This is a genomic window from Pseudoduganella sp. GCM10020061 (genome assembly GCF_042683405.1).
In the GTDB taxonomy this organism is placed as follows: domain Bacteria; phylum Pseudomonadota; class Gammaproteobacteria; order Burkholderiales; family Burkholderiaceae_D; genus Telluria.
Genome location: NZ_JBHUJS010000003.1, coordinates 293,905 through 350,359 on the forward strand (window position 1 = coordinate 293,905; position 56,455 = coordinate 350,359).

At 65.9% G+C, this 56,455-nt stretch carries 50 protein-coding genes and 1 tRNA gene; 30 read left to right on the plus strand and 21 right to left on the minus strand.

All coding sequences use genetic code 11. From position 1 onward, the window contains the following. Positions 1-40: 40 nt before the first annotated feature. Positions 41-553, minus strand: coding sequence for a GNAT family N-acetyltransferase (locus ACFSQR_RS08760; RefSeq protein ID WP_377729341.1), 513 nt, complete (start codon positions 551-553; stop codon positions 41-43). 32 nt (positions 554-585) lie between these two features. Then, the gene (locus ACFSQR_RS08765; RefSeq protein ID WP_377729342.1) at positions 586-1,860 is read right to left on the minus strand and encodes an amidohydrolase family protein; all 1,275 of its coding nucleotides are present in this window, start codon (positions 1,858-1,860) and stop codon (positions 586-588) included. Between the two features lie 153 nt (positions 1,861-2,013). Here ACFSQR_RS08765 and ACFSQR_RS08770 point away from each other — a divergent pair, with 153 nt between their 5' ends. The 4 genes from ACFSQR_RS08770 to ACFSQR_RS08785 all read left to right on the plus strand — a co-directional run bounded on the left by ACFSQR_RS08770 (position 2,014) and on the right by ACFSQR_RS08785 (position 7,291). Beyond that, positions 2,014-2,577, plus strand: a complete 564-nt coding sequence (locus ACFSQR_RS08770) for a hypothetical protein (protein ID WP_377729343.1) — start codon at positions 2,014-2,016, stop codon at positions 2,575-2,577. Positions 2,578-2,675: 98 nt separating this feature from the next. Then, a complete protein-coding gene (locus tag ACFSQR_RS08775; RefSeq protein WP_377729344.1) occupies positions 2,676-4,427 on the plus strand; it encodes an ABC transporter transmembrane domain-containing protein in 1,752 nt (583 codons plus the stop codon). A gap of 49 nt (positions 4,428-4,476) precedes the next feature. Then, positions 4,477-6,246 carry an ABC transporter ATP-binding protein gene (locus tag ACFSQR_RS08780; RefSeq protein ID WP_377729953.1) on the plus strand — a complete coding sequence of 590 codons (1,770 nt, stop codon included), beginning with the start codon at positions 4,477-4,479 and terminating at the stop codon, positions 6,244-6,246. A 22-nt stretch (positions 6,247-6,268) separates the two neighbouring features. Beyond that, complete coding sequence (locus ACFSQR_RS08785) at positions 6,269-7,291, plus strand: hypothetical protein (protein WP_377729345.1); 1,023 nt, start codon at positions 6,269-6,271, stop codon at positions 7,289-7,291. Positions 7,292-7,369: 78 nt separating this feature from the next. Here the strand turns inward: ACFSQR_RS08785 and ACFSQR_RS08790 are convergent, their stop codons facing one another. After that, positions 7,370-8,449 (minus strand): HD-GYP domain-containing protein, encoded by a 1,080-nt coding sequence (locus ACFSQR_RS08790; protein ID WP_377729346.1) that lies wholly within the window; start codon positions 8,447-8,449, stop codon positions 7,370-7,372. A gap of 172 nt (positions 8,450-8,621) precedes the next feature. On the opposite strand from ACFSQR_RS08790, the gene ACFSQR_RS08795 reads away from it, so the two are divergent. From ACFSQR_RS08795 to ACFSQR_RS08820, 6 genes are all read left to right on the plus strand, one after another. Further along, positions 8,622-10,994: a M1 family metallopeptidase gene (locus tag ACFSQR_RS08795; RefSeq protein ID WP_377729347.1), complete on the plus strand. Its 2,373-nt coding sequence runs from the start codon at positions 8,622-8,624 to the stop codon at positions 10,992-10,994. Between the two features lie 82 nt (positions 10,995-11,076). Continuing rightward, positions 11,077-13,455 carry a M1 family metallopeptidase gene (locus ACFSQR_RS08800; protein ID WP_377729348.1) on the plus strand — a complete coding sequence of 793 codons (2,379 nt, stop codon included), beginning with the start codon at positions 11,077-11,079 and terminating at the stop codon, positions 13,453-13,455. Beyond that, positions 13,456-13,962 carry a DUF6702 family protein gene (locus ACFSQR_RS08805; RefSeq protein ID WP_377729349.1) on the plus strand — a complete coding sequence of 169 codons (507 nt, stop codon included), beginning with the start codon at positions 13,456-13,458 and terminating at the stop codon, positions 13,960-13,962. Positions 13,963-14,270: 308 nt separating this feature from the next. Next, on the plus strand, positions 14,271-15,665 hold the full coding sequence (locus tag ACFSQR_RS08810) for an efflux transporter outer membrane subunit (protein ID WP_377729350.1): 1,395 nt from the start codon (positions 14,271-14,273) through the stop codon (positions 15,663-15,665). A 14-nt stretch (positions 15,666-15,679) separates the two neighbouring features. After that, positions 15,680-16,810, plus strand: a complete 1,131-nt coding sequence (locus tag ACFSQR_RS08815) for an efflux RND transporter periplasmic adaptor subunit (RefSeq protein ID WP_377729351.1) — start codon at positions 15,680-15,682, stop codon at positions 16,808-16,810. A gap of 9 nt (positions 16,811-16,819) precedes the next feature. Next, complete coding sequence (locus ACFSQR_RS08820; protein WP_377729352.1) at positions 16,820-19,924, plus strand: efflux RND transporter permease subunit; 3,105 nt, start codon at positions 16,820-16,822, stop codon at positions 19,922-19,924. A 98-nt stretch (positions 19,925-20,022) separates the two neighbouring features. On the opposite strand, the gene ACFSQR_RS08825 is transcribed toward ACFSQR_RS08820, so the two are convergent. The 4 genes from ACFSQR_RS08825 to ACFSQR_RS08840 all read right to left on the minus strand — a co-directional run bounded on the left by ACFSQR_RS08825 (position 20,023) and on the right by ACFSQR_RS08840 (position 25,889). Then, positions 20,023-22,440: a catalase gene (locus ACFSQR_RS08825; protein ID WP_377729353.1), complete on the minus strand. Its 2,418-nt coding sequence runs from the start codon at positions 22,438-22,440 to the stop codon at positions 20,023-20,025. Between the two features lie 237 nt (positions 22,441-22,677). Beyond that, positions 22,678-23,691 (minus strand): hypothetical protein, encoded by a 1,014-nt coding sequence (locus ACFSQR_RS08830; protein WP_377729354.1) that lies wholly within the window; start codon positions 23,689-23,691, stop codon positions 22,678-22,680. Between the two features lie 368 nt (positions 23,692-24,059). Then, a complete protein-coding gene (locus ACFSQR_RS08835; protein ID WP_377729355.1) occupies positions 24,060-24,785 on the minus strand; it encodes a hypothetical protein in 726 nt (241 codons plus the stop codon). Positions 24,786-24,950: 165 nt separating this feature from the next. Further along, the gene (locus ACFSQR_RS08840; protein ID WP_377729356.1) at positions 24,951-25,889 is read right to left on the minus strand and encodes a porin; all 939 of its coding nucleotides are present in this window, start codon (positions 25,887-25,889) and stop codon (positions 24,951-24,953) included. A 225-nt stretch (positions 25,890-26,114) separates the two neighbouring features. Between ACFSQR_RS08840 and ACFSQR_RS08845 the strand changes: the two genes are divergently transcribed. From ACFSQR_RS08845 to ACFSQR_RS08855, 3 genes are all read left to right on the plus strand, one after another. Beyond that, a complete protein-coding gene (locus tag ACFSQR_RS08845; protein ID WP_377729357.1) occupies positions 26,115-27,542 on the plus strand; it encodes a M16 family metallopeptidase in 1,428 nt (475 codons plus the stop codon). 11 nt (positions 27,543-27,553) lie between these two features. Continuing rightward, positions 27,554-28,984, plus strand: coding sequence for a M16 family metallopeptidase (locus ACFSQR_RS08850; RefSeq protein ID WP_377729358.1), 1,431 nt, complete (start codon positions 27,554-27,556; stop codon positions 28,982-28,984). 115 nt (positions 28,985-29,099) lie between these two features. After that, on the plus strand, positions 29,100-29,330 hold the full coding sequence (locus tag ACFSQR_RS08855; RefSeq protein ID WP_377729359.1) for a hypothetical protein: 231 nt from the start codon (positions 29,100-29,102) through the stop codon (positions 29,328-29,330). Between the two features lie 22 nt (positions 29,331-29,352). Here the strand turns inward: ACFSQR_RS08855 and ACFSQR_RS08860 are convergent, their stop codons facing one another. The 3 genes from ACFSQR_RS08860 to ACFSQR_RS08870 are packed head-to-tail and all read right to left on the minus strand — an operon-like array spanning position 29,353 to position 33,979. After that, complete coding sequence (locus ACFSQR_RS08860; RefSeq protein WP_377729360.1) at positions 29,353-31,419, minus strand: putative bifunctional diguanylate cyclase/phosphodiesterase; 2,067 nt, start codon at positions 31,417-31,419, stop codon at positions 29,353-29,355. Between the two features lies 1 nt (position 31,420). Continuing rightward, complete coding sequence (locus ACFSQR_RS08865; RefSeq protein ID WP_377729361.1) at positions 31,421-33,025, minus strand: methyl-accepting chemotaxis protein; 1,605 nt, start codon at positions 33,023-33,025, stop codon at positions 31,421-31,423. A 57-nt stretch (positions 33,026-33,082) separates the two neighbouring features. Beyond that, complete coding sequence (locus ACFSQR_RS08870; RefSeq protein ID WP_377729362.1) at positions 33,083-33,979, minus strand: bile acid:sodium symporter family protein; 897 nt, start codon at positions 33,977-33,979, stop codon at positions 33,083-33,085. A 133-nt stretch (positions 33,980-34,112) separates the two neighbouring features. Between ACFSQR_RS08870 and ACFSQR_RS08875 the strand changes: the two genes are divergently transcribed. Continuing rightward, positions 34,113-34,940: a MaoC/PaaZ C-terminal domain-containing protein gene (locus ACFSQR_RS08875; RefSeq protein ID WP_377729363.1), complete on the plus strand. Its 828-nt coding sequence runs from the start codon at positions 34,113-34,115 to the stop codon at positions 34,938-34,940. Positions 34,941-34,956: 16 nt separating this feature from the next. Continuing rightward, positions 34,957-35,373, plus strand: coding sequence for an MAPEG family protein (locus ACFSQR_RS08880; RefSeq protein ID WP_377729364.1), 417 nt, complete (start codon positions 34,957-34,959; stop codon positions 35,371-35,373). Between the two features lie 97 nt (positions 35,374-35,470). On the opposite strand, the gene ACFSQR_RS08885 is transcribed toward ACFSQR_RS08880, so the two are convergent. The 3 genes from ACFSQR_RS08885 to pepN form a co-directional block, all read right to left on the minus strand. Next, positions 35,471-35,546 (minus strand) — tRNA-Thr (locus tag ACFSQR_RS08885). A 67-nt stretch (positions 35,547-35,613) separates the two neighbouring features. After that, entirely contained in the window at positions 35,614-36,612 is a 999-nt protein-coding gene (locus ACFSQR_RS08890) for a class 1 fructose-bisphosphatase (protein ID WP_377729366.1), read from the minus strand. A 90-nt stretch (positions 36,613-36,702) separates the two neighbouring features. After that, a complete protein-coding gene (gene pepN / locus ACFSQR_RS08895; RefSeq protein ID WP_377729367.1) occupies positions 36,703-39,345 on the minus strand; it encodes an aminopeptidase N in 2,643 nt (880 codons plus the stop codon). A 186-nt stretch (positions 39,346-39,531) separates the two neighbouring features. On the opposite strand from pepN, the gene ACFSQR_RS08900 reads away from it, so the two are divergent. Beyond that, positions 39,532-40,173, plus strand: a complete 642-nt coding sequence (locus ACFSQR_RS08900) for a DUF4136 domain-containing protein (protein WP_377729368.1) — start codon at positions 39,532-39,534, stop codon at positions 40,171-40,173. 58 nt (positions 40,174-40,231) lie between these two features. Here ACFSQR_RS08900 and ACFSQR_RS08905 read toward each other — a convergent pair whose 3' ends face one another. Genes ACFSQR_RS08905 through ACFSQR_RS08915 form a run of 3 tightly spaced genes read right to left on the minus strand, consistent with a single transcriptional unit; the run spans position 40,232 to position 42,532 of the window. Further along, positions 40,232-41,206: a quinone oxidoreductase family protein gene (locus tag ACFSQR_RS08905; RefSeq protein ID WP_377729369.1), complete on the minus strand. Its 975-nt coding sequence runs from the start codon at positions 41,204-41,206 to the stop codon at positions 40,232-40,234. A gap of 9 nt (positions 41,207-41,215) precedes the next feature. Next, positions 41,216-41,605 carry a methylglyoxal synthase gene (locus ACFSQR_RS08910; RefSeq protein ID WP_377729371.1) on the minus strand — a complete coding sequence of 130 codons (390 nt, stop codon included), beginning with the start codon at positions 41,603-41,605 and terminating at the stop codon, positions 41,216-41,218. A 9-nt stretch (positions 41,606-41,614) separates the two neighbouring features. Further along, positions 41,615-42,532 (minus strand): DMT family transporter, encoded by a 918-nt coding sequence (locus ACFSQR_RS08915; RefSeq protein WP_377729372.1) that lies wholly within the window; start codon positions 42,530-42,532, stop codon positions 41,615-41,617. A 100-nt stretch (positions 42,533-42,632) separates the two neighbouring features. On the opposite strand from ACFSQR_RS08915, the gene ACFSQR_RS08920 reads away from it, so the two are divergent. Continuing rightward, positions 42,633-43,166 (plus strand): hypothetical protein, encoded by a 534-nt coding sequence (locus tag ACFSQR_RS08920; protein ID WP_377729373.1) that lies wholly within the window; start codon positions 42,633-42,635, stop codon positions 43,164-43,166. Positions 43,167-43,208: 42 nt separating this feature from the next. On the opposite strand, the gene ACFSQR_RS08925 is transcribed toward ACFSQR_RS08920, so the two are convergent. Together ACFSQR_RS08925 and ACFSQR_RS08930 are read right to left on the minus strand one after the other, a co-directional pair. Further along, entirely contained in the window at positions 43,209-44,030 is an 822-nt protein-coding gene (locus ACFSQR_RS08925; protein ID WP_377729374.1) for a serine hydrolase domain-containing protein, read from the minus strand. Continuing rightward, complete coding sequence (locus tag ACFSQR_RS08930) at positions 43,937-44,572, minus strand: serine hydrolase domain-containing protein (RefSeq protein ID WP_377729375.1); 636 nt, start codon at positions 44,570-44,572, stop codon at positions 43,937-43,939. Before ACFSQR_RS08930 ends, ACFSQR_RS08925 begins: the two co-directional genes overlap by 94 nt. 153 nt (positions 44,573-44,725) lie before the next feature. Between ACFSQR_RS08930 and ACFSQR_RS08935 the strand changes: the two genes are divergently transcribed. Both ACFSQR_RS08935 and ACFSQR_RS08940 read left to right on the plus strand, forming a co-directional pair. Then, positions 44,726-44,974 carry a DUF1059 domain-containing protein gene (locus ACFSQR_RS08935; RefSeq protein ID WP_377729376.1) on the plus strand — a complete coding sequence of 83 codons (249 nt, stop codon included), beginning with the start codon at positions 44,726-44,728 and terminating at the stop codon, positions 44,972-44,974. A gap of 88 nt (positions 44,975-45,062) precedes the next feature. Further along, the gene (locus tag ACFSQR_RS08940; RefSeq protein ID WP_377729377.1) at positions 45,063-45,524 is read left to right on the plus strand and encodes a YaiI/YqxD family protein; all 462 of its coding nucleotides are present in this window, start codon (positions 45,063-45,065) and stop codon (positions 45,522-45,524) included. A gap of 2 nt (positions 45,525-45,526) precedes the next feature. Here the strand turns inward: ACFSQR_RS08940 and ACFSQR_RS08945 are convergent, their stop codons facing one another. The 3 genes from ACFSQR_RS08945 to ACFSQR_RS08955 all read right to left on the minus strand — a co-directional run bounded on the left by ACFSQR_RS08945 (position 45,527) and on the right by ACFSQR_RS08955 (position 47,380). Then, on the minus strand, positions 45,527-45,919 hold the full coding sequence (locus tag ACFSQR_RS08945; RefSeq protein WP_377729378.1) for a GFA family protein: 393 nt from the start codon (positions 45,917-45,919) through the stop codon (positions 45,527-45,529). A 106-nt stretch (positions 45,920-46,025) separates the two neighbouring features. Next, positions 46,026-46,382, minus strand: coding sequence for a translation initiation factor Sui1 (locus ACFSQR_RS08950; RefSeq protein WP_377729379.1), 357 nt, complete (start codon positions 46,380-46,382; stop codon positions 46,026-46,028). A 62-nt stretch (positions 46,383-46,444) separates the two neighbouring features. Continuing rightward, a complete protein-coding gene (locus ACFSQR_RS08955; protein ID WP_377729380.1) occupies positions 46,445-47,380 on the minus strand; it encodes a LysR substrate-binding domain-containing protein in 936 nt (311 codons plus the stop codon). 63 nt (positions 47,381-47,443) lie between these two features. On the opposite strand from ACFSQR_RS08955, the gene ACFSQR_RS08960 reads away from it, so the two are divergent. From ACFSQR_RS08960 to rng, 11 genes are all read left to right on the plus strand, one after another. Further along, a complete protein-coding gene (locus ACFSQR_RS08960; protein ID WP_377729381.1) occupies positions 47,444-48,649 on the plus strand; it encodes an MFS transporter in 1,206 nt (401 codons plus the stop codon). Positions 48,650-48,739: 90 nt separating this feature from the next. After that, positions 48,740-49,063 (plus strand): thioredoxin family protein, encoded by a 324-nt coding sequence (locus ACFSQR_RS08965; protein WP_377729382.1) that lies wholly within the window; start codon positions 48,740-48,742, stop codon positions 49,061-49,063. 79 nt (positions 49,064-49,142) lie between these two features. Continuing rightward, positions 49,143-49,382 carry a hypothetical protein gene (locus ACFSQR_RS08970; RefSeq protein ID WP_377729383.1) on the plus strand — a complete coding sequence of 80 codons (240 nt, stop codon included), beginning with the start codon at positions 49,143-49,145 and terminating at the stop codon, positions 49,380-49,382. 206 nt (positions 49,383-49,588) lie between these two features. Then, complete coding sequence (locus ACFSQR_RS08975) at positions 49,589-50,314, plus strand: YebC/PmpR family DNA-binding transcriptional regulator (RefSeq protein WP_377729384.1); 726 nt, start codon at positions 49,589-49,591, stop codon at positions 50,312-50,314. A gap of 2 nt (positions 50,315-50,316) precedes the next feature. Then, a complete protein-coding gene (gene purD, locus ACFSQR_RS08980; protein WP_377729385.1) occupies positions 50,317-51,588 on the plus strand; it encodes a phosphoribosylamine--glycine ligase in 1,272 nt (423 codons plus the stop codon). Further along, positions 51,588-52,511, plus strand: a complete 924-nt coding sequence (gene hemF / locus ACFSQR_RS08985; RefSeq protein ID WP_377729386.1) for an oxygen-dependent coproporphyrinogen oxidase — start codon at positions 51,588-51,590, stop codon at positions 52,509-52,511. The genes purD and hemF overlap by 1 nt, the downstream gene beginning before the upstream one ends. After that, positions 52,508-53,179 (plus strand): nicotinate-nucleotide adenylyltransferase, encoded by a 672-nt coding sequence (locus ACFSQR_RS08990; protein WP_377729387.1) that lies wholly within the window; start codon positions 52,508-52,510, stop codon positions 53,177-53,179. Before hemF ends, ACFSQR_RS08990 begins: the two co-directional genes overlap by 4 nt. After that, complete coding sequence (rsfS, locus tag ACFSQR_RS08995) at positions 53,179-53,865, plus strand: ribosome silencing factor (protein WP_377729388.1); 687 nt, start codon at positions 53,179-53,181, stop codon at positions 53,863-53,865. Before ACFSQR_RS08990 ends, rsfS begins: the two co-directional genes overlap by 1 nt. Further along, positions 53,866-54,336, plus strand: a complete 471-nt coding sequence (rlmH, locus tag ACFSQR_RS09000) for a 23S rRNA (pseudouridine(1915)-N(3))-methyltransferase RlmH (RefSeq protein WP_377729389.1) — start codon at positions 53,866-53,868, stop codon at positions 54,334-54,336. It begins immediately after the preceding gene. A gap of 3 nt (positions 54,337-54,339) precedes the next feature. After that, positions 54,340-54,966, plus strand: a complete 627-nt coding sequence (locus tag ACFSQR_RS09005; protein ID WP_377729390.1) for a Maf family protein — start codon at positions 54,340-54,342, stop codon at positions 54,964-54,966. A 3-nt stretch (positions 54,967-54,969) separates the two neighbouring features. After that, positions 54,970-56,433 (plus strand): ribonuclease G, encoded by a 1,464-nt coding sequence (rng, locus tag ACFSQR_RS09010; RefSeq protein WP_377729391.1) that lies wholly within the window; start codon positions 54,970-54,972, stop codon positions 56,431-56,433. Positions 56,434-56,455 lie beyond the last annotated feature (22 nt).

Sequence of the window (56,455 nt, forward strand, 5' to 3'; positions counted from 1 at the left end):
AGGGCGTGCCTGACCCCCGGTTTGAGAAATCGCAAACGCTTCAGGGCAGGGTGCGGCTGTAGACGTTGGTGCCGGGGTCGTTTTCGTCGAGGTGGGTGTAGCGCTCGAATACGAAGCCGAGGCGGTTGAGGACGGCGATCGAGCCGGCGTTGGCAGGGTAGGCGATGGCCAGCAGGCGCGTGAGGCCGATGTCGCGGTGGGCGTGGTCGAGGACGGCCCGTGCGGCTTCGACGGCGTAGCCCTGGCCCCAGTAGGCAGGCAGGTAGGCGTAGCCAAGGTCGGTGCAGTCGAGGGTCGGCCGGCGTACCAGGCCGCACATGCCGATCGGGGTGCCGTCGTGCAGCTCGACGAGGTACATGGCGTAGCCGTGTTCGGCCATCGAGGCCAGCATCCGCCGCGACATGGAGTCGCGCGCCTGTTCGATCGTGCGCTCCCCGCGGTCGCCGATGTTCTGGATGAATGAGGGGTCGTTGATCAGCGTGAGGTAGAACGGGGCGTCGTCCAGCGTGATGGTGCGCAGGGTCAGGCGTTCGGTGGCGCGGATGGTCTTCATCCCTGCAAGAATAGCATCGGCGGCGCCCGCCGTCACCGCCCCAGCCGGAAATTGACTGCCGATGGACGACCGGCCAGCGCCAGCCGCGCATGCGCGGGCGGGGATTCGGCCACTACCTCGCCACGCCGGATGACGTAGCGCCGCGCGGCGCGCAGGCGAATGGCTTCGGCCGGGCTGCCCGCGTCGAGCACCACGAGGTCGGCGTTGCAGCCAAGCGCAATGCCGTAGCCCTCCAGGCCGAGGATCTTCGCGGGCGTCTCGGTCACGGCGAGGAAGCACTGGTGCATGTCGCGCTGCGATGTCATCTGCGCGACGTGCAGTCCCATGTGCGCCACTTCCAGCATGTCGCCCGAGCCCATGCCGTACCACGGGTCCATGACGCAGTCGTGGCCGAAGGCGACGTCCACGCCGGCCGCGATCAGTTCGGGCACGCGCGTCATGCCGCGCCGCTTGGGATAGCTGTCGTGCCGCCCCTGCAGGGTGATGTTGATCAGGGGGTTGGCAATTGCGGCGACGCCCGCTTCGCGGATCAGTGGCAGCAGTTTGCTGACGTAGTAGTTGTCCATCGAGTGCATCGAGGTGAGGTGCGATCCGGCCACCCTGCCCTGCAGTCCCAGCCTGTGCGCGTGGTAGGCGAGCGTTTCGATGTGGCGCGACAGCGGGTCGTCGTTCTCGTCGCAATGCATGTCGACGCGCAGCCCCTGTTCGGCGGCGAATTCGCACAGCAGGCGCACCGATTCGGCGCCTTCGTCCATGGTGCGCTCGAAGTGCGGGATGCCGCCGACGACGTCCACGCCCATCGCGATGGCGCGCTTGAGGTTGTCGAAGGCGCGCGGGCTGCGCAGCAGGCCGTCCTGGGGGAAGGCGACCAGCTGCAGGTCGATCCAGGGAGCGACGCGGCGGCGCACGTCGAGCAGCGCTTCCACCGCAAGGAGGCGGTCGTCGCAGACGTCGACGTGGGTGCGGATGGCGAGCAGGCCGCGCGCCACCGCCCAGTCGCAGTACTGCATGGCGCGCTCCACCAGCGCCTGCTGCGTGAGCTCGGGTTTGAGTTCGCTCCACAGCGAGATCCCTTCGAGCAGGGTGCCGGACGCGTTCACGCGCGGCAGCCCGTAGCTGAGGGTGGCGTCCATGTGGAAGTGCGCATCGACGAACGGTGGGGTGACCAGGTCGCCGCCTGCGTCGATCTCGCGCGCGGCGGCCACGCCAATGCGCGCTTCCACCGCCGCGATGCGTCCCCCTTCGATGGCGATATCGATGCCGGTGCGGCCGTCCGCCAGGGTGGCGTTGCGTATCACGAGGTCCATGTGCGCTCCATTGATGTGTTGCCGTCGATTGTAAAGGATTGCCTGCGCTTGTTTTGCTGCAATGCACGATATTCAATCGTGCTGTACTTTCGGGGTTTCCATATCAAGGCTACACTACTGTTTCTTGCATCGCATCATAAACAAAGGAGCATCATGCAGACTATTCCTGAACAAATTTCTTCGGCAGGCCGGGCTCAGCTCCAGGCACAGCTGGAACTTTTCAGTACGATTGCGATGGCGACGGTCGAAAACACGGGCAGGCTGGCGCTGTTCCAGCTCGATGCGAGCCGCGCGGCGCTGGACCGCTCCTGCGCGGCGTGGACGCAATGGATGACATCGGGCCCGCGCAGCATGCTGGATCTGATGTCGAAGGCGCAGCCGGCACCGGCAGGCGTCCCGGCGGCCGCACGCTCAGAACAGGATGCGTCGCCACAGGCGGCGCCGCAGCCGCAAGCGCGCGCGGAAGGTGCCGGACACGCGCAAGATGCCCCGCAGGTGGCCGACCCGCACCCTTCCCAGCCGCCGCTTGCGCGCACCCCGATCGCCGAGGCTGCGGCCGAGGTGGTGCCGGAGGGCCAGGCTGCCGTTCCCCTGTCGGCAGCACCTGCCGGAACCGCTGAGCCTGTGGTGCTACCGAAGGTAAAGCCCCTGGAATCCGTGCCTCCGCCAGCCCGCTCCGAAGGCGCCCATGAGCGCAAGGGCGTACCGCGAAAGTAGGAACAGCCACGCCAATCTGGCGTGCGCCACATCAAAAGTAGTAAATTAGCGGGCTTCGGCCCGCTTTCCTTTTCACGGGGCCTCACAAGGAATGGTGGATGACGTTATCTAGGCTGATCGGCGGCTTCGTGCTGCGCCACTGGCGCGCGTATGTGTCTTCCGCGCTGATGCTCGTGGGGATCGCGGTGCTGGGGGTGCTGATCCCCCGTAAGGTGGGCGCGATGATCGACGGCCTGGCGGCGCACTCGCTGAAGGGCAATGACCTGCTGCTCGATATTGCGACGCTGCTTGCATACGGGCTGGCGATCTATCTGTTGCGGGTCGGCTGGCGGCTGCGCCTGTATGCCGCTTCCTACCAGTTGGGGCTGGAGTTGCGCAGGCAGTTCTATGCGCGCCTGTCCGCGCAAGGTCCGCAGTTCTACCAGAAGCAGCGCACCGGCGACCTGATGGCGCTGGCCACCAACGACATCGACGCGATCGAGATGGCGTCGGGCGAGGCGATGCTGGCCGGCTTCGACGGCATCGTCACGCTGGCGGCAGTGCTGGGCATCATGCTCCTGGGCGTGGACTGGCGCCTGGCGCTGGTCGCGCTGATCCCCTTCCCGTTCATGGCCTTTGCGTTCTGGCGTATCTCCACGCACATCCACACCGCGTCGACCGATTCGCTCAAGCGCTTTTCCGCGCTCAACGACCACGTGCAGGAGACGGTGGCAGGCGTGCGCACCTTGCGCGCGCTCGGGCTGGAGGCGCGTAGCGCGAACCAGTTCAGCGAACTGGCCGCGCACGCCGCGAACGCCAGTTACGAGGCGCAGAAATGGGAGGCCGGCTACGAGCCTGCGGTCGGCCTGACGCTGGCGGTGGCCTCGGCGCTCACGCTGGGCGTGGGCGGCTACCTGGTCCTGCACGACCAGTTGACCGTGGGTGCGCTGACCAGTTTCAGCATGTACCTGGGGCAGCTGATCTGGCCGATGTTCGCGGCCGGCTGGGTGCTCGCGCTGGTGGAACGCGGCCGCGCTGCGCTCGCGCGGCTGCAGCCGGTGCTCGACGAGCCGCTGTCGGTGTCCGACCACGGCGCCATCGAACAGGTGCCGCCCGGCCCCCTCGCGCTGGAGCAGGTCAGCTACCGCTATCCGCACCAGCAGGCCGATGCCTTGTCGGAGGTGTCGCTGCAACTGGAGCCGGGGCATACGCTGGGGGTCGTCGGCCCGACCGGCAGCGGCAAGTCGACGCTGCTGCGCGTGCTGCAGCGGCAGGCCACGCCGCATGCGGGCCAGGTACGCTGGGCCGGCGCGGCCCTGGACGAGTACCGCCTCTCGGCCTTGCGCTCCGCCGTCAGCTGGGTGCCGCAGGAGTCCTTCCTGTTTTCCGCGACGATCGCGGAAAACATCGCGCTCGCGCGGCCGGATGCGACGCGCGCGCAGGTGGAACATGCGGCCGACATGGCGGACATCCACAACGACATCCTGCGCTTCCCGCAGGGCTACGAGACTCCGGTGGGCGAGCGCGGCATCACGCTGTCGGGCGGACAGCGCCAGCGTGTCGCGATCGCGCGTGCGCTGCTGGCCGAGAGTTCGCTGCTGCTGCTCGACGACGCCCTCTCCGCCGTCGACACCGGAACCGAAGCGCGCATCCTTGCGCACCTGGCGGACCTGCGCCGCGAACGCCCCGAACGCAGCGCCGTGATCGCCAGCCATCGCCTGTCCGCGGTGGCCGATGCGGACCAGATCGTCGTGCTGCACCACGGCCGGATCACCGAGCGCGGCACGCACGAACAACTCCTCGAACAAGCCGGCTGGTATGCGAGCCAGTGGCGTTACCAGCAACTGGAGGCTAGTCTTGACGAATCCTGAGCAGTCGCCACCCAAGCCGCGGCGGGCGCAGGCAAAGCGCGCGGTCAGGCTGCTGACCGAAAGCGCGGCGCCCGACCGCAAACACCTGCTGTGGGCGAGCGCGGGCCTGGTCATTGCGGCCGGACTGGAGGTGCTCGGTCCGATCCTGGGCAAGGCGCTCATCGACGACCACCTGATTCCAGGCGACTACGACGTCCGGCGCATGGGACTCCTGCTGGCCGGGGTGCTGCTGACGGGCTGCGTCTCGACCGTGCTGCGCTACCTGCAGCTGGTGCGCCTGTCCGGCCTGGCCATGCGCTCGGTCCGGCGCCTGCGCGAGCGCGTCTATGCGCATGTGCTGCGCCTGCCGATGGCCTTCTTCGACCGCGCCATCACCGGCCAGCTGGTGAGCCGCATCACCAACGATACCGAGGCGGTCAAGAATCTCTACATCCAGGTGCTGTTCGTCATGCTCGACAGCGGCATCGTCCTGCTCGGGACGACGGTGGCGATGGCATGGCTGGACTGGCGCCTGATGCTGATCGTACTCGCGCTCGTGCCCGCGGTGCTGGGCATTGTGTGGCTGTACCAGCGGCTGTCGGCGCCGGCGGTCACGCGCGCGCGCGAACTGCGCAGCGAGATCAACGCGCAAATGGCCGAATCGATCGGCGGCATGAGCGTGCTCCAGGCCAGCAATGCACAGGCGCGCTTCGCCAGGCGCTTCGACGTCACCAACACGGGCCACTACCACGCCCGCCTGGCCGAACTGCGCGCCAACGCCTTCCTGCTGCGTCCTGCGCTCGACATGCTCAACGTGGTGCTGCTTGCGGCGGTCATCTATTTCTTCGGCCGCCGCGAGATGAGCATGGTGGAGGTGGGCGTGCTGTATGCCTTCATCAGCTATATCGCCCGCGTAATCGATCCGATGATCCAGATTACGATGCAGTTCTCCAGCCTGCAGCAGGCTGTGGTCGCAAGCGCGCGCGTCGGCGAACTGCTGGACGAAGCGGAAGCGCCGGAACACACCCGGGCGCAAGGCGCCGTCGTTCCGATCAGCGATAGCGCTCCCGCAGTCCGCATCCGCGACCTGAGTTTCGGCTACAAGGAAGACCACCCCGTCCTGCACGGCCTGAATCTCGAGATCGCCCAGGGGGCGTTCTATGGCATCGTCGGCCATACCGGCAGCGGCAAATCCACCCTGCTCTCGCTGCTGCTGCGCTACTACCCTGCCGCGCCCGGCGCGATCGAAATCAACGGGCATGCGCTCGACGCGGTCGGCAACGAGCAGTTCCGCGCTGAAGTCGGCCTGGTGCCGCAGGACCCGTTCCTGCTGGCCGCGTCGGCGCGCGAGAACATCGACATGGGCCGCAACCTTCCGATCGAACGGATCGTCGCCGCGGCCCGTGCAGCGCACGCGCATGAATTCATCGAGGCGCTGGAACACGGCTACGAGACTCCGCTGGGCGAAGGCGGCTCGCGCCTGTCCACCGGCCAGAAGCAGCTCCTGGCGATCGCACGCGCGCTGGCGGGAAGCCCGCGCATCCTGCTGCTGGACGAGGCCACGTCCAACATCGACAGCGAGACCGAGCAGATCGTGCAGCGCGCGCTGGTGGAGTTGCGCGGCCGCGTCACCATCGTCGCCATCGCGCACCGCCTGTCCACGATTCGCGACGCCGACAATATCGTCGTCCTGAACCACGGCCGCATCGAGGAGCGAGGCACGCACGAAGAACTGATGCGCATTGCCAACGGCATCTACCAGCGCCTGTACCTGCTGCAGCAACTCGCGTCGCAACCGGATGACAGCGAGGAATCGCCTGCCGCAAGGAACGTCGAATGAGCGCATAGTGGATAATGTGGGGATGCAAGCTCTTCCCCCATCCGCGATCGACGCTGCACAAGGCAGCGTTCGTGACATTCTTGACATCGTCGTCGAACATGCAGCGCCGCACCGGGCGCTGGTGGTGTACGACGCGCGCACTGCCCTGGCGGCTGCGCTGACAGAGGCGTATCGCCGTAATCTTCCTGACGCCACCTTTGTCGACTTTGACGCGGTCGATCCGGAGCAGGTGCACGCGGCCTTCGGCAGCATGCAGTCCGGCGACCTGGTGGTGCTGATCCAGTCCACCAATTTCAGGCTGGAGGCGTTCCGCATCCGCGTCGAGCTGTTCAAGCTTGGACTGAAGGTCATCGAGCACGTGCACCTGGCGCGCATGCCCGGCGTGCAGGGCGAACTGTATCTGGAGTCGCTGGCTTACGATCCGGGGTATTACCGTGGCGTCGGGAAGGCGCTGAAGGCGCGCATCGACAGCGCGGCGCGTGCCGTGGTCCGGGGCGATGGACTGGAGCTGGTGTTCGAGTCGGGGTTTGAACCGGCCAAGCTGAATGTCGGCGATTACAGCGAAATGAATAACGTTGGCGGGCAGTTCCCGATCGGGGAAGTGTTCACCGAGGCACGCGACCTGGAAGCGGTCAACGGACGCGTGCGGGTGCATGTGTTTGGCGACACGACGTATCACGTCAACCGGCCTGAAACGCCCATCACGCTGGTGGTGGAAAAGGGCCGCGTGGTCGATGCCATCGACTCGACGCCGGAGTTCGATACGGTGCTGTCGATTATCCGGCGCGACGAGGGCGAGGTGTGGCTGCGCGAACTGGGGTTCGGCATGAACCGCGCATTTACGCGCGAGCGGCGCGTGGACGATATCGGCACCTATGAACGGATGTGCGGGATTCACCTGTCGCTGGGTGCGAAGCATGGGGTGTATCCGAAGCCGGGATTCAAGCGCAAGGACGCGCGGTATCACATCGATGTATTTGCGGTGACCGATGCGGTCTTGCTGGATGGGGAAACCGTGTATGCAGAGGGGGCGTGGCGCGCTTAGCAGGCGCTGGCTGTTTGCTTACTCAGTATGGGTCCCAGCCTTCGCTGGGACGACGGCGCAAGCGTCAGCTCTCGCGCCTCAGTCGGGATCACGGAAGCGGGTGGCGATGGCGCGGAATTTTTCTTCGACGGCCAGCATCGCATCCACCACCTCTGGGTCGAAATGCTCGTCGCTGCCCTGGCGGATCAGTTCCACCGCAGTCTCGTGAGTGAACGCGGGACGGTAGCGGCGCCTGGAGATGAGCGCATCGTACACGTCGGCCACTGCCATCAGGCGCGCGGCGACCGGGATCGCGTCTCCCGCCAGCCCTTGCGGATAGCCGCTGCCATCCCACTTTTCCTGGTGCGCGTGCGTGATTTCGCGGGCGTAGCGCAGGAAGGTATTCGAGGCGCCCAGCGCGCGTTCGACCGATGCGATCGCGTCGCGGCCGAATACGGTGTGCTGCTTCATCACGTTAAATTCTTCCGCCGTGAGCTTGCCCGGCTTGAGCAGGATCGCGTCCGGCACGCCCACCTTGCCGATGTCGTGCAGCGGCGCGGCCTTGAACATCAGGGTGATATTTTCGTCCGTCAGCTCGGGCGAGAAGCGCGGGTTGAAGCGCAGCTCCTTCGCCAGCGCCGCCACGTAGTGCTGCGTGCGCAGGAGGTGGTTGTGGACATTGTCTTCCTTGTGCTCAGCCAGTGCGGCCAGCGCCAGGATGGTCGCCTCGTGCACCTGGGCCAGGTCCCGGCCGCCGCTGCCGGCCTGCAGCAGCGCGCCGAGCTGCTTGATGCGTGAGCCGGATTGCGACAGGCGCGCATGCGCGCCGACGCGGGCGCGCAATGCATGTGCGTCCGCAGGATCCGTCACCACGTCGGCGGCGCCGTCGGCAAATGCCTGGTCCGCATCTGCCGCATCGGCCACCATGATCACGGCGATATCGGCAGTCAGGAAGTTGGCCTTGAGCTCGCGGCAGGCGGTGTGGGAATCGATGTCGCAGAGCGAGGCGTCCAGCACGATGACGTCCGGACGCGGCAGCTGGTTGGCGACCGACAGCGCTTCGCGCGCGCTGGCAGCCATGCGCAGCTGGTGCTTTCCATGCAGCGCTTCCCTGATCGTCTCCGCGCGCCTGTCATTCGCTGCTGCGACCAGGACGGTCGCTTCCAAGTTCGTCGTCATCTCGCCTCCTCGCGCGGCAATCATACCTGTTCCGGCAGCCGGGAGGTAGCCGTCAGCTTCGGCGGGCCGCTTGCCCCGCCATGTATCAGTTTTTTTACAAATCGGCGCACCGTCCCTGAATGGCTGAGTTTAGAATGCCTGGTTAGTCTGTCCACAAACTGCCAGGGTAAATATGCTTCGACTGCCATTCTGCATCGCCGTCCTCTGCCTCGCATCTTCCGCCATCGCCGCGGATCCTTTCGATGACAAATTCCGCCAGCTCGACGAGCTGCTGCCTGCCGCCGGCGCGGTGCGCACCGCATCGGGCGCGCCGGGCCACGCCTACTGGCAGCAGCGGGCCGACTACAAGATCCGCGCGACGCTCGATGAGGCGAACCGTTCGATCAAGGGTTCCGAGACCGTCACCTACTACAATAACTCGCCGGACACGCTCGACTACCTGTGGGTGCAGCTGGACCAGAACATCTACCGCCGGGATTCCGATGCGGTCAGCACGGGCGTGGCGCCATCGCGCGACGCATGGGCCAAGGCCAAGGGCGCGGACGACGGCATGAAATTCACCGGCCTGCGCAACATCCTGGAATCGCGCACCTTCGAAGGCGGCTTCAATATCCTGTCGGTGAAGGGCGAGAACGGCGAGCCGCTGCGCTACGTCATCAACAAGACCATGATGCGCATCGACCTGCCTCGCCCGATGAAGCCGAACAGCCGCGTGTCGTTCTCGGTCGAATGGAACTACAAGATCAATGAGCAGAAGGTGCTGGGTGGCCGTGCCGGCTACGAGCATTTCAAGGAAGACAAGAACGACCTGTTCGAGATCGCGCAGTTCTTCCCGCGCATGGCTGCCTACTACGACAGCTACGGCTGGCAGCACAAGCAGTTCCTCGGTTCGGGCGAGTTCACGCTGGAGTTCGGCGACTACGACGTGCAGATCACCGTCCCGGCGGACCACATCGTCGCCTCCACCGGCGACCTGCAGAATCCGGGCGCGGTGCTGACTGCCGCCCAGCGCGAGCGCCTGCAGCAGGCCCGCACCGCGAAGAAGCCGGTGCTGATCGTGACGCAGAAGGAAGCGGAAGCGGCGGAAAAAGTGCGCAGCAGCGCCACCAAGACCTGGCACTTCAAGGCGAAGAACGTGCGCGATTTCGCGTTCGCGTCGAGCCGCAAGTTCATCTGGGACGCGCAGGGTGTGCAGAGCGGCCCGCACAAGGTGATGGCGATGTCCTTCTATCCGAAGGAAGGCAATCCGCTGTGGGAGCGCTATTCCACCGAATCGATCATCCACACCATCGAGCAGTACAACAAATACTCGTTCGACTATCCGTACCCGGTCGCGATCTCGGTCAACGGCCCGGTCGGCGGGATGGAATACCCGATGATCTCGTTTAACGGCCCGCGCCCTGTCAAGGACAAAAAGACCGGCGAGCTGACCTACTCCAAGCGCACCAAGTACGGCCTGATCGGCGTGATCATCCACGAGGTGGGCCACAACTACTTCCCGATGATCGTCAATTCGGACGAGCGCCAGTGGACCTGGATGGACGAAGGCCTGAACACCTTCCTGCAGTCGATCGCGCAGCGCGCATGGGAAGAGAACTATCCGCTGTACCGCGGGGACGCACGTGCAATCACGTCGTACATGGCGAGCCGCAACCAGGTGCCGATCATGACGAACTCCGAGTCGCTGCTCCAGTTCGGGAACAACGCGTACGCCAAGCCGGCGGCGGCGCTGAACATCCTGCGCGAGACGATCCTCGGCCGCGAACTGTTCGACTTTGCATTCCGCACCTACTCCGAGCGCTGGAAGTTCAAGCGCCCTACCCCGGCCGACTTCTTCCGCACGATGGAAGACGCGTCCGGCACGGACCTCGACTGGTTCTGGCGCGGCTGGTTCTACACCACCGACGCGGTGGACATCAGCATCGACGGCATCAGCGAGTATGGCGTCTCGACCAAGAATCCGGAAACCGAAAAGGCGTGGCAGAAGGCGCAGCAGGATGCCGAGCCGGAATCGATCTCCGACCAGCGCAACAAGGGCATGCCGCGCCGCGTGGACGCGCATCCTGAGCTGAAGGACTTCTACAACGAACACGACGACTTCACGGTCACGAACAAAGACCGCAACAAGTACGCCGAGACGATGGAGAAGCTGGAGGATTGGGAGAAGGCGCTGCTGGCACAGGGCAAGCACCTGTACCTGGTCGACTTCAGCAACAAGGGCGGGCTGGTGATGCCGCTGATCCTGGAGATCGAACTCAAGAGCGGCAAGAAGTACATCGAGCGCGTGCCTGCCGAAGTGTGGCGCTACTCGCCGAAGAAGATCACCAAGGTGCTCGTGACCGACGAGCCGATGGCCGGCCTGACGCACGACCCGTACTGGGAGACTGCCGACATCGACCAAGATAACAACTCCTGGCCGCGCAAGCCGACCAAGTCTCGCCTGGAACTGTTCAAGTCGGAAGATGGCCCCGACATGATGAAGGACTTTAACACCCCGCTGAAGAAGGCCGGCGAGGCGAAGGCCGAGACTCCGGCTTCCAACTAAGGCCAATGGGGACTGTCCGGGTGACAGTCCCTTTCACTTTTCCCGGCTGTCGCCGGGACCCGCACAACTACCGAAACGCTCCATGAAACGCCTCCCCGCCACCCTCGCGACGCTCTTCCTCTCGGTCTCCGCTTTCGCAGCAGATCCCTTCGACGACAAGTTCCGCCAGCTCGACGAGCTGCTGCCGACGCCCAACGAGGTGCGCAACGCCTCCGGCGCGCCGGGTCACGGCTACTGGCAGCAGCGCGCCGACTACCGCATGCGTGTCACGCTCGACGAAGCGAAGCGCGCGATCAGCGGCGCAGGCACGGTCACCTATTACAACAACTCGCCGGACACGCTCGACTACCTGTGGGTCCAGCTGGACCAGAACATGTTCCGCGCCGATTCGGACAACCGCAGGGTCGCGACCGCGCCATCGCGCGAAGCCTGGGCCAAGGCGAAAAGCAGCGGTGACGGGCTCGGTTTCGAAGCGCTGCGCTTCATGCTGGACACCCGCACCTTCGAAGGCGGCATCACGGTGGGCAAGCTGGCCGGCGCGGATGGCAGGCCCCTGCTCCACACCATCAACAAGACGATGATGCGGATCGACCTGCCGCAGCCGCTCAAGCCGGGCGCGCGCTTTACGTTCAGCCTGGAGTGGAGCTTCAACATCCCCGAGATGAAGGTGCTGGGCCGCCGCTCGGGCTACGAGAAATTCGACGACAAGAACGACATCTACGAGATCGCGCAGTTCTTCCCGCGCATGGCCGCGTACTACGACCAGAAGGGCTGGCAGAACAAGCAGTACCTGGGCGACGGCGAGTTCACGCTGGAGTTTGGCGACTACGACGTGCAGGTCACGGTGCCGGCGGACCACATCGTCGCGTCCACCGGCGAGCTGCAAAATCCGGGCGCGGTGCTGACGGCGGCCCAGCGCGAGCGCCTGGAACAGGCGCGCACCGCCAAAAAGCCGGTGCTGATCGTGACGCAAAAGGAAGCGGAAGCGGCGGAAAGAGTGCGCAGCAGCGCCACCAGGACCTGGCACTTCAAGGCGAAGAACGTGCGCGATTTCGCGTTCGCGTCGAGCCGTAAGTTCATCTGGGATGCGCAGGGTGTGCAGAGCGGCCCGCACAAGGTGCTGGCGATGTCCTTCTATCCGAAGGAAGGCAATCCGCTGTGGGAGCGCTACTCGACGCAGTCGATCATCCACACGATCGAGCAGTACAACAAGTACTCGTTCGACTACCCGTACCCGGTCGCGATCTCGGTCAACGGCCCGGTCGGCGGCATGGAATACCCGATGATCTCGTTCAACGGCCCGCGTCCGACCAAGGACAAGAAGACCGGCGAGCTGACCTACTCCAAGCGCACCAAGTACGGCCTGATCGGCGTGATCATCCACGAGGTGGGCCACAACTACTTCCCGATGATCGTCAATTCGGACGAACGGCAGTGGACCTGGATGGACGAGGGTCTGAACTCGTTCCTGCAATCGCTCGCCGAACGGGCTTGGGAAGAGGACTTCCCTTCGCGCCGCGGCGACGCGCGCTTCATCACCTCGTACATGGCGAGCCGCAACCAGGTACCGGTCATGACGAACGCCGAGTCGACCCTCCAGCGCGGCAACAACGCCTACGCCAAGCCGGCGGCGGCGCTGAACATCCTGCGCGAGACCATCCTTGGCCGCGAACTGTTCGACCACGCGTTCCGCACTTATTCCGAGCGCTGGAAGTTCAAGCGCCCGACGCCGGCGGACTTCTTCCGCACGATGGAAGACGCGTCCGGCACGGACCTCGACTGGTTCTGGCGCGGCTGGTTCTACACCACCGACGCGGTGGACATCAGCATCGACGGCATCAGCGAGTACGGCGTCTCGACCAAGAGCCCGGAAACCGAGAAGGCGTGGCAGAAGGCGCAGCAGGACGCCGAACCGCCATCGATCTCGGAAGTGCGCGACAAGGACATGCCGCGCCGCGTCAACGTGCGTCCTGAGCTGAAGGACTTCTACAATGAGCACGACGACTTCACGGTCACGAACAAGGACCGCAACAAGTACGCCGAAACGATGGACAAGCTGGAGGACTGGGAGAAGGCGCTGCTGGCGCAGGGCAAGCACCTGTACCTGGTCGACTTCACCAACCACGGTGGACTGGTGATGCCGCTGATCCTCGAGATCGAACTCAAGAGCGGCAAGAAGTACATTGAGCGGGTGCCTGCCGAAGTATGGCGCTACTCGCCGAAGAAAATCACCAAGGTCATCGTGACCGACGAGCCGATGACCGGCCTGACGCAGGACCCGTACTGGGAGACTGCCGACATCGACGTCGACAACAACGCATGGCCGCGCAAGCCGACCAAATCGCGCCTGGAACTGTTCAAAGCGGACGACGGCGAGGACATGATGAAGGATTACCGCACGCCGCTGAAGAAGCAGGAAGCGAAGGCGGACAAAGCGGCGCCGGAAGCGAAGGTGGAGTAAATGTTCAAGCGGATCATTCAAGCGGCCGTGCTTGCGGCGGCCCTCATCGGCGCTGGCCCTGCGCTCGCGCACCGCTTCCATGCGGGCATGACGGACGTCACGCAGAACGCCAGGAGCGGCAGCATCGAAATCGTCCACGCCTACATGGCGCACGACCTCGAAGCGCTGCTGGCGCACCTGAACAAGGGCCAGTCCGACCTCACCCAGCCGGAGGACGAGGCGGCGCTGCGCGACTACATGGCGCAGCGCTTCTACCTGCTCAGCGCCGACAACAAGCGGATCCCGGTGCGTTGGGTCGGCATGAACGCCAGCGCCGACATGGTGCTCGTGTACCAGGAGATCGAGAAGACCCAGCTGTCCGCGGTTGCGCGCGTCCACCACACCGTGCTCACGGACCTGCTGCCGGACCAGCGCAACACCGTCAACATCGTTCGCGACGGGCAACGGCGAAGCCTCACGTTTTCCGAAAGCGCCGGCGAACAGGACGTCGCCACCGCCGCCAAATAGCCCTTTGCGCTAGATCAAACCCGGGGTCAGGCCTGTCTCCCCCCTGGTGCCTGACCCCCGGTTTGCGAAATCTCAAGCGCGGGGTCAGGCACCAGGGGGATGGCAGGCCTGACCCCGGGTTTGCGTTTTCTCAAGCGGGTGTGATGGGTGGGGAACGTTACGGTAGAAATACGGTCTAGCGTGCTCGGGGGTAATAACTTATCGTTAGTAAGATTAACCAAGACAAACAAAACGTGTTTTTACCGACACTCGTATAAGATCGCGGGCAAGGGTTGCTATAGAACACTACGATAAGGAAGTTCCCAAGCATGAGTCACTTCCGCCTGAGCGCGGCGGCTACGCTTGCGCTGATGCTGTGCGCCTGTGCGGCGCCGCTGCCCCCGCACGATGCGGCGGGTGGCGCGCCGGCGCAGTGGCAAGCGCCGCTGCCGCATAACGGGAGCGTGGCCGACCTGTCCAGCTGGTGGCGCGTGCAGGGCGATCCGCTGCTGGCCCAGCTCGTCGAATCGGCCCAGGCGAATAGCCCTACCATTGCCAGCGCGGCCACCAGGATCGCGCAGGCGCGCGCGCAGCGTACCGCGGCCGGCGCCGCGCTATTGCCTTCCCTCGACGCTGCCGCCAGCGCCGTGCGCTCGTCGCAGCAGAGCGTGATGCCGATGGGGACGACCACGCAGGCGGCGCTGCAGGCGTCGTGGGAAATCGACTTGTTCGGGGCGCGCAGGGCGGAACGTGCGGCGGCGGCGGCGCGCGTCGATGGCGCGCACGCCGGGTGGCATGCGGCGCGCGTGTCGGTGGCGGCTGAAACGGCGAAACGCTACTACGCCTTGCGCGCCTGCGAGCAGCTGCTGTCGGTGGCGACACGCGATGCAGCTTCCCGTGCCGATACGGCGCGCCTCACCGACCTGAGCGCGGCGGCCGGGTTCCAGGCGCCGGCGACGGCCGCGCTGGCGCGTGCGAGCGCGGCGCAGGCGTCGGCCCGCGCGACCGAACAGCGCGCGCAATGCGACTTCGACGTCAAGGCGCTGGTCGCGCTCACCGCTATCGGTGAACCTGATTTGCGCGCCCGGCTGCGCTCCGCACCGGGCACGCCGCCCGCTCCCCTCGCATTCAATACCATTCCCGCGCAGTTGCTGGCGCAGCGGCCGGACGTGTTCGCGGCCGAGCGCGAAGTCGCTGCGGCCAGCGCGGACGTCGGCAGCGCGCAGGCGCAGCGCTATCCTCGCCTGGCGCTTCAAGGCTCTGTCGGCGTGGGGAATTTCCGCGCCGGCGGAAGCGACACCACGGCCGATACGTGGAGCATCGGGCCGGTGGCGCTGACGGTGCCGGTCTTCGATGGCGGGCGCCGGCGCGCGAATGTGGAGGCGGCGCGTGTGCGCTATGACGAAGCGGTGTCGACCTACCGCGCGACCGCACGCCAGGCGGTGCGCGAGGTGGAGGAGACGCTGGTCACGCTGGCCAGCACTGCGGCGCGCGCGGCCGATGCGCAGGCTGCCCTCGCAGGCTACCGCGCGGCGTTCGTGGCGGCGGAGGACCGCTACCGCAACGGGCTTGGCAGCCTGATCGAACTGGAGGACGCGCGCCGCACCCTGCTCGCGGCGGAGAACGCGGTGATCGTGCTCGAACAGCAGCGCAGCAGCGCGTGGGTGGGCCTGTACCGCGCCGCCGGCGGTGGCTGGAACAGCGCAACACCAGGACAGCAGTAATCACGGAACCAGACATGAAACGAATCTCGTTGACTCCCCGAACCCGGTTGCTGCTCGTCGCCGGCGCCCTCTTGCTTGTTGTATTGCTCTTCTTTGTGTTCCGCAAGCCTGCGGTGCAGGAGGACGCGAAGGCGGGGCCGCAGCCTGCGCTGACGGTGACGGTCGCGCGGCCGTCCTCCGATTCGCTCCCGCTCACGCTGGGCGCGAACGGGAACGTCGCGGCATGGCAGGAGGCCTCGATCGGAAGCGAGGCGATGGGCCTGCGCCTGGCCGAGGTCCGCGTGAATGTGGGCGACGTGGTGAAGAAGGGCGAGGTGCTGGCGGTGTTTGCCAGCGAGACGGTGAATGCGGATGTGCAGCAGGCCCGCGCCGCGCTGATGGAGGCGCAGGCGATGGCGCAGGACGCGGCAGCCAATGCGGCGCGCGCCCGTTCGCTGCGGGCGACGGGCGCGCTGTCCGAGCAGCAGATCGGGCAGTACACGACTGCGGAAAGCACGGCCAATGCGCGCATCGCCGCTGCCAAAGCAACCCTGGAGGCGCAGCAGGTGCGGTTGCGCCAGGCCCGCGTGCTGGCGCCCGACAGCGGCGTCATTTCGGCACGCAGCGCCACTGTCGGCGCGGTGGCCGGCGCGGGCACGGAGCTGTTCCGCATGATCCGCCAGGGCCGCCTGGAGTGGCGCGCGGAAGTCACCGCGAACGACGTGGCCCGCATCAAGCCCGGCGCCGCTGCGGTGGTGCGCGCGCCGGACGGCAGCGAGGCGCGCGGCCGCGTGCGCATGATCGCGCCCACGGTGGACCCGCGCACCCGCACGACGCTGGTGTATGTCGACTTGCCACGCCCACAGGGCATGAACGCGCCGCTCAAGGCGGGCATGTTCGTGGGCGGACGGTTCGAACTCGGCACCTCGAGCGGGATCACGGTGCCGCAGCAGGCCGTCGTGGTGCGCGATGGCTTTTCCTACGTCTTCCGCCTGAACCGGGACAATCGCGTCAGCCAGGTCAAGGTGCAGCCGGGCCGTCGCATCGGCAACCGGATCGAGATCGTCTCCGGCCTGGCGCAGGACGCACAGGTGGTCGTGACCGGGGCGGGCTTCCTCAACGAGGGCGACCTGGTGCGGGTGGCGCCGGCGCCCGCAGCCGGCTAAGGAGGCGCGATGAACTTCTCGGCGTTCTCGATCCGCAATCCGATCCCGGCGATCATGCTGTTCGCGCTGCTCACGCTGGCGGGGCTGCTGGCCTATCGCGCCAATGCGGTGCAGGACTTCCCCGATATCGAGCTACCGATCGTGACCGTGACGTCCACGCTGGAAGGCGCTGCGCCGGCGCAGCTGGAAACCGAAGTGGCGCGCAAGATCGAGGACTCGGTGGCGTCGCTGCAGGGCGTCAAGAATATCTATACCAAGGTGCTCGACGGCGTGGCGACCGTGACGGTCGAGTTCATCCTCGAGAAGAACCTGTCCGATGCGGTCAACGAGGTGCGCGATGCGGTGGCGCGCGTGCGGGCCGACCTGCCCGGCGAGATGCGCGACCCGATCGTCAGCAAGGTCTCGACCGCCGGCCGGGTGGTGCTGACCTTTGCGGCCAGTTCGACTGGTCCCGGCGCGCTGGACGCGCAGGAGCTGAGCTGGTTCGTGGACAACACCGTCACCAAGCGCCTGCTCAGCGTGCCCGGCCTGGGCGCGGTGAAGCGCGTGGGCGGTGTGACGCGCGAGGTGCGGGTGGAACTGGACGACGGCCTGATGGCGGCACTGGGCGTATCGGCCATCGAGGTGTCGCGCCAGCTGCGCAGCGTGCAGCGCGAAGCGCCGGGCGGACGTGGCGACGTGGGCGGCGCCGAGCAGTCGGTGCGCACCATCGCCACCGTGGCCAGTGCGCAGGAGCTGGCGGCGCTCGATATCCCGCTGGCGGACGGGCGTCGCGTGCGCTTGTCCGAAATCGCGAAGGTGAGCGATACGGTCGCCGAGCCGCGCTCGCTGGCGACCCAGGACGGAAAGCCGGTGGTCGGCATCGAGGTGTTCCGCACCAAGGGCGCGAGCGAGATCGCGGTGGCGGAAGGCGCGCGCGAGGCGATCCGGCAGCTGCAGGCCGAGCATCCGCACGTCCGGATGCCGGAGGTGATCGATAACGCCGAGCCGGTGCAGGAGAACTTCGAGGCGTCGATGGAGCTGCTGTACGAGGGCGCGCTGCTGGCGGTGCTGGTGGTCTGGTGGTTCCTGCGCGACTGGCGCGCGACGCTGGTGGCGGCGGCGGCGCTCCCGCTTTCCGTGATCCCGGCCTTCCTGGGACAGTATTGGTTCGGCTACACGCTCAATATGGTGACCCTGCTGTCGCTGGCGCTGGTCGTGGGCGTGCTGGTGGACGATGCGATCGTGGAGATCGAGAATATCGAACGCCATCTTCGGATGGGCAAGTCGCCGATGAAGGCTGCGCTGGAAGCGGCCGACGAAATCGGCATGGCGGTGATTGCGACCACCTTCGCGCTGGTGGCAGTGTTCCTGCCGACGGCATTCATGGGCGGCATCCCGGGAAAATTCTTCAAGCAGTTCGGCTGGACGGCCGTGATCGCGATCCTCGCATCGCTCGTTGTCGCGCGCCTGCTCACGCCGATGATGTCGGCCTATCTCCTCAAGCCCAAGAAGCATGCGGAACAAAGCGACCACTGGATCATGACGCGCTACCTCGGCGTGATGAAGTGGTGCCTGAAGCACCGGCTGGTGACGGCGATCGCATCGGCGGTGTTCTTCATCGCTTCCGTCAGCCTGGCCGCGCTGCTGCCGACCGGCTTCGTGCCGGCGGCGGACCGGGGCCAGACCCAGATCACGCTGGAACTGCCGCCCGGCTCGACGCTGGCGGAGACCCAGGCGGTAGCGGAACAGGTGCGGCGCACGGCGATGCAGGTCCCCGGCGTGCTGGGCGTGTTCAGTTCCGTGGGCGGCGGCTCGTCCGGCGATATCTTCTCACCCGGCGCGGCGGCGGAAGCGCGCCGGGCGGTGCTGACCGTGCGCACCTCGCATCGCGACGACCGCGACGAATCGCTTGCGGCGATCGAGAACCGGATCCGCGCCAGGCTGGCCGACGTGCCGGGCGCGCGCTTCAACGTGGGCCCGCCGGATACGGGTGTGAAGATGCAGCTGGTGCTGCGCAGCGAGGACCCGGTGGCGCTGACCGCCGCAGCGCGGGCCGCTGAGCGCGAGATGCGTACGCTGCAAGGGGTGGGCAACGTGAGCTCGACGGCATCGCTGGTGCGGCCGGAAATCATCGTGCGGCCCGACTTTGCGCGCGCGGCGGAGATGGGCGTGACCGCGGCCGCCATCGGCGAGACGGTGCGCGTCGCGACCGCAGGCGATTATGACCAGGCGCTGACCAAGATGAACTTCAGCGACCGCCAGGTACCGATCCGGGTCAAGCTGCCGGATGACGTGCGCGCGGACCTCGATGCGATCGGGCGCCTTACCGTGCCGGGCAAGGATGGGCCGGTGATGCTGGCGACCGTGGCGGCCATCACGATGGATTCGGGCCCGGCGGAAATCGACCGGCTCAATCGCAGCCGCAACGTGACCCTGTCGGTCGAGCTGGGCGGCCGCTCGCTGGGCGAAGTGAACGAGGAAGCACGCGCGCTGCCGGCGCTGAAGAACTTGCCGCCGTCGGTGCAGATCGCGGAGCTCGGGGACGCGCAAGAGATGCAGGCGCTGTTCGCCAGCTTCGGCCTGGCGATGGCGATCGGGGTGCTGTGCATCTACTGCGTGCTGGTGCTGCTGTTCCGCGACTTCATGCAGCCGATGACCATTCTGGCGGCGCTGCCGCTGTCGATCGGCGGTGCGTTCGTGGGGCTGCTCATCACCGGGTATGCGCTGTCGATGCCGTCGATGATCGGCCTGATCATGCTGATGGGGATCGTGACGAAGAATTCAATCCTGCTGGTCGATTACGCAATCCTCGCGCGCGACGCGGGCATGAGCCGCTTCGATGCGCTGGTGGATGCGTGCCACAAGCGCAGCCGGCCAATCGTGATGACCACCATTGCGATGGGTGCGGGCATGCTGCCGCTGGCGCTGGGCTTGAATGGCGATCCGAGCTTCAGGGCGCCGATGGCGATCACTGTCATCGGGGGGCTGATTACGTCGACGCTTTTGAGCCTGCTTGTGGTCCCGGCGGTGTTCACGTATGTGGACGACCTGGAGCACCTGATCGCGCGCGGGATGGCGCGGTTGCGGGCACGGAAAGGTTCGGCTGCGGTTGATGGGCCGCCGGCCCGGTAGGCGTCGCTGCAGGAGGAGTGGCGGAATCGGCCCGGTTATGGGCGATTCCGCCAAAAAGGAGGGGACGGTCCTTGCGGGGACCATCCCCTTTTTCTCGCCTAGACCATTGGCGGGTCGGTTTCGCGGGCGAAGACGCGGTGGCCCGCAAGCGCAGTCTTGAAGGCTTGCAGGGCGGCGCTGACGTCGGACGATTCGGTGCCGACCAGGCCAGGGTCGTCGGAGCCGTCCGGCAGCTTGGGCGGTACGCCGGCCTGCTTCAGCAGCGCGGCGCCGGCGCCGATCACCATGATCGGCTTGCAGTGACGGTACTGCTCGCGCACGAAGTCGAGGGCGTGCGCGTCCAGCGCCAGCGATTGCGCCGCCTTTTCGCCGTCCGGCACGACGACCGCGTCGTACAGCGCCGACGGGCCGGTCTCCATGGTGATCTCGACATCGAGCGTTGCGCCATCGGTGCCCGTCACTTTGCCGAGCATGCTGCCGACGATGCGCGCCACCGCGCCATCCGCCGTCAGCGAGGCGTACACCTCGCGCACGCACGATGCCTCCACGCCGTTCGCCACCAGCACCGCCACCTTGCGCGTGCGGATGCCCGTTTCGCCCGGACGCGACAGCAGCGACAGCGCCGGCGACGGCTCGTATTCGGGCGTCGGCAGATCGGTCGCCAGCGGCAGCGGATCGGGCAGTTCCATCCCGAGTCCGTTCGCGACGATCTGCGCGAGGTTGGTATCGACGTTGGCCAGCAGCGCCAGCACGCGGCGGCGCACGGCCGGCACCTGGCAGCGCGTCAGCTCGAAGCGGTAGGCGTTGGCGATGTGGGCCTGCTCGGCCGGCGTCTGGCTCTGGTAGAACAGGCGCGCCTGCGAGTAGTGGTCGGCGAACAGTTCGGGCTTGCCGCGCACCTTGTCTTCCGCGATCGGCTGCGGGAAGCTGGTAAAGCCTTGCGGGCCGGCCTGGAACGGGCTGCCGCCCGCCAGCGAGTTCGGTTCGTAGTTGACGCGGCCGCGGTTAATGGCCTGCCGGTGGAAGCCGTCGCGCTGGTTGTTCTGGATCTGCGCAACGGGCGTGTTGATCGGGATTTCGTGGAAGTTCGGTCCGCCCAGGCGCGTGAGCTGCGTGTCGACGTAGGAGTGGATGCGGCCCTGCAGCAGCGGGTCGTTGGAGAAGTCGATGCCGGGGATGATGTGCGCCGTGCAGAACGCCACCTGCTCGGTTTCGGCGAAGAAGTTGTCCGGGTTGCGGTTCAGGACCATGCGGCCGACGGGACGCAGCGGGACCATCTCTTCCGGCACTATCTTGGTCGGGTCGAGCACGTCGAAGCCGAACTTCTCGGCCTCTTCTTCGGTAAAGACTTGCAGGCCCAGTTCGTACTCGGGGAATTCGCCCGCTTCGATCGCTTCCCACAGGTCGCGACGGTGGAAGTCGGGATCGGCGCCGATCAGCTTGACCGCTTCGTCCCACACCAGCGAGTGCGTGCCCTGCAGCGGGTTCCAGTGGAATTTGCAGAACACCGACTGCCCTTCCGCATTCACCAGGCGGAAGGTGTGCACGCCGAAGCCCTGCATGGTGCGGTAGCTGCGCGGGATGGCGCGGTCGGACATCGCCCACATCAGCATGTGCGCCGACTCGGGCATCAGCGAGACGAAGTCCCAGAAGGTGTCGTGCGCGGTGGAAGCCTGCGGCATCTGGTGGTGCGGTTCGGGCTTGGCCGCGTGGACCAGGTCCGGGAATTTCATGGCGTCCTGAATGAAGAAGACCGGCATGTTATTGCCGACCAGGTCCCAGTTGCCCTCTTCCGTGTAGAACTTGACCGCGAAGCCGCGCACGTCGCGCACGGTGTCGGGCGAGCCGCGCTCGCCCACCACGGTGGAGAAGCGCACGAACACGGGTGTGCGCTTGCCCGCAGCGGCGAATGGCGCGGCGCGGGTCAGGTCGGAGAAATCCTTGTAGCTTTCGAAGTAGCCATGCGCGGCCGAGCCGCGCGCGTGCACCACGCGCTCAGGGATGCGTTCGTGGTCGAAGTGCGTGAGTTTTTCGCGCAGGATGAAGTCTTCCATCGCGGTCGGCCCACGCAGGCCGATCTTCAGCGAATTCTGGTTGTCCGCGACCGGCACGCCCTGGTTGGTGGTGAGGTGCTGCGCGCTGCCGTCCACGCGCACGCGGTCCAGCGGCATCACGGTCGGGTTGCCGCCGATGACGGGGTTGCCGGTGCCGAGCTTGGCCGAGGCGATGCCTTCGGTGCTGGTGCTGGCGGTGGCAATCGGCGTGGATGGCGTGGCGGTGGCGCCAGGCTGCGGCGTGCGCGCGGCGTCGCCGTGCTCACCCGCCTTGTTCGGATTGAATGGCATCGATTCCGGCAGCTCCTGGCCGGCGACGATCTTTTCCAGTAACTGGTCCGCGACCGGGTTGGATGGCCCCAGGCTTTTTGGCGGCGTCGGATCGGATGGACCGGATACCGTGCTCTTGATCGAACCCGCGCCCTCGACGCCGGAGCCGGTCGGTTTTTTACGTGACACCATGTAGCACCTCGTGGTTTTTATGGTCGCGCGGGCACAGCAATGCACCGACGCGCCGGTGTTGGCTTGAATGCGCGTGCATCGCCTCAGCGGAATGAACGTGCTATCGGAATAAGGCGCCGGGCGGCTCCAGGAGGAGCGGCCCGGCGGTGGTACTGCTGCTCGCCGTTACATCCCGCGAGCGCAGTGGCCTATGCGGCGGCAGCTGGGCCGGCGCGGCACGGCCCCCGAGGCGTTGCGTCAGTCGTGGTGACGGCCGCCCATCAGCTTGGCCAGGATCCAGCCTGCCGCCACAGCCATCAGGACCGACGAGCCCGGACGGGCACGGACGTACTCGCGGCCGCTATCGAGGAAGTGGCCGTACGCTTCGCCCAGCTTCTTGCTCTTGTCGTCGAGGGTGCCGCCCATGCCCGAGAACGAGCTGGCCAGCTTGTCGACGGCTGCGTGCGCGCTGGACGCCAGGCGATCCACCACCGGCTGGGCGGCATGCGCTGCGCGGTCGATGGTCTGGTGCAGGTCCTGTGCGTTGTGCGGCATGGTCATCGAGCCGCCGCTGGCGCCGCCGGACATGGACGAGCTGCCCTGGGTGCCCGACATCGAGCTGCCGGTCGAGCTGTGGCTGCCGGACATCGAGCTGTTCTGGCCGCTCATGCTCGAGCTGCTGCCCGACAGGCCGGACGCCATGCTGGCCGAGGAGCCGGCTGCGCTGCTGCTGCCCAGCGAGCTGGAGGAAGAGCCGGAGCTGCCGCTCTGCGACGAGCCCGACGAGGAGCTGCCCATGCCGCCCGACACGCCGGAACGGCTGCCTTGCGAGCCGGACAGGTTGCTCTGCGAGCCGGACAGGCCGCTGCCGGAGGAGCCGGACTGGCCGCTCTGCGAGGACGAGCCCGACAGGCCGCTGCCGGACGAACCGGAGCTGCTCGAGGACGAACCGGACAGGCCGCTGCCGGACGATCCCGACAGGCCGCTGCCCGACGAACCGGACTGGCCGCTCTGAGACGACGAGCCCGACAGGCCGCTGCCCGAAGAGCCCGATACCCCGCTTTGCGAGGAACCCGACAGACCGCCGGACGAACCGGATTTGCCGCTCTGCGACGAGCCCGACAGGCCGCTCTGGGACGAGCCCGAGGAAGCGCTGCCGGATGAAACACCCGAGCCGGACGAGCTGCTGCCCGTGCGGACATCCTTACCCATATTCGTACCCGTTTCCTTCTGGTCGCGACCGCTACCCGCGTTCGGTTTTTGATTTTCCATGATCCATTCCTCGATAAAATTGTTCACAAACGTGCGTGGGGACGCGCAACTGAACATCTGCGTCGAATACAAAAAATATAACTTCGAGGCCGGTGTCACCGTGCGATGGCTAACAGAGCAGCGCCAGCCTGCGATTCAATGGAGATAGACAGAGGGAGTGCGGGACAGTTCTCGAACGCGTCAACTTTGCCGAACATCGGCAAACGTCGCGCAACTTCAGGGAATTTCGTGGATCTTGCGTTAAATATTGGCAAGCAGCAGGAAGGCCGGCAATCTGGCCTTATCTTGCAGCAACTTCGCGCATTGCACGCTAAAGTTGGTTAATTGCAAGGGAACTGCCCTGCATCGCAGGACAGTTCCCACAGGCATCAGAAACGGAAGCCCAGCTTGGCGCCGTAGCTGGTCGCATCGCCCGTGCGGTCAGCCTCGACGGCAATGTTCACCAAGGCGAAGTTGAAGTTTGCGCCGACGAACACTTTGTTCTGGTTGAATTTTTCGCGAACCAGGCCCGGCACGCCGTTTGGCGTGCTGTTGGTGCGCACGATGCCAACGCCTGCATACGGCGTGACGAAGGTCAGCCCTTTCGAGATGGACAGGTCGATGCCCGCGGTCTCCAGGTCCAGCTGGTCCACGCCACGCATGGTGGTGTAGCTGGCGCGCAGGCCGAGCGCCGGGGTGGCGATGCCGCCTTCGATCAGCGCGTAACGCACTTCGGCGCCCATCAGCTTGATGTTGGTGTTGGGGACAGCCGAGTACATCGCGCCGACATCGATACCGAACGGCAGGCCCTTGTGCACGTGCAGCTTCGGCACGGCCAGCGTGGTCGGCGCGTCGCCGCCGGACACGGCGCGGTCCAGCACTTCCGGATGCGCGAGCTTGGTGGCGGTCAGCTCCACGCCAATGTCGAAGCCCAGGGTACCGGTCGATTCCGCCGGGGTCAGCGGCTTGTAGCTGAGCGCGGAGCCGAGGTCTTCGGACAGCAGGCGGAAGTCCTTCTGGCTGAAGCCGAACAGGTTATCGATATCGTCCCCTGCGTGGGCGAACGGGACGGCGCTCAGTGCGATGACGGCTGCGGCAATCTTGCGGTGAAACATGTTGCTTCCTTTGAGGTGAGAATATTTACTTGGCGAAGTATATATTCTCACCAGGAGGATTCCGGAAACGGTTCCGAAATGCAGCCTCAGGTGTTGTTTGAGGCGCACAGGCCCGAGCCCTCATCCGGCACACGGAGCCGGGCCCGGTCCGCGCCGGGTCGCAGGTTAGAACTTGTGGGAGATGCCGACCTGGTACGAGGTGACGCGACTGACGCGCTCACGGCCGGCATAGGCGTACAGGTCGGTGCGCTTGGACAGGTGGTAGTCGTAGCCCACGCCCGTCTCGCGCACCGTGGTGCGCTCGAACGCCGCGGTTTCCTGCTTCTGCTTCGACACCACCGCCTTGAAGTCGCCCTTGCCCACGGTGTACACCGCGCCCAGCAGCATGCCGGTGTAGTCGCCCGTTGCCACGGCTTCCGTATCGCCCTGCGCGTACTGGGCCGACAGGCGCAGCGCGCCGAACTTGTAGTAGCCGCCCGTGGTCCACATTGACGGCTGGCCGGTGCCGGCGCGCGTCTCGGCCGCCTTCTCGTAGCCGACGTAGGCGAACACGGGACCCTGGTCGTACTGGCCGAGCACGCTCATGCCGTTCGACGCGCCGTTAATCTCGGACAACACATACTGCACCGCGCCGGTGAAGCCGCCCACCTTCGGGCTGGTGTAGGTGACCGAATTCGACACGCGCGAGCTGGACACGCCCACGCGCATCATCGGCTCGTTGACCTTGCCGATCACGCCATCGGCGCCGAACGGCTCCACTTTGGACTGCACGCTGTCGACCAGGTTCTTGGTGCGCCCGAAAATCGCGGTGCCGAAGCCGCCGGTCAGGCCCACGTTGGCCTGGCGTTCCCAGAACACGCCCTTTTGCGCGCCGCTATCGAGCAGGAATTCGTTTTCCAGCGTAAATACCGCCGAGATGCCGTTGCCGAGGTCTTCCACGCCGCGGAAGCCGAGGCGCGACGCATGGTTCTCGCGCTGGATCAGTTTCTTGCCGGTCTGCTTGGCGAAGCCGACATCGACCACGCCATACACGGTAACGGAGCTTTGCGCCTGGGCGGAACCGATGGCGGACAGGGCGAGGAGTGCGAAGAGAGATTTTTTCACTTGAGTTATCACGAGTGGTTGAAGGAAGTAGTGCCGAAACGAATCTTGCTTGGCAAAAGTTTCAACCTGATGACATGTGCAATGCCGGTAACACTCCGCAAGCCGACATATGTATGTGAAAAAGTTATCGGAACATAATGTTGCTGCTGTAATATCCGTGAACGTGGTTCCCCCGCGGAGCCCACGCACAACAACTTACAAGCCAACCGCACCCTGAGGTACTCTATGCGACTACGCCATTTGCCAGTCATGCTGGCGGGGTTCACGCTGTCGATGTCCGCGCTCGCCGCGAGCACCGACCGCTGGACGCTCCCCGTCAATGTCAAAAAACTCGATAACGGCCTGACCGTCATCATCTCGCCCGACCACAGCTCGCCGACCGTCGGCGTCAGCGTGGTGTACCACGTCGGCATGCGCCTCGAACCGAAGAACCGTACCGGCTTCGCGCACCTGTTCGAACACCTGATGTTCCAGGGCACCCCGAACGCACCGAAGGGCGTGTTCGACAAGACCATCACGGGCGGCGGCGGCAACAACAACGGCTCCACCCGCGCCGACTTCACCAACTACATCGAGACCGCGCCGGTCTCCGCGCTCGAGCCGATCCTGTGGCTGGAAGCGGACCGCATGAAGACCCTCGACTTCAATCCGGCCACGCTGAAGAACCAGCAGGACGTGGTGAAGGAAGAGATCCGCGTCAACGTGAAGAACCAGCCATACGGCGGCTTCATGTGGATCGACATCGGCCAGCACGCATTCCAGAAATGGGAAAACAACCACGACGGCTACGGCAGCTTCCAGGACCTGGAAGGCGCCAGCCTCGAGGACGTGCGCAACTTCCACCGCGACTACTACGGCCCGAACAACGCCGTGCTGTCGATCGCAGGCGACATCACGCCGGCACAAGGCTTCGCGCTCGCGCAGAAGTACTTCGGCGGCATCGCTGCGCGCCCGACGCCGAAGAGCGGCGACTTCAGCGAACCGCTGAACACGCAGGAAAAGCGCGTCGAGCAGAGCGACGCACTGGCGCAGGTGCCGGCAATCGCCGCTGCCTGGAAGATGCCGACCCGCGGCAGTAAGGACCAGGCGCCGATGGCCGTGCTGGGCGAACTGCTGGCCGGCGGCGACGCATCGGTGCTGTACCAGGGCCTGGTCAAGGGCCGCGAACTGGCGCTGAACATCGACTCGCTGTATGGCCTGACCAGCCCATGGGAATACAACGGCCCTACCCTGTTCACGCTGTTCGCCCTGTACAAGCCGAACACCAACGCCGATGCGGTGCTCACCGCCATCGATGAGGAAGTGGCCAAGATCGTCGCCAACGGCGTCGACGACGCGACCCTCAAGCGCGTCAAGACCCGCATGCTGGCCGACTGGAACAACAAGCTGGAAAGCTTCATCAACCGCGCCGACACCCTGGCCAAGCTGCAGACCCTGTGGGGCGACGCCAACGTCGTCAACAAGATCCCCGGCTGGATCGACGGCGTCACCTCGGCTGACGTCCAGCGCACCGCCAAGACCTACCTGACCCGCGAGAACCGCACGGTCATCGACCGTAAACCGGCACCGAAGGCGCCTGCTGCACCAGCCCCTGCGCCGGCAGCTGCACCTGCGGCCGCACCAGCGCCAGCTCCTGCTGGCACCACCAAATAAGGAGCGCATCGATGAAAAAACTGATGCTTGCACTGACGATCTCCCTGGCATTCCCGGCCGCGTACGCGCAGCAGGAAGCCAAGGCGGCGCCGAAAGCCGAAGCCAAGGCGGCAGCCCTGCCGGCTTTCGGCAAAGAGAAAACCATCCCGGCGCCGAAGATCGCCAAGAAGGTCCTGTCCAACGGACTGGAAGTCTGGGTCGTGCCACGCACCGGCCTGCCGCGCGTGGACTACGTGCTGGCGGTACGCGGCTCGGGCCTCGCGGCTGACGACAAGGCGCACCCTGGCTTTGCCAAGCTGCTGGCCGGCCTGCTGTCCGAAGGCACCGCCAAGCGCGATTCGCGCGCTGTCGCCGAACTGGCGCAGGGCTATGGCGGCTCGGTCGGCGCCAGCGCCGGCTTCGACGGCATCACCGTGTTCGGCAATGCGCTCGCGTCCAACGCCGCGCCGATGCTGAACCTGATGGCCGAAGTGGCGCGCATGCCGTCCTTCCCAGCCAAGGAAGTCACGCTGGCCAAGGCGAACGCGCTGCAGGCGCTGCGCGTCGCCGAGACCCAGCCGCGCTTCCGCGCCGAGCGCGCGCTGGCGACCGCCATGTACGGTGCGCACCCGTATGGCAGCACCGAGCACACGGTCGAATCGATCAACGGCACCACCGAGGAACTGCTCAAGGCGGAACACGCCAAGCGCTTCCGTCCGGAGCGCAGCCTGCTGGTCGTGACCGGCCGTATCAGCGAAGCGGACGCGATGAAGTTCGCGCAGGCCGCCTTCGGCGACTGGAAAGCGACCGGCGCGGCTGTGGCGGAACCGGGCCCGGCGCCGACCAGCGCCCAGCCGGTGCGCGTGGTGCTGCAGCGTGACGGCAGCGTGCAGTCCACCCTGCGCCTGGGCGCCCCGGCCATCCCGGCCCGCAACCCGGACTACGTGCCGCTGCGCCTGACCAGCACCATCCTGGGCGGCAGCTTCTCGAGCCGCGTCAACACCAACCTGCGCGAAGAAAAGGGTTACACCTACGGCGCGTCGGCAGGTGCACGCAGCTACCGCGAAGGCGGCGGCATCGTGGGCGGCGCGGACGTGCGCAACGAAGTGACCGGCGCATCGCTGACCGAGTACTTCAAGGAGTACAAGAAGCTTGGCACCGAACTGGTACCGGCCGACGAGATGAGCATGAACAAGCGCTACGTCGCCGGCAGCTACCTGATCACCAACCAGCTGCAGCGCGCCGTCGCGGCGACGCTGGCCAACAACTGGCTGATCGGACTGCCGTCCGAGTTCCTCGGCCAGTTCGTCCCGGCGATCCAGAAGGTCACCCCGGAGCAGGTGCGCGACATGGGCAAGAAATACTTCAACCCTGAAGCGCAATCCGTGGTGGTCGTTGGCGACAGCAAGGCGATCGCCGAGCAGCTGAAGGCGTTCGGCGAGTTCAAAGTCACCGACAAGTAATACATCCAGGGGACGGTCCTGCCGGGACGTCCCCTTCCCCTTCGCCCTCCACTCCTCCTCTGGTTCACGGTTTTTCGTGTATCGTTCCGGTTTGGCTTCTGCAAAACCGTTTCCGATGAACCTGAACAAAAAACAGCTGGTCAAGGTCCTGCTCGCGATCCTGATCTCCGCAGTACTGGCAATCGTCAGCGTCTACCTCATCATTCACCTCGGCCAGGCTGTTCTCCAGTGGTTCAATTCGCTTGCACCGCGCACGCGAACCTGGCTCACCTTCGCGATGCTGGTGATTGTCGCGCTGTCGACGGCATACGGGATCTGGCGCATGCGCAAGGCCCGCAAGCAGTAGCGCAACCGCCTGGCCGATCGGCTCAGTTCGAAAAGTCCGGGGACGGTACTGCCGCCCTGGCGTGCGCGGCCAGGCCCCTTTCCAGGAACGGCGCGACCTGGTCGGCCGGCGCCGGCCGTCCAAGGTGGTAGCCCTGCGCCTCGTCGCACCCCAGCTCGCGCACCACGCGCAGCTGCTCTTCCGTCTCGACACCCTCCGCAACGATCGCCATGCCCAGCGCGTGCGCCATCGAGACGATCGCCTGGTAGAACACGCGCCCTTCCGGCGACTTGCTCAGGCCTGCGGTGAACGAGCGGTCCACCTTCAGCACGTCCATCCTGAGCAGCGCGAGCTGCGACAGCGAGGAATAACCTGAGCCGAAGTCGTCCACGTGCAGCTTGACGCCCAGCTTGCGGATTGCCGCCAGCTGCTCCAGGATGTGCTTCTGCTCGCCCATCATGGCCGATTCCGTGATCTCCACTTCGATCAGGCGAGGACTGAGCTTGTGCAGCGCCAGCTGCGCCGCCAGCATGCGGTGCACGCCGCCCTGTTCGAACTGGCGCGGCGACACATTGATCGACACCGGCACCAGTTGCAAGCCCATGGCACGCCAGGCGCTAAGCTGCGCGCATGCCTTTTCCACCACCAGGTCGCCGATGCGGTGAATCAGCGCGCCGGACTCCGCCAGCGGGATGAAGTCCGATGGCGGCACGAAGCCCATCTCCGGATGCTGCCAGCGCAGCAGTGCCTCCATGCTGCACACGCGTCCCGTGCGCAGGTCCACGCGCGGCTGGAAGTGCAGAAGGAGCTCGTTGCGCTCCACCGCAAGCGCAAGCTGCTGCTTGAGCCGCGCGCGTCCCTTGACGCTGGCGTAGCGCAGGCTGTCGAAGAAACGGAACCTGCCCTTGCCGTCCTCCTTGGCCCAGTACATCGCAATGTCCGCATGCTGGAGCAGGCTGGCCGGGTCACGGCCATCGCGCGGGAACACGCCGATGCCGATCGATGCGCCGACCGAATGCAGCTGCTCGCCCACCGAGAACGGCCTGGCCAGCGCATCGACGATGCGCTGGGCGACCGCGCCTGCGTGGGCATCGGATTCGTCCTCGCCCAGCAGCACGACAAACTCGTCGCCGCCAAAGCGCACCAGCACATCGTCCGGCCGCAGCAGCGACTTCAGGCGGCGCGCGGCCTGCTGCAGCACCATGTCGCCCGCCGCGTGCCCGTGCGTGTCGTTCACCTGCTTGAACTCGTCCAGGTCGATCAGCAGCAGCGGCAGCGCGCGGCCTTCCCGCCCAACCTTCGCAAGCAGGGCCTGGAACGACTGCGCCAGCCAGTGGCGGTTCGGCAGCGCAGTGAGCAGGTCCTCGTTGGCGGAGCGGTACAGCGCTTCCTCATGCGCCTTGCGCGCCGTGATGTCCTGGAGCGTGATCGACAGGCTGTTGCCGACACGGACGATGCGCCGCTGGACCCATTGGACGCGCCCACGTCCGCCGGGCGGCATCTCGCGCTCGTCCTGGTCGAAGCCACACGCCATCGCGCGGCCGCAGGCGTCCAGCAGGCCGGAGCCGGATGCGCCCTGGTCCAGGGTCGATACCCGCACTCCGGTCAGTTCGCTCCGCGACATGCCGAAGAACGATGCGCCGCGCTCATTGCAGTCGACGATATCGAAATCCGTCAGGCCGCCGTCCCGGTTGCGCACGGCTGTCGCCATGTACATGCCGTCTTCGGCGTGCTGCACCGCGGCCCAGTAAACACGCCGGCTTTCCGCATCCTCGCGCCAGCGCCGCAAGGTGCGGTGCAGCGCAACGGCGAACCACGGCGCCAGGATCGTGGCGAGCACGCTCAGGAAGGCCGCTTCGTCGCGGCGCCGGCTGGCCCGCTCCGCCGCCTGCTCCATTGCGTCCTGCGCGGGCTCGCCGGCGGGCGGAGCTTCGGTGACGACGGCGCTGCCGGCCCAGCCCTCGACCATCGCGGTGCGCTGGCGCGCGCCGGCCAGGTCGGCTTGCTCCGCCGCGATGACACGGCTCCATAGCACGGCGCACGCGAGGGCCGCCAGCAGCGGCACCGCAATGACCAGCAAGCGGTCCCTCAGTTCGATGGGGCTGGCCATGTCACGCCGCCAGTGCCAGCCGTGACGCGCGCATGGCCGGCTGCCGCGGCGGCGCATCGCTGCCGCGCAACCTGAACGTTCCGACCAGGGCGGTCAGGTGCGCGGCCTGCTCGCGCATCGCCTGCGCGCCTGCGGCGGCCTGCTCCACCATTGCCGCGTTCTGCTGCGTGGCACCGTCCAGCTCCGCGATCGCACGGCCGATGGCGCCGATGCGCGACGCCTGCTCGGACGTGGCGTCGTTGATGGCGGCAAGGATTCCGGTCAGCCGCTGCACGCTATCGAGCACGCCGCGCATGGTTTCCCCGGCCGTGTTGGCGATAGTGCGGCCGGTTCCGATCTGCTGCGACGACTCGGTGATCAGGTGCTTGATGTCGCGCGCTGCAGCGGCCGAGCGCTGCGCCAGGTTGCGCACCTCGCCCGCCACCACCGCGAAACCCCGCCCCTCCTCGCCCGCGCGGGCCGCCTCGACCGCCGCGTTCAGCGCGAGGATGTTGGTCTGGAATGCGATCCCGTCGATCACACCGGTGATTTCCTCGATCCGCTTGCCGGAAGCCTCGATGGCCGCCATCTTCTCGACCACCTGCGCCACCGCCTGCATGGCTTCCAGCGCCACGCCGGAAGCGGCATGCGCGAGCCGGTTCGCCTGCGTGGTACTGCTGTCGTTCTGCGCCACCGCCGCGGTCAGTTCCTCCATCGCGCCGGCCGTCTCCACCAGCGTGCCGGCCTGGCGCTCGGTCCGGACCGACAGGTCGGCGTTACCGGCGGCGATCTCGCCGGACGCGCCGTCCACCGCGCGTGCACCATCGAGGACGCGCTCTACGGTGGCGGACACGCCTTCCGTCATCCGGTTCAGCGCATCGAACAGGCGCCCCATCTCGTCGCTGCGGGAATGCTGGATCGATGCCCTCAGGTCGCCGGTCGCGACCCGTTCGGCCAACGCCACCGCCTGTTTCAGCGGCGTCGTGATGCTGCGCGCAAGCAGCAGCGCCAGCACACAGCCGATCAGCAGCGCAAAGGCGCCCAGCACGCCGACGATGCCGCGCCCGGCGGTCGAGGCGCTCGCGGACATCTCCGCCTGCAGCCGGGCCTGCGCGGCCTGGTGCTCCACCAGCTGGCGCAGCGCGCCCAGGTAATTCTCGAGCGCAGCGTGCAGCCCGTCGCCGGCCAGCCGCTCCACCTCCACGGTCTGTCCGCGTTCCTTGTACTGGAAAATATCGGCCTGGATGCGCAGGAAGGCGGACTTGTGCGCGCTGGCCGCCTTCATCAGCGCCAGTTCGGTTCCGGTGTGCGGCAACGCGTCCATGCGCGCCTCCAGCGCGGCTTGCGCCCTGGCGCCCTCCGCCAGCTGCGCGTGGAAGTAATCGGAGAGTTCGAGGCTGTCGCTGCGCGCGATGGCAACGGTGCGCATGCCGCTCAGCTGCGCCATGCCGAGCAGTTCGCTGGCCATTTGCTGCTTGGGGAATTTGTTCCGGACCAGGTCCGATGTGATGGCGTCGGCCGCCTGCATCCGCCACAACGAGACGGCCGATATCACGGTGATCACCAACAGGACGGCGCCGAAAGCGCCCAATACTTTGCCGCCGGTTTGCAGCCTCAGGATTCGCATGGGGAAGGATGATGGTTGATCATCCTTCCATTCTGCGTTGTCAATATGACCGTGCCATTACAAGGCCGCCGGTCCCGCGGGCGCGGCGAGCGGCGCGCGCTGGCGGCCCAGCACGAAGAAGCCGAACGCGGTCGCCAGCACATACATGCTGACCGAGTAGATGGCGGCCGGCAGCATCATCTGGAAGTCGCCCAGCACCGACAACGCGACGTAAATGGCCAGCGTGGAGTTGTGGATGCCGATCTCGAAGCCGATGGCGGTCGCATTCGGCTTGTCCAGTCCCAGCGCGCGCGGCACGTAGTAGCCGAGGCCGAGGCTGATGACATTGAAGGCGATGACCGCCATGCCGATCGAGGCGAACGAAGTAGTCAGCGCGTTCCACTCCTTGGCAATGGCGATCAGCGCCAGCGCCGCCAGCACCGCCATCGAGAAGCGCTTCATCGGCTTGTCCATGCGCGCCGCGAACGCAGGCGCGCGGCTGCGCACCAGCATGCCGATCGCCACCGGAACCATCACGATGCCGATCACCTCGATCACCTTGGCAGTCTGCATCGGCACGACCTGGCCGGATTGCGCGAACGTGTCGATGGCGAAGTTCGCGATCAGCGGCAGGCTGACGATGGACAGCAGGGTGTTGATCGCCGTGAGCGAGATGTTCATGGCCACGTTGCCGCCGAACAGATGGCTGAACAGGTTGGCGGAGACGCCGCCGGGCGAGGCCGCAAGCAGCATCAGGCCGATCGCCAGCACGGGCGGGACATCGAGGCCGGCCACGAGGCCGTAGCAGATCGCCGGCAGCACGGCGGCCTGCAGGACGAGCGCCAGCACGACAGCCTTCGGATGCCCGAGCAATCGGCGGAAGTCTCCCGGCGTCAGCGACAGGCCGAGCCCGAACATGATGAGCGCCAGCGCTCCGATCAGCAGCGTCGGCAGCATGGTGATGAAGTTACTCATGGTGTCTCCATTTAGTGATTGTTATCTCGACAAAATAACACGAAGTCACAGGGGTTCCGGAATTGCTGAGCTATGTTAATGTTGCGCTCTTCATAACCACCTGGCCGCAGCGATGAACCCGCGACTTCCACGCATGAATGCGATCACGCTGCTGCGCGCGGTGCTGAAGCGCGGGCGCGCAGTGGGCGATGCCTTGGAGGGCTTTCACACCGCGTACCGGTTCGAAGGACTCGATGCGGACAATCTGCGCCGCTACAACGCCCTGCTGGGGTTCGGCCCCAACGAGCTGCCCCTCACCTACTACTACCTGATTGCGCAGCGCGCGCATGTCGCGACGCTGCTGCGCGATGCATTCCCGTTCGCCGTCGCGGGCATGGTCCACGTCGAGAACGACTTGATCGAACACCAGGTTCCGGCGTTGAACGCGCCGTTCGACATCACCAGCACGGTGCGCGTCGAGCCGCCGACCGCGACGGGCGCGCGCTACTGCGTGCTCGAATCGGTCGCGGAACATGGGGGCACGAAGCTGTTCACCTGCCGCAGCAAGTACCTGGCCAAGCGAGGCCGGCGCAAGGGCTCCCCGGCGCAGGAAGATACCGCCGGCAGTCCTGCGGAAGAGATCGACCGGTGGACGCTGTCTTCGTCCACCGGACGGGAGTATGCGGCCGTCTCGGGCGACTGGAATCCCATCCACTTGTGGAAGTGGTCGGCACGCCTGATGGGGATGCAAACGCCGATCATCCACGGCATGCACACGCTGGCCAAGGCCTGCGCGGCGATCGAAGCGCGCACCGGCAGTCACGTCACCGCCGTATCGGCGCGCTTCACATCGCCGGTTCCGCTCGGAGAGACGGCGAGCGTCGCGCTCGCGCCGGACGGGCGCGATTTCAGCGTCGTATGCCGGGACCGGGTTGCGGTCCAGGGCACACTCGGCTTCGCGCCGGCAGATTCACCCAACTAAACCACACAGGAAGCTTATGAACCAAGGACTGATGTTCTACCCCTGCCTCGCGCTGATCGCCCTGACCTTCATCGCGCTGGTGACGATGTTCAAGGCCAGGCAGGCGGCACTGAAAAGCGGCGACATCAGCGCCGGCTATTTCAAGACTTACGACAATGGCGAGAAACTGCCACGCAAGGCGCGGCAGGCGGAACGCCTGTTCCACAACCTGCAGGAGTCGACCCCGATCTTCTACTTCCTGTGCGCGGCCACCATGGCGCTTGGCATGGTCGATGCGGTCTACCTGGCGCTGGCGTGGTCGTATGTCGGGCTGCGCACGTTCCAGAGCATCGTCCACCTCACCAGCAACAAGCTGCCGGCGCGCGCGGGCCTGTATGCACTCAGCTGGGCCGTCATGATTGCGTTCGTCATCCGGCTGGCCGTGCAGATCTGAGCTGCCGCCGGGCGCGCGGCGCGATCGATATGGCGCCGTAAAACAAAAAACCCGCTGCCTGTGAAGGGAGCGGGTTGTTTGCTTACTGCGGTGTTCCTGGTGCCGCTTGCCGGAATCGAACTGGCGACCTTTTCATTACGAATGAACTGCTCTACCGACTGAGCTAAAGCGGCTGAAGAGCGGGTATTCTAGCAGAGAGTGTTAAGTCACTGCAACCCCGCAGGGCACGCGCCCTCGCCATCACTGGTGGTAGCGGCTCACGAGGTCGACTTCCTCTTTGGAACCGAGGAAGACGGGAACGCGCTGGTGCAGTTGCGTCGGCTCGATGTCCATGATGCGGCGCACGCCGTCGGTCGCCGCGCCGCCGGCCTGCTCGACGATGAAGGCCATCGGGTTGGCCTCGTACATGAGGCGCAGCTTGCCCGGCTTGGAGGTGTCGCGCACGTCGGCCGGGTACATGAAGACGCCGCCGCGGTTCAGGATGCGGTGCACGTCGGCGACCATCGAGGCGATCCAGCGCATGTTGAAGTCCTTGCCGCGCGCGCCGGTGGAGCCAGCCAGCAGTTCGGAGACGTAGCGCTGGACTGGCGGGTGCCAGTGGCGCTGGTTCGACATGTTGATGGCGAACTCCTTGGTCGCCTGCGGAATCTTCATGTCGCGCTCGGTCAGCACCCAGGAGCCCATCTCGCGGTCCAGCGTGAAGCAGTGGACGCCGTGGCCGGTGGTCAGCACCAGCATGGTCTGCGGGCCGTACACCGCGTAGCCGGCGGCGACCTGGCGCGCGCCCGCCTGGAGGAAGTCCTGCTCGGTTGGCGTGCCCATGCCCTCGGGCGCCTTCAGCACCGAGAAGATGGTGCCGATCGAGACGTTGACGTCGATGTTCGACGAGCCGTCCAGCGGATCGAACAGCAGCAGGTACTCGCCCATCGGATAGCGGTTCGGGATCGGGTGAATCGACTCCATTTCTTCCGATGCCATCGCGGCCAGGTGGCCGCCCCATTCGTTCGCCTGCAGCAGGATCTCGTTGGAGATCACGTCCAGCTTCTTCTGCACCTCGCCCTGGATGTTCTCGGTATCGGCCGAGCCGAGCACGTCGCCCAGCGCGCCCTTGCCCACGGCGTGCGAGATGGACTTGCAGGCGCGCGCGACCACTTCGATCAGCAGGCGCAGTTCGGCCGGGATGGTGTTGTTCAGGCGCTGTTCTTCAACCAGGTATTGCGTAAGGCTGACGCGTTTCATGGAGTTCCTTTGGCTGGGTTTTGAATTCTTTATCTCAAAATGGGGACAGACCCCATTTTTAGCGAAAAAATGGGGTCTGTCCCCATTTTCTTAGTCGTTGGCGAGGGCTTTGCCGATCACCTCGCGGGTGTCGTTCGACAGCCGGCCGGAGGCGGACACCTGTTCCAGGGCGTCGCGCATGCGCACCTGCAGCGACGGCAGGTAGCGGCGCCAGCGGTCCATCGAGCGCGCCAGGCGCGCGGCCACCTGCGGGTTGATCTTGTCGAGCGCGATCACCTGCTCGGCCCAGTATTTGTAGCCGCTGCCGTCCGGCGCGTGGAACTGCGCCGGGTTGGCGTTGCAGAAGGTGAAGACCAGGCTGCGTGCGCGATTCGGGTTCTTGATGTTGAAGGCCTTGTGCTTCATCAGCTTGCGCACGGCGTGCACGTCGGTGTGCGGGGCGCTTGCCTGCAGGGCGAACCATTTGTCGACAACCAGCGCCTCATTCTCGAATTCGGTATAGAACGCCTCCAGCGCGCGCGGGACGGCCGGCGAGTCGGCGTGGATCAGCGAGGTGAGCGCGGCGACGCGGTCGGTCATGTTGCTGGCGTTGTCGAACTGGTGCTCGGCGCGGTCGACGCCGAGCTGCGCGGCGGCGAGGTAGGACATGCACAGGTTCTTCAGCCCGCGCTTGCCGGCGGAGATGGCGTCCGGGCTGTACGGCCCCGGCGTCTCGTTGGCGCGCATCTGCTCCTGCAGTTCGGCGCGCAGCTTGCGCCCGATGGTGCCGCGCACGAACTGGCGCGCGAGGTGGATCGCCTGCGGGTCGACCACTTCCATCTGGTCTGCGATCAGCGTTTCGGCCGGCAGCAGCAGCGCCAGCTCGCGGAACGCGGCGTCGAGCGTGTCGTCCACCAGTATCTTGCGCAGGGCTTCGATGAAGGTATCGTCGAGCATCAGCGCGCTGCCGTCGCGCACGGCGTTGGTCAGGCGCAGCAGGCGCGACATCGCCAGGCGCTGGCCGGCTTCCCAGCGGTTGACCGGGTCGCTGTCATGGCTGAACAGGTGTAGCAGTTCCTCGTCGGTGTACGCGTATTCCAGGATCACCGGCGCGGAAAAGTCGCGCAGCAGCGATGGCACCGGTTTTTCGAACACGCCTTCGAACTTGAAGGTCTGGCGTGCCTTGGTCAGCTCCAGCACGATGGTCGACTTGCCGTTCTTGCCCTGCACAGTCAGCGGCAGGTCGCGGCCATCCGCGCCCACCAGGCCGACGGCGACCGGGATGTGGAAGGGCTGCTTGCGCGGCTGGCCCGGCGTGGCGGGACAGGACTGCGTGAGCGTGAGCTCGTACGACTTCATCTGCGCGTCGTAGCGGGACTCGGCCCTGAGGACCGGCGTGCCGGCCTGGCTGTACCAGCGTTCGAACTGCGACAGGTCGCGCTTGTTGGCGTCCTCCATCGCGCGGCGGAAGTCGTCGCATTCCACCGCCTGGCCGTCGTGGCGCTTGAAGTACAGGTCCATGCCCTTGCGGAAGCCTTCGCGGCCGAGCAGGGTCTGGTACATGCGCACGACTTCGGCGCCTTTCTCGTACACGGTGACGGTGTAGAAGTTGTTGATCTCGACGAAGGAGTCCGGGCGCACCGGGTGCGCCATCGGGCCGGCGTCTTCCGGGAACTGGGCCTGGCGCAGGGTGCGCACCTGGTCGATGCGCGTCACCGCGCGCCCGCTCGGGGTGCCCACCATATCGGCCGAGAATTCCTGGTCGCGGAAGACGGTCAGGCCTTCCTTCAGCGACAGCTGGAACCAGTCGCGGCAGGTCACGCGGTTGCCGGTCCAGTTGTGGAAGTACTCGTGGCCCACCACCGCCTCGATGCCCTGGTAGTCGATGTCGGTGGCCACGCGCGGGTTGGCCAGCACGAACTTGGTGTTGAAGATGTTCAGGCCCTTGTTCTCCATCGCGCCCATGTTGAAGTCGCTGGTGGCGACGATCATGAAGCGGTCCAGGTCCAGCTCCAGCCCCCAGCGTTCCTCGTCCCAGCGGATCGATGCCTTGAGGGACTGCATGGCGTAATCGGTCTTGTCCAGGTTGCCCTCTTCCACCCACACCTGCAGCAGCGCATCGCGGCCGTCGGCCAGGCGGAAGGTCTCTTCCTGACACACCAGGCGCGCGGCGACCAGCGCGAACAGGTAGGACGGTTTCGGGAACGGGTCTTCCCACTTGGCGTAATGGCGGCCGCCGGGCAGGTCGCCCTCGTCCAGCAGGTTGCCGTTCGAGAGCAGCACCGGGTAGCGATCCTTGTCGGCGCGCAGCATCACGGTGTAGCGCGCCATCACGTCCGGGCGGTCGGGGAACCAGGTGATGTTTCGGAAGCCTTCGGCCTCGCATTGGGTGAAGAAGTTACCGTTGGAGACGTACAGGCCGTTCAGCGTGGTGTTCTTTTCCGGATTGACGATGGTCTCGATCTCCAGCACCACTTCCTGCGGCGCGTTCGCGATGCGCATCACTTCGCCGGTGACGGTGTAATCGCCGCGGCGCAGACTCTTGCCGTTCATGCGCAGCTCCACCAGTTCCATGTCGCCGCCGTACAGCTCGATGTCGCGCTTGCGGCTGTCCGGGTTCTGGCGCATGGTCAGCCGGCTCGCGACCACGGTCCGGGTCGGGTGCAGGTCGAATCCGAGTTCAACGGTATCCACCAGATACGAGGGAGGCTGGTAATCTTTCCGATAGATGGTCTGCGGGAGATCGGTACGCATGGTGTGCTTTCGCAAATGCCTGATAGAGACGGCATTTTACCAAGCCGGCGGCGCACACTGTTGTCATGAATACCAATGTTTCCGTATGTTCGCTCGGTAAGAAACTGTAAAATCACTGCAAAATCGTCTATCGGGCCATAGACTGAAAATTGCCCTCATACCGTGTCCAACCCGGAGCTCCGCAAAATGAAACGCCTGACAATGTTCTTTCTCGCTGGCATGGTCGTCCTGCTCAGCGGCTGCGCCACGACCGTGCGCAGCAATGTAACCGCCTTCCACAACTGGCCGGCCGACCTGCCGGACCGTACCTACGTATTCGATGCCACCGCCGCCGCGGACGATTCGCTGGAATTGAGGGCCTACCAGGACCTGGTGCGCGGGGAACTGGCGCGTCACGGCTTCCGCGAAGGAACGCGCGAAGTTGCGGCCCTGGGCGTGTCGACCCGTTTCCTGACCACGGTGATCCCGGTCCGCGTGGTCGAGGTAGCCTATCCGCACATGTACACCAGCGCGCGCCTGGCCTACTTCCACCCGCGCCGGCGCGGCTACTGGGGCGGCTGGTACAGCCCGTACTGGTATGACCCGTTCTGGTACGGCATGCCGATGTACACCGAGCGCACGCAGATGAACTACCAGCGCGAGGTGCAGGTGTCGATCCGCTCGCTGCGCGACAACAGGCGCCTGTTCGACGTGACCGTGCGGAACCTGTCGCGGGTCGAGTCCACGCCGGAAATCATGCCGGTGCTGGTGGGCAGCGCGTTTGCCGAATTCCCGGGGCCGAGCGGCGTGTCGCGCGTGGTCGAGGCCAAGCTGGAACCGAAGAAGTAAGCGGAAGGTTTGCTTGCTGAAGAACCGGGGACGGTCCCTTGCTGGGACCGTCCCTTTTTTATGGGACCAGGATGGACGAGCCGGTAGTGCGCCGCCCTTCCAGCTCGATATGTGCGCGCGCCACATCCTGCAGCTTGTACGCCTGCTTGATGTCGATCCGCACCTTCCCCGACTCCACCATCTGGAACAGGTCCGCCGCCATCGCTTCCAGGTCAACGCGCTTGTCGATGTAGGCAAACAGCGTCGGCCGGGTGACGAACAGCGACCCGCGCGAGGACAGCTCCGTCAGCGAGAACGGCGGCACGGGACCGGACGCATTGCCAAAGCTGACCATCAGCCCCAGCGGCGCCAGGCAGTCCAGCGAGCCGATGAACGTATCCTTGCCGATCGAGTCGTACACCACCGCCACCTTCTGCCCATTGGTAATCTCGAGCACGCGGTCGACGAAGTTCTCGCGGTTGTAGTTGATGACGTGCGCGCAGCCGTGCGCCTTCGCCAGTTCCGCCTTTTCGTCCGAGCCGACCGTGCCGATCATGGTCACGCCCAGCGCACGCGCCCACTGGCATGCGATCAGGCCGACGCCGCCCGCCGCGGCATGGAACAGGATGGTGTCGCCCGCCTTGAGCTTGTGGGTGCGGTTGAACAGGTACTGGACCGTCAGCCCCTGCAGCATCATCGCGGCGCCGGTCTCGAACGAAATGGCATCGGGCAGCCGCAGCACGTGGGTGGCCGGCATGTTGCGCACTTCCGCATACGAGCCCGGCGGGCGGCAGGCGTAGGCGACGCGGTCGCCCGGCTGCAGGTGCGTCACGCCCTCGCCCACCGCCTCCACCACCCCGGCGCCTTCCATGCCGAGGCCGGCCGGCAGCGGCTGCGGATACAGCCCGGTGCGGAAGTACACGTCGATGAAGTTCAGGCCGATCGCATGGTGGCGCACCTGCACTTCGCCCGGGCCGGGCGGGCCCACCTCCACATCGACGTATTCCATCACTTCCGGACCGCCGGTCCGCAGGATCCTGATCGCTTTTGGCATGGGCTGTTCCTAGTTGTGCTTGCGCGAGGCAAGCTTCAGCTGCGTCAGCAGCAGGTGCGCGGTGGCGAGGTTGGTGGCGCAGGCGACGTTGTGCACGTCGCAGGCCCGCACCAGGGCGTTGATGTCCGGCTCGTGCGGTTGCGGCGTCATCGGGTCGCGCAGGAAGATGACGCAATCTATCCTCCCTTCCACCAGGTCGGCGCCGATCTGGATGTCACCGCCGAACGGGCCGGAGTGCTTGCGTTCGATGGTCAGGCCGACTTCGTTGGCCAGGCGCGAACCCGTCGTGCCCGTCGCGGTCAGGGTGCAGCCGCGCAGGAAATCGGAATACTCCGCGGCCAGGTTGACCATGTCGTCCTTCTTCTTGTCGTGCGCGATCAGCGCGATTCTTGGTTTCATGGGCGCTCGCTATTTTTTGGTCAGCATATAGATGCCGGCCAGCACCAGGCCGGTGCCCGCCAGCTGGACCGCGGTGATCGGCTCGCCCAGTACCAGCGCGCCAAGGAACAGCGTGGATACCGGTCCGACCATGCCCGCCTGCGACGCCGTTGCTGCGCCGATGCGTTGCACCGCGACCATCGTCATAAATACAGGGAAGATGGTACAGAAAATTGCATTGACGAGCGACAGTCCATACACCTGCAGCGGCTGCACCAGCATCGAGGCGGGGCGCAGCAGGAAGAACTGGGCGATGCAGGCCACCGAGGACACGCACATGGCATAGGAAACCAGGCGCAGCGACCCGATCCGCTGCACCAGCTCACCAGAGAACAGCAGGTACATCGCGTAGCTCACGGCCGAGGCCAGCACGAACAGCGAACCGATCACGGTATTGCCCGCGCCGCCGGCCAGGTCGTGCACGAAGACGAGCACGATGCCGCAGTAGGACGCGGCCAGCGCCACCCACTGCCTGCTGCTGATGTGGCGCTTCATGCCGAACACGGTGATCAGCAGTACGAACGACGGCGTGAGGAACAGGATCAACCGCTCCAGGCCAACCGAGATGTACTGCAGGCCGAGGAAATCGAGGTAGCTGGACAGGTAGTAGCCGATCAGGCCCAGTCCGACCAGGCGCCAGCGGTCGGTCCACGACAGCGGCGGGCCGCGGCGCATCTGCCAGAGCGCGACGGCGGCAAAGAACGGCAGCGAGAACAGCATACGGAATGCCAGCACGGTGACCGCATCGAGCTCGTAGCGGTACAGCAGCTTGGCGACGACGGCCTTGGTGGAGAACAGGATTGCGCCGCCGATGGCGATGGCCAGGCCCGCGACAAGGGCCGGACGCGAGAGCGAGGCGTGGGGATCGGCCGCTGCGGGAGAAGTCATCCTGAAATTGTAAGGGCTTTCCGGCGGGGCTGCTGGCCGTGGTTGACTTTCGGGCAATCCCCCCATATCGTCCAGCTCACATTCCCAATGGAGCTGCCTGATGAAGAAGACCGCCGTACTCGCCGCGCTGAGCGCCGCCGCCATGCTGGGCAACCCGGCCCACGCCAACGACAGCAGGGACGCGTTCTTCGCGAAGCTGGGCTCGCTGTGCGGTGCCACCTTCGAGGGCGCATCGGTATTCCCGCGCGACGCGGGCGACGCGTTCGCGGGCAAGAAGCTCGTGGCCAACGTGGCCAAGTGCGGCACGAACGAAATCCGCGTGCCATTCATCGTCGGCGAGGATCGCTCGCGCACATGGATCTTTACCCGGACCGGCGGCGGCCTCGAACTCAAGCACGACCACCGCCACGCGGATGGCACGCCGGACGAGCAGACCATGTACGGCGGCATGGCGAGCGGCAGCGGCAGCGCGCATGCGCAGTCCTTCCATGCGGACGCGTACACGGCCAAGCTGATTCCTGCCGCTGCGACCAACGTCTGGACCGTGTCGCTGTCGCCGGATGGGAAGACGCTGACCTATTTCCTGGAGCGCGACGGCAAGCCACGCTTCAAGGCTGAACTCCAGCGCAAGTAAGCCTGCGGAAGGGGAGAGTCCCGCAGGGACATTCCCCCCGCGTCACTCCTCCGCCAGCGACGTCTCCGTGACCCTGCCCGCCTGATCGATCGTGAACGTCCAGCGCAGCGAATCCATCGCACCATACCTGACGCGGTAGACGCGTGTCCGCCGGCCGTCCGCAGCGCGGTCCGATAACAAGGTCATGCCGACAGGCGCAGGAAGATACGCCACCCTGCGCGAGGTCCACGAGTTGATCTCATCCAGCTCGGCGCCTGCAAACTGCTGTGGTGTCGCATCCCCTCGCCCCAACGCCTGCACCAGTTCGAACAGCCGCGCGCTCAATGCGGGATCCTTGTCCTTCGCTCCGTGCTCGTGCATGAACGCAGGCACTGGCAGGAACCGCGCCGCGATCGCCTGCGCCATGGCCGGGTACAGCGAACGCTGGTTCGTCAGCACGATCACCGACAGGTGTTCGCCGGGCACATGGATCACATCGCCCAGCGCCGGGCCGCCACTATGTCCAACGGCCGGCTTTCCGCGCACCGTCTGGGTGGTCCAGCCGATACCAAAGCCGCCGGGCTGGCCGTTCTTCAGCGTCGCCGGCGTCCACATGGCCTGGCGCCCTGCCTCGCTCACCAGTTCGCCGCGATCGATTGCCTGCATCAGCCTGGCGAGGTCGGCAACGCTCGTGAACAGGCCGCCCGCCGCATAGGTCGCGGGAGGATAGATAAACCAGAACAGGCGCTGCTGCCCACCTTCATGCGAGTACACCGACACCCTTCCAGGGATCACGTCCGAGCGGTTGACGCTGCCTGCATCGACACCATTCTCGAAGCGCGTATTCTGTAGGCCGAGCGGCTTGACGATGACTTCGTCCAGCAACTGTGGGTGGCCTTGCCGCTGACCTTTTGCATGATGTGGGCGAGCACGACGAAATCGTCGAGCGCATACTGTTCGCGCTCGCCCGGCCGGGATTGCAGCGGCCGCTTCAGGATGGACGCGACTGCCTGCTCCGTGGTCTCGGAGGTCGGGCCGGGCGGGCTCATCGCCACTCCGGCGGTGTGGTTGCCCAACTGGCGCAGGGTGATCGAGGACCATTCGGGCGGCGCCTCGGGAATGTGATGTCCCACCGTATCGTCGAGCGACAGCTTGCCCTGGTCGACCAGATGCGCCAGGAGCACGCCGGTAAATATCTTGGTGGTCGAGGCGATCTGGAACGGGGACGTGGCCGTCACGGGCACGTTGTGCTCGAGGTTGGCCACGCCATATCCCTGCAATTTGGCGATCTTGCCGTTCTGGATGACAGCGACCGCAGCGCCAGGGACGTGGTTGCTCCGCATCTGGACCTGCATCATGTCATCGATCGCGTCGGCGCGGACGCCGGACGCTGACAGAACGAGCGCCATGATCGGGATCAGGCGCATGGGGCGTGCATACATTGTCACCTCCTGAACAAAACCACATATTACGATTCTGTAGGCCGGCATCTTTCGACAATCCGATGTTCTGCTTGCATCGCAGGATAGAACGCATATAACGAGATTGAAGCGCATCCGCGCGAGCCAAGGGAGAACGAGATGAGCCGCATGTTTATCGATTGCCGCGAAGTGCCCAGCGCAAGCCGCTGCACAGTCGCGATTTCCGCCGACAGCGAGGAAGAGCTGCTGGAAGCGGCGGTGCAGCACGCCGTGAGCGTCCATCACGAGCACGACAGCCCTGAGCTGCGCCAGGAGATCCGCAAGGCGTTCAGGCCGGGCAGCCCGACGGTCGACTCACCGCAGCTTCAGCCACAGCAGCCGGCACAGCAGGAGCCAATGCGCCACTGAGCCGATCGCACCCGGCGGCAGGAATCCGTCTCCACGGTTGCGCTTGGCTATACTGCGGTCATCGCTACAGTGGGACGGAAGAAATACGATGCATATCTGGGTCGATGCGGACGCATGTCCTGCCGCCATCAAGGAAATCCTGTACCGCGTGGCGGAGAGCCGCGCCATCCCGCTGACGCTGGTGGCCAACCAGCTGATGCGGGTGCCGCCCTCGCGCTTCATCCGTGCGATGCAGGTGCCGCGCGGGGCCGATGTGGCCGATGCCGAGATCGTGCGCCTGCTGGAGCCGGGCGACCTGGTCGTGACGGGCGACATTCCGCTGGCGGCGGACGTGCTGCAAAAGGGCGGCGAGGCGCTCAACCCGCGCGGCGAGTTCTACACCATCCACAATATCGAGCAGATGCTGACCATGCGCAAGTTCATGGAAGAGTTGCGCAGCGGCGGCGTGGACACGGGCGGGCCGGCCATGTTCAGCCAGGCCGACCGCAAGCGCTTCGCCGACCAGCTCGACCGCCACCTGACGCGCAAGCAGCGGCTCCCGAACCAGTAGCGTCAGTCGTAGTGCTCCGCGTCCGCCGGCGGGACCACCCAGCAATGCTTGCGCGATTCGTAGACCGACACGGTGGGCGCGGGAAAGTTCGGGTCTGCGAAGGCGCCAACAGGAATGCCAACGCCGTCGCGCCCCGCCGTTTCGTAGTACACCGTCGAGCCGCATACCGGGCAAAAATGGAAGGTGGCGCTCGATCCCTCATCGCCTGTGCGGACATATTCGGTTGACTTGCCCTTGACCGTCACGTTCTCGCGCGGGAAGCGCGCTACCTGCCCGAACACACTACCGGTGCGGCGCTGGCAGGCCAGGCAGTGGCAAACAGAGTTGCGGACGAAGTCGCCTACGACCTCGGCGGACAGCTGGCCACAGCTACAGGATGCGAATCGCGTTTCCAAGTGTTCCTCCCTCTCCTTGTCTCGTTGGTGCGCGGGGCGCCGATGCGCCCGTGGCATACCTCAGGACTGTCGCACAGCAATGCTTTCCTGCGCAAGGAGCGACGCCTCAGCCACCCGTTCGCTTCGGATGGTGGCCAAGCCTTGCGAGCGTCTCCATGACCAGCTCGCAGTGGTCGCCCTGCACCTCGATCACGCCATCCTTCACTGTTCCGCCCGAACCGCATGCCGTGCGCAACTGCTTGCCAAGCTGGGCCAGCGCAATGGCATCGAGCGCAAGCCCCTTGACGAGCGTCACGCTCTTGCCGCCCCTTCCCTTGGTCTGCCGTGACACGCGCACGATGCCATCTCCGACGGCGGCGGCGCTGGCCTTGCAGCTGCACTGTGCCAGGGGCCGGCGGCATTCGGGGCACATGCGACCGCCATCGGTCGAATAGACCAGGCCGCTGTTCGCACTACTTTTCATGTTCTGTCCAAGAGTTCCCGGTGTGAAGCACGCGAGTGTAGCAGCCAGCGCACGCAGTGCGATTACTCGTCGAGCGTCGCGGCACGCAGGCGATCGGCGAGGAACTGGACCAGCGCGCCAACCCGGGGCGCGAGCGCGCCCTGTTTGTAGAACACCGCCCATACCGGTTGGCTCCATGGCAGCGTCGCCTGCTCGAGGATCGGCACCAGTCGTCTCGCCGCCACGTCTTCGCGCGCGAGGAAGTCGGCCAGGCACGCGATGCCCGTGCCCGCGAGCGCGAGATGCCTGATCGTTTCCCCGCTCGATGCGGCAACCGCCGGTTGCACCGGCCAGCCCTGTGCACCGTCTGCGGCCAGGGGCCATAGGTTGAGCGATGCAGGCTCGGTGAACCCCAGCAGCCGGTGTTGGGCAAGGTCCTGGACCTTGGACGGTTCGCCATGGCGGCGCAGGTAGTCCGGCGCGGCCAGCAGGCGGATCCGGCTGGAACCAAGCCGGCGTGCGTTGAGCGTCGAGTCTGCAAGCGGGCCCATCCGGATCGCGACGTCGGCGCGCTCCTCGATCAGGTCGACCACCGTTTCCGCGCCGACCAGCTCCAGCCGCACCAGTGGAAATGCTTCCAGGAAGGCGGGCACCAGCGGCGCCAGCATGTGGTTCAGCACGGGCGTCGCCGCGTTGACGCGCACCAGGCCGGCAGGCTGGGACAGGCGCGCTGCCATCAGGTCCTCAGTCTCCTGCAACTCGGCAAGCAGGCGGCGGGCACGTCCCAGGAACCAGTCGCCCTCCTCCGTCAGGTCGAGCCTGCGCGTGGTGCGGACCAGCAGCGTGACGCCCAGCTGCGCTTCGAGGCGGGACACGGTTCGGCTGACCGCGGAAGTCGTTTGTCCCAGCCTCTCCGCCGCCGCGGAGAACGACCCGCTGTCGATCACCGCCACGAACACGTTCAGCGCCTCGATGCTCAGCATTGTTGCCTCCAGATCAAAAATGTATTGTAGAGACATGCGTTTATCTTTGCGCGCACAGCGCCCAGACTGCACGGCATTGTTCACCTGTCGGAGTAAAACATGCCTCTCGCACTCTGGGCACTGGCGCTGAGCGCCTTTGCCATCGGCACCACGGAATTCGTCATCGTCGGCCTGATTCCCACTATTGCAGCAAGCCTGGGCGTGTCGGTACCGTCCGCCGGCTTGCTGGTGACCGTCTATGCGCTGGGCGTTGCCGTCGGCGCGCCAGTATTGACCGCGCTCACCGGCCACATTCCGCGCAAGCGCTTGCTGGTTGGCCTGATGGTGCTGTTCACCATCGGGAACCTGGCGGCCTGGCTGGCGCCGGGTTACGCATCGCTGATGGCGGCGCGGGTCCTGACCGGCCTCGCCCACGGCGTGTTCTTCTCGATCGGTTCGACCATCGCCACCAGCCTGGTGCCGAAGGAGAAGGCTGCCAGCGCCATCGCGCTGATGTTCTCCGGCCTGACCGTGGCACTGGTGACGGGTGTCCCGCTCGGCACCTTTATCGGCCAGACCTTTGGTTGGCAGGCCACCTTCCTCGCCGTGTCGCTGCTGGGAGCTGTCGCCGCCGCAGGCAGCAGCGCGCTGGTGCCGAACGATATCCGGGGCAGCGTGCCGGCGCCGGTCCGCACCCAGCTCGCGGTCCTGAAGAGGCCGCGCCTGCTGCTGGTGTACGCAATCACCGCGCTCGGATATGGCGGCTCGTTCATCGCTTTTACCTACCTCGCGCCCATCCTGCAGGAAATCGCCGGATTTTCCCCTTCCAGCGTGGGCCTGGTCATGCTCGTTTACGGCGTGTCCGTCGCTTTCGGCAACATCTGGGGCGGGCGCCTGGCTGACCGCCACGGGCCGGTGCGCGCCTTGCAGATCGTCTTTGCCGGACTGGCGCTGGTGTTGCTGGCACTCGCGTTCAGTGCGCCGCACAAATGGCTGGCACTGGCGACCGTACTGGCATGGGGCGCGGTGGCGTTCGGAAACGTGCCCGGCCTGCAGGCGTATGTGGTGCAACGCGCCATGCAGGATGCGCCGCACGCCGTGGACGTCGCGTCGGGCCTGAATATCGCGGCATTTAACGTCGGCATCGCGCTGGGCGCATGGGGCGGCGGGCTCGTCGTCGCTCATGTCGGACTGATGGCGACGCCATGGATCGGCGCCGCGGTGGTCGGCGCTGCATTCGCGCTCACGACCTGGTCCGGCCGGCTGGACCTGGCCGAGGGACAGCAGCCCCTGCTCGGCCGCGCCGGAGCGGGCGCGTCGCACTGACCCGGGCAGCCGGGCTGTGCGCGGGCCGCCGGCCGCCCCGTGGCATACTCGAAACGTCGCACGCCAGTGCTTTCGCACCGAGGAGCCAGCATGGCCAAAGCTTATGAAACGACACAGCCGGACCGCAGCGAGATCGACGCCATGCCAGGCATCGTCGCGGTCGACTTCGGCACCAACTGGTGCGGCTACTGCCGCTCGGCGGAGCCGGACATCGCCACCGCGCTGGCGGCGCATCCGGACATCCGGCATATCAAGGTGGAAGACGGGCCGGGACGCAAGCTGGGGCGCTCGTTCAAGGTCAAGCTGTGGCCGACGGTGGTATTCGTCAAAGGCGGAGTGGAGCTGTCGCGCGTGGTCCGCCCCGAGAGCGAGCAGGAAGTGAGCGAAGCGCTGGAGCAGGCCGCCAGGGCGTGAGCCCGGCTTTGTGCGCCGTCCCGCGCCGGAACGCTGCACACTGGCGCGTAACGACACACGCCTTGCGAGGAGGGAACGGATGGACTACCAGCACACCCGGGACGAGGTGGTGCGCGCGATGCGCATCGTCTCGCCGTATATCGACGGCATCGACGTCGCGGACGACGAACCGCTGCGCGACCAGCTCAAGCTGGACGAGGAAAACTGGCAGAACTTCAGCGCCAGCCTGCGCAACAACCTGCACGCCGACATCCCCGAAGAAGAATTCGCGCGGTTCACGACCCTGCGCGACATCGTCAACTACGTTACCTCGCACTAGCCACCAACGCCCGGGGCTGTCCCGCGGGGACAGCCTGCGTCACGTTTTTGGCGGAATCGGTCATAAAAGGTGCGATTCCGCCATCCCCGGACGGGCGGGAACGGTCCTGCGCATGGCGCGCAGGGACGGTTCCCGTGGGTTTTTTGCATTGCGCAATATGCTAGAATGTCGCCCACTCTTGTATACCCTCCGAAGGAAGTTGCGACATGGCTGGACACAGCAAATGGGCCAATATCAAGCATAAGAAGGCCGCTACCGACGCCAAGCGCGGCAAGATCTGGACCCGCTTGATCAAGGAAATCACCGTGGCAGCCCGCATGGGCGGCGCCGACATGGCGTCCAACCCGCGCCTGCGCCTGGCAGTCGACAAGGCGGCCGACGCGAATATGCCGAAGGATAACGTCACGCGCGCGATCCAGCGCGGTTCGGGCGGCCTGGAGGGTGTCAACTACGAGGAAGTACGCTACGAGGGCTACGGCATCGGCGGCGCAGCCATCATCGTCGACTGCATGACCGACAACCGCGTGCGCACGGTCGCCGAAGTGCGCCATGCATTCAACAAGTATGGCGGTAACATGGGCACCGAGGGTTCGGTCGCCTTCATGTTCAAGCATTGCGGCCAGTTCCTGTTCGCGCCGGGCACCGACGAGAACGCGCTGATGGAAGTGGCGCTGGAAGCGGGCGCCGAGGACGTGATCGCCGACGAGGAAGGCGGCTTCGAGGTGCTGTGCCACCCGAACGACTTCGCGCAGGTGAAGGACGCGCTCGAGAAGGCCGGCTTCAAGGCCGACGTGGCCGAGATCATCATGAAGCCCGCCACCGAGACGGTGTTCACCGGCGAGGACGGCATCAAGATGCAGAAGATCCTCGACGCCCTGGAAAACCTGGACGACGTGCAGGAAGTCTATACCAACGCTGTGATTGAAGATTAAACATGAAGATCCTGGTAGTCGGCTCCGGAGGCCGTGAACACGCACTCGCCTGGAAACTGGCGCAATCGCAGCGCATCCAGATGGTGTACGTAGCGCCCGGTAACGGCGGCACGGCGGGCGACGTCCGCCTGCAGAATATCGGGATCACCGATCCGGCCTTGCTGGCCGATTTTGCGCAGAACGAGGGCATCGGCCTGACCGTGGTCGGCCCGGAAGTGCCGCTGGCGGCCGGCATCGTCAACCTGTTCCGCGGCCGCGGCCTGAAGATCTTCGGCCCGACCAAGGAGGCCGCGCAGCTCGAGTCGTCCAAGGACTTCGCCAAGGCCTTCATGAAGCGCCACGGCATCCCGACCGCGCAATACGAGACGTTCTCGGACGCGCAAGCCGCGCACGCGTACATCAACCAGCACGGCGCGCCGATCGTGATCAAGGCCGACGGCCTGGCCGCCGGCAAAGGCGTGGTGGTGGCGATGTCGCTGGACGAAGCGCACCAGGCGGTCGACCACATGCTGTCCGATAACCGCTTCGGCGACGCCGGCGCGCGCATCGTGATCGAGGAATTCCTGGCCGGTGAAGAGGCCAGCTTCATCGTCATGTGCGACGGGAAGAACGTGCTGCCGCTGGCCACCAGCCAGGACCACAAGCGCCTGCTGGACCAGGACGCCGGCCCGAACACGGGCGGCATGGGGGCCTACTCCCCTGCCCCGATCGTGACCCCGGCGATGCATGCGCGCGTGATGCGCGAGATCATCAACCCGACCATCAACGGCATGGCCAGGGACGGCATTCCGTTCACCGGCTTCCTGTACGCCGGCCTGATGATCGACGCGGACGGCAACCCGAAGACGCTGGAATTCAACTGCCGCATGGGCGACCCGGAGACGCAGCCGATCATGGCGCGCCTGCGCAGCGACCTGGTGGCGGTGATGGAAGCGGCCGTCAACGGCGCGCTCGACACCGTGGAACTGGACTGGGACCGCCGCACCGCGGTGGGCGTGGTGCTGGCTGCGGCCGGCTACCCGGACAGCCCGAAGAAAGGCGACGTCATCGAAGGCATCCCGGCCGAGACGCCGGAATCGGTGACCTTCCATGCCGGCACCGCCATCGACGAGCAGGGCCGCCTGGTCACCGCCGGCGGCCGCGTGCTGTGCGTGGTCGGCCTGGGCGACTCGGTGCGCATGGCGCAGAAGACCGCGTATGACGTGGTCGACAAGATCAGGTTCGACGGCATGCAGTTCCGCCGCGATATCGGCTGGCGCGGAGTGAAGAACTGATGGCGGTCTCCCCGGACACCATCAAGGCCTGGCTGCTCGACCTGCAGGATCGCATCGTCAAGGGCCTGGAAGAGGTCGACGGCAAGGCCTTCCTGCGCGACGAGTGGACGCGCGACGCCAAGGACGGCGGCCTCGGTGGCGGCGGCATCTCGCGCCTGGTCGAGGAAGGCAATGTGATCGAGCGCGGCGGCGTGAACTTCTCGCACGTGACCGGCGCCAGCCTGCCGCCATCGGCAGCGGCTTCGCGTCCTGAACTGGCGGGCCGGGCGTGGGAGGCGATGGGCGTGTCGCTCGTGATCCACCCGCGCAATCCGTATGCGCCGACCGTGCACATGAACGTGCGCTACTTCGTCGCCACCGCCGAAGGCCAGGAGCCGGTGTGGTGGTTCGGCGGCGGCATGGACCTGACGCCCTACTACGGCTTCGAGGAAGATGCGGTGCACTTCCACCAGACCTGCTTCGACGCGCTCGAGCCGTTCGGCGCGGACCTGCACGAGCGCTTCAAGAAGTGGTGCGACGAGTACTTCTACATCAAGCACCGCAAGGAAGCGCGCGGCGTGGGCGGCATCTTCTTCGACGACTTCAATGCGCTGCCGCTGGAACAGAGCTTTGCGATGACCAAGAGCGTGGGCGACAGCTTCCTGCTGGCCTACCTGCCGGTGCTGAACAGGCGCAAGGACATCGCCTATGGCGAGCGCGAACGCGACTTCCAGCTGTACCGGCGCGGCCGCTATGTCGAATTCAACCTGGTGCTCGACCGCGGCACGCATTTCGGCCTGCAGTCGGGCGGCCGCACCGAAGCGATCCTGATGTCGATGCCGCCGCTGGTGAAGTGGCGCTACGACTGGCATCCCGAAGAAGGCACGCCGGAGGCGCGCCTGTACACCGACTTCCTGGTCCACCGGGACTGGCTGGCCGCGTGACACTGGGGCCCAAGGCGGTGGTGGCACTGCTGGGCGGCAGCTTCGACCCGGTGCACCACGGCCATGTGGCGCTGGCCTCGCTGTTCAACGAGCGCCTGCGCCCCGACCAGCTGCGCGTGATCCCGGCCGGGAACCCATGGCAGAAAGCAGCGCTGAAGGCCTCGGCCGAACACCGCGTCGCAATGCTGGAACTGGCGTTCGGCGCCGCGGGCATCGATATTTTCATCGACACGCAGGAGATCGGGCGCGGCCCGGCCACCTATGCAATCGACACGCTGCGCAACCTGCGCAAGGAACTCGGTCCGGACGCTTCCCTCGTCTTCCTGATGGGTGCGGACCAGCTGCAGCACCTGGACAGCTGGCGCGACTGGCTCCAGCTATTTGATCTAACGCACTTCGCGGTGGCCGCACGGCCCGGCTATGCGCTCGACCGGCTTCCGCCTGCAGTACAGGAACAGGTCACGGCGCGCCTCGGCACCGCGCAGGAATTGCGTGATTCCCCGTCCGGACGCATCCTCATTGCGCCGGACCTGGCGATCGACATCTCGGCTACGGAGGTGCGCGAGGCGCTCGCAGCGCAGGGGGCGCCGCGGCAACATGACGCAAACTCGCTTATCCCGGGCGTAGTGCTAGACTATATTCAACAACATCATCTCTATAAACAATAATGGATATCAAAAAACTGCAAACCCTGGTCGTCGACGCCCTTGAAGACGTGAAGGGCCAGGACATCCAGCTGTTCGACACGACCGGCCTGACCTCGCTGTTCGACCGCATCTGCGTGGTGGCAGGTACTTCCAATCGCCAGACCAAGGCGCTCGCCGCATCGGTGCGCGACAAGGTCAAGGCTGCCGGCGGCGACGTGGTCGGCATCGAAGGCGAAGACACCGGCGAATGGGTGCTGGTCGACCTGGGCGACATGATCGTCCACATCATGCAGCCTGCGATCCGCCAGTACTACCGCCTCGAAGAAATCTGGGGCGAAAAGCCGGTCAAGCTGGGCGCGGCCAAGCGCAAGTCCAGCGCGGAAGGCATGGAAGCGGCGGCTGCGCCGAAGACCCGTTCCAAACACCTGAAAAAGGACGAGGCAGAAGCCAAGCCGGTGGTCGAGAAGAAGCCGCGCGCGGCCGCCACCAAGACCGCAGCCACCAAGACCGCTGCCGCAAAGAAGCCTGCGGCGAAGAAGGCTGCCGCCAAGCCGGTCGGCAAGACCGTCAAGGTAGCGCCACCGAAGGCGGAAGTGGCATCGGCCAAGAAGGCCAAGGAAGCCAAGGTTGCCACCGCAGCCAAGCTGGAAGCGGCTGCCGCTCCTGCCAAGAAGGTCATCAAGCGCATCAAGAAGACCGAAGAGTAAATGCAGCTCATCATCGCCGCGGTCGGTCACAAGATGCCAGCATGGATCGAGACCGGCTTCGCGGAGTACACCAAGCGCATGCCGCCTGAGCTTCGCATCGTGCTCAAGGAAATCAAGCCGGTCGAGCGGTCCGGCAGCAAGACGGCCGCCACCGCGATGGCGCTCGAACGCGAGCGCATCGAAGCGGTGCTGCCGAAAGGCGTGCGCATTATCGCGCTCGACGAGCGCGGCAAGGATCTCACCTCGGTCGGGCTGTCGCAGCAGCTGATGGCCTGGCAGCAGGACGGGCGCGATACCGCCTTCCTGATCGGCGGCGCCGACGGGCTGGATCCCGAGCTCAAGGCACGGGCCGAAGGCATGATCCGCATCTCCAGCATGACCCTCCCGCACGGCATGGTGCGTGTTATGCTGGCGGAGCAGCTTTACCGCGCCTGGTCGATCACCCAGAACCATCCTTATCATCGCGTGTAGCCCGTGAAACCGCTCGACAGAAAAATCTACCTCGCTTCCAAAAGCCCGCGCCGGCGCGAGCTGCTGCGCCAGATCGGCGTCGACTTCGAACTACTGATGCTGCGCACGGAAGGCCCGCGCGGGCCGGACGTGAGCGAGGACGTGCGGCCCGGCGAAGACCCGCTGGAATACGTGGCGCGCGTGTCGAACGAGAAGGCGGCGTTCGCGTGGAAGATAGCGCAGCAGCGCCGCCTGACCCTGCGGCCGGTGCTCACGGCGGACACCACCGTCACGATCGACGGCGAGATCCTCGGCAAGCCGGCCAGCCAGGAAGAAGCCGAAGCGATGCTTGGGCGCCTGTCGGGCCGCACGCACCAGGTGCTGACCTCGGTCGCAGTGCACTTCCACGATGTCGCCGAACAGATCACGCAGGTGTCGCAGGTCCGCTTCGCCAGGCTGTCGCCGGAAGCCATCCGCACCTACTGCATGACGCCCGAGCCGTACGACAAGGCGGGCGGCTACGGCATCCAGGGCCTGGCCGCAGTGTTCGTCGAGCATATCGACGGCAGCCACTCGGGCATCATGGGCCTGCCGCTGTTCGAGACCGCGCAGCTGCTGCGCCGCGCGGCGCCGGCCTGCATCACCACCTGATACATGAACGAAGACATCCTCGTTAACATCACGCCGCAGGAGACGCGCGTCGCGCTCATCCTGCAGGGCGCCGTGCAGGAACTGCACATCGAACGCACGCTCACGCGCGGACTGGCCGGCAACGTCTATTCCGGCAAGGTGGTGCGCGTCCTGCCGGGCATGCAGTCGGCCTTCATCGACATCGGCCTGGAGCGCGCGGCGTTCCTGCACGTGGCCGACATCTGGGAGGCGCGCGGCCCCGATGGCCAGAATCCGCAGCCCACGCCCATCGAAAAGATCCTGTTCGACGGCCAGGTGCTGACCGTGCAGGTCATCAAGGATCCGATCGGCACCAAGGGCGCGCGCCTGTCCACGCAGATCTCGATCGCCGGCCGCATGCTGGTCTATCTGCCGCAGGACAGGCACATCGGCATCTCGCAGAAGATCGAGAAGGAGACCGACCGCGAACTGCTGCGCGCGCGCGTGCAGGGACTGCTGCCGCCCGAGGAGAAAGGCGGCTACATCGTGCGCACGATGGCCGAGGATGCGTCGGAAGCCGACCTCGCGGCCGACGTCGAATACCTGCGCAAGACCTGGAAGGCCATTTGCGAAGGCGCGCGCACGCGTCCGCCCACCAGCCTGCTGTATCAGGACCTGAACCTGGCGCAGCGCGTGCTGCGCGACTTCGTGCACGACGAGACTGCATCGATCCAGGTCGACTCGCGCGAGAACTACCTGAAGCTGGTCGAGTTCGGCCAGGTCTATACGCCGGGCGTGCTGCCGCGGCTGCAGCACTACACCGGCGAGCGTCCGCTGTTCGACCTGTACGGCGTGGAGGAGGAAATCCTGCGCGCGCTCGGGCGGCGCGTGGACCTCAAGTCCGGCGGCTACCTGATCGTCGACCAGACCGAGGCCATGACCACGATCGACGTAAACACGGGCGGCTTCGTGGGCGGACGCAATTTCGCGGACACGATCTTCAAGACCAACCTGGAAGCGGCGCATGCGATCGCGCGCCAGCTACGGCTGCGCAACCTGGGCGGCATCATCATCCTCGACTTCATCGACATGGAGAACAACGAGCACCGCAACGCCGTGCTCGCGGAACTGAAGAAGGCGCTGGCGCGCGACCGCACCAAGGTGTCGGTGAGCGGCTTCTCGGCGCTGGGCCTGGTGGAGATGACGCGCAAGCGCACGCGCGAATCGCTGTCGCACATCCTGTGCGAGCCCTGCCCCGCGTGCAGCGGGAAGGGCCAGGTCAAGACCTCGCGCACCATCTGCTACGAGATCCTGCGCGAGCTGCTGCGCGAAGCCAAGCAGTTCAACCCGCGCGAATTCCGCATCCTCGCTTCGCAGGAAGTGGTGGACCTGTTCCTGGAAGAGGAATCGCAGCACCTGGCGATGCTGGGGGACTTCATCGGCAAGAAGATTTCGCTGCAGGTGGAGACCAGCTACCACCAGGAACAGTACGACGTCATCCTGATGTAAATACGGCGCTGGCTGGCATGGG

Excerpts from the sequence above, each read along its gene's own strand:
- ACFSQR_RS08760 (WP_377729341.1), bottom strand. The coding sequence starts at position 553 with ATGAAGACCATCCGCGCCACCGAACGCCTGACCCTGCGCACCATCACG.
- ACFSQR_RS08765 (WP_377729342.1), bottom strand. The coding sequence starts at position 1,860 with ATGGACCTCGTGATACGCAACGCCACCCTGGCGGACGGCCGCACCGGC.
- ACFSQR_RS08770 (WP_377729343.1), top strand. The coding sequence starts at position 2,014 with ATGCAGACTATTCCTGAACAAATTTCTTCGGCAGGCCGGGCTCAGCTC.
- ACFSQR_RS08775 (WP_377729344.1), top strand. The coding sequence starts at position 2,676 with ATGACGTTATCTAGGCTGATCGGCGGCTTCGTGCTGCGCCACTGGCGC.
- ACFSQR_RS08785 (WP_377729345.1), top strand. The coding sequence starts at position 6,269 with ATGCAAGCTCTTCCCCCATCCGCGATCGACGCTGCACAAGGCAGCGTT.
- ACFSQR_RS08790 (WP_377729346.1), bottom strand. The coding sequence starts at position 8,449 with ATGACGACGAACTTGGAAGCGACCGTCCTGGTCGCAGCAGCGAATGAC.
- ACFSQR_RS08795 (WP_377729347.1), top strand. The coding sequence starts at position 8,622 with ATGCTTCGACTGCCATTCTGCATCGCCGTCCTCTGCCTCGCATCTTCC.
- ACFSQR_RS08800 (WP_377729348.1), top strand. The coding sequence starts at position 11,077 with ATGAAACGCCTCCCCGCCACCCTCGCGACGCTCTTCCTCTCGGTCTCC.
- ACFSQR_RS08805 (WP_377729349.1), top strand. The coding sequence starts at position 13,456 with ATGTTCAAGCGGATCATTCAAGCGGCCGTGCTTGCGGCGGCCCTCATC.
- ACFSQR_RS08810 (WP_377729350.1), top strand. The coding sequence starts at position 14,271 with ATGAGTCACTTCCGCCTGAGCGCGGCGGCTACGCTTGCGCTGATGCTG.
- ACFSQR_RS08815 (WP_377729351.1), top strand. The coding sequence starts at position 15,680 with ATGAAACGAATCTCGTTGACTCCCCGAACCCGGTTGCTGCTCGTCGCC.
- ACFSQR_RS08820 (WP_377729352.1), top strand. The coding sequence starts at position 16,820 with ATGAACTTCTCGGCGTTCTCGATCCGCAATCCGATCCCGGCGATCATG.
- ACFSQR_RS08825 (WP_377729353.1), bottom strand. The coding sequence starts at position 22,440 with ATGGTGTCACGTAAAAAACCGACCGGCTCCGGCGTCGAGGGCGCGGGT.
- ACFSQR_RS08830 (WP_377729354.1), bottom strand. The coding sequence starts at position 23,691 with ATGGAAAATCAAAAACCGAACGCGGGTAGCGGTCGCGACCAGAAGGAA.
- ACFSQR_RS08835 (WP_377729355.1), bottom strand. The coding sequence starts at position 24,785 with ATGTTTCACCGCAAGATTGCCGCAGCCGTCATCGCACTGAGCGCCGTC.
- ACFSQR_RS08845 (WP_377729357.1), top strand. The coding sequence starts at position 26,115 with ATGCGACTACGCCATTTGCCAGTCATGCTGGCGGGGTTCACGCTGTCG.
- ACFSQR_RS08850 (WP_377729358.1), top strand. The coding sequence starts at position 27,554 with ATGAAAAAACTGATGCTTGCACTGACGATCTCCCTGGCATTCCCGGCC.
- ACFSQR_RS08855 (WP_377729359.1), top strand. The coding sequence starts at position 29,100 with ATGAACCTGAACAAAAAACAGCTGGTCAAGGTCCTGCTCGCGATCCTG.
- ACFSQR_RS08860 (WP_377729360.1), bottom strand. The coding sequence starts at position 31,419 with ATGGCCAGCCCCATCGAACTGAGGGACCGCTTGCTGGTCATTGCGGTG.
- ACFSQR_RS08865 (WP_377729361.1), bottom strand. The coding sequence starts at position 33,025 with ATGCGAATCCTGAGGCTGCAAACCGGCGGCAAAGTATTGGGCGCTTTC.
- ACFSQR_RS08870 (WP_377729362.1), bottom strand. The coding sequence starts at position 33,979 with ATGAGTAACTTCATCACCATGCTGCCGACGCTGCTGATCGGAGCGCTG.
- ACFSQR_RS08875 (WP_377729363.1), top strand. The coding sequence starts at position 34,113 with ATGAATGCGATCACGCTGCTGCGCGCGGTGCTGAAGCGCGGGCGCGCA.
- ACFSQR_RS08880 (WP_377729364.1), top strand. The coding sequence starts at position 34,957 with ATGAACCAAGGACTGATGTTCTACCCCTGCCTCGCGCTGATCGCCCTG.
- ACFSQR_RS08890 (WP_377729366.1), bottom strand. The coding sequence starts at position 36,612 with ATGAAACGCGTCAGCCTTACGCAATACCTGGTTGAAGAACAGCGCCTG.
- pepN (WP_377729367.1), bottom strand. The coding sequence starts at position 39,345 with ATGCGTACCGATCTCCCGCAGACCATCTATCGGAAAGATTACCAGCCT.
- ACFSQR_RS08900 (WP_377729368.1), top strand. The coding sequence starts at position 39,532 with ATGAAACGCCTGACAATGTTCTTTCTCGCTGGCATGGTCGTCCTGCTC.
- ACFSQR_RS08905 (WP_377729369.1), bottom strand. The coding sequence starts at position 41,206 with ATGCCAAAAGCGATCAGGATCCTGCGGACCGGCGGTCCGGAAGTGATG.
- ACFSQR_RS08910 (WP_377729371.1), bottom strand. The coding sequence starts at position 41,605 with ATGAAACCAAGAATCGCGCTGATCGCGCACGACAAGAAGAAGGACGAC.
- ACFSQR_RS08915 (WP_377729372.1), bottom strand. The coding sequence starts at position 42,532 with ATGACTTCTCCCGCAGCGGCCGATCCCCACGCCTCGCTCTCGCGTCCG.
- ACFSQR_RS08920 (WP_377729373.1), top strand. The coding sequence starts at position 42,633 with ATGAAGAAGACCGCCGTACTCGCCGCGCTGAGCGCCGCCGCCATGCTG.
- ACFSQR_RS08930 (WP_377729375.1), bottom strand. The coding sequence starts at position 44,572 with ATGCGCCTGATCCCGATCATGGCGCTCGTTCTGTCAGCGTCCGGCGTC.
- ACFSQR_RS08935 (WP_377729376.1), top strand. The coding sequence starts at position 44,726 with ATGAGCCGCATGTTTATCGATTGCCGCGAAGTGCCCAGCGCAAGCCGC.
- ACFSQR_RS08940 (WP_377729377.1), top strand. The coding sequence starts at position 45,063 with ATGCATATCTGGGTCGATGCGGACGCATGTCCTGCCGCCATCAAGGAA.
- ACFSQR_RS08950 (WP_377729379.1), bottom strand. The coding sequence starts at position 46,382 with ATGAAAAGTAGTGCGAACAGCGGCCTGGTCTATTCGACCGATGGCGGT.
- ACFSQR_RS08955 (WP_377729380.1), bottom strand. The coding sequence starts at position 47,380 with ATGTCTCTACAATACATTTTTGATCTGGAGGCAACAATGCTGAGCATC.
- ACFSQR_RS08960 (WP_377729381.1), top strand. The coding sequence starts at position 47,444 with ATGCCTCTCGCACTCTGGGCACTGGCGCTGAGCGCCTTTGCCATCGGC.
- ACFSQR_RS08965 (WP_377729382.1), top strand. The coding sequence starts at position 48,740 with ATGGCCAAAGCTTATGAAACGACACAGCCGGACCGCAGCGAGATCGAC.
- ACFSQR_RS08970 (WP_377729383.1), top strand. The coding sequence starts at position 49,143 with ATGGACTACCAGCACACCCGGGACGAGGTGGTGCGCGCGATGCGCATC.
- ACFSQR_RS08975 (WP_377729384.1), top strand. The coding sequence starts at position 49,589 with ATGGCTGGACACAGCAAATGGGCCAATATCAAGCATAAGAAGGCCGCT.
- purD (WP_377729385.1), top strand. The coding sequence starts at position 50,317 with ATGAAGATCCTGGTAGTCGGCTCCGGAGGCCGTGAACACGCACTCGCC.
- hemF (WP_377729386.1), top strand. The coding sequence starts at position 51,588 with ATGGCGGTCTCCCCGGACACCATCAAGGCCTGGCTGCTCGACCTGCAG.
- rsfS (WP_377729388.1), top strand. The coding sequence starts at position 53,179 with ATGGATATCAAAAAACTGCAAACCCTGGTCGTCGACGCCCTTGAAGAC.
- rlmH (WP_377729389.1), top strand. The coding sequence starts at position 53,866 with ATGCAGCTCATCATCGCCGCGGTCGGTCACAAGATGCCAGCATGGATC.
- rng (WP_377729391.1), top strand. The coding sequence starts at position 54,970 with ATGAACGAAGACATCCTCGTTAACATCACGCCGCAGGAGACGCGCGTC.